Source organism: Lentzea alba, from assembly GCF_011067745.1.
GTDB lineage: Bacteria > Actinomycetota > Actinomycetes > Mycobacteriales > Pseudonocardiaceae > Lentzea > Lentzea alba.
Genome location: NZ_JAAMPJ010000004.1, coordinates 515,282 through 571,201, shown reverse-complemented (window position 1 = coordinate 571,201; position 55,920 = coordinate 515,282). Strand labels below are relative to the sequence as shown.

The following is a 55,920-nucleotide window of genomic DNA, read 5'->3' as shown; positions in this document are numbered from 1 at the left end:
CCCTACCCTGCGCAAACTCCTGTCACTGAGCCAAGCAGGCGTAATCGCAGGCATAGGCGGTCTACTGGGCACAGCCGCAGGCGTAGGCTCAGCCCTGGCCCTGCTGGCCGCCCTGAACGTCGGCTACGCCAGCTTCTGGCCCCAACCAGCCCCAAACCCGCTGACCATCCCCTGGCCCAACATCGCGATCTCCCTACTGGTGGTCCCAGCCGTGGCCATGCTGGGCGCAGCCCTTTTCACCCGTTCCCGCCTACCGATCGAGCGCCGCGAATAGGGTCCCCACATGACCACCTTCGCGATAGCGCACGGAGGGGGCGACGTCGGCTGGTCGTGGCACCTGGTAGCAAAAGCCTTGCAAGCCAAGGGCCACACCGTCGTCGCCCCCGACCTTCCCACCGAAGACGAGTCCAAAGACCTGAGCGACTGGGCCTCAACAGTGACCGAAGCCCTCCCGTCCACATCGGACGTGGTGGTAGTGGGCCACTCGTTCGGAGGCTTCGTAGCCCCACTGGTAGCCGCCCAGGTCAACGCCAAGGCACTGGTCCTGGTAACCGCGATGCTCCCCCACCCAGGCGAAACGCCGAACGACTGGTGGGCCAACACGGGCTACACGGACAGCGGCCTGGAAGACCAGTTCTGGCACGACGTCCCACCAGAACTGGCCGAGGAGTCGCAAAAGCGGGAACGCGACATGTCGGAAAACGCCATGGCCATGCCGTGGCCGCTGGACGCGATGCCCGACGTACCAACGCACTTCATCCTGTGCACAGAGGACAGGTTCTTCACGCCAACGTTCATGCGAGGAGTGATTGCAACCCGCCTACCAGGAGTCACACCGGTAGAGCTGGCATCGGGCCACTGCGCACAACTGAGCAAGCCACAAGAACTGGCAACCCTGCTGGAAAAGTGCGCCCAAGGCGAGGCCGAAGGCGAGCAGTAGCGACGGCGCAGCCGAGCCGCTCTTCGCATGCGCTCCGGGTGGGGTCCCGTCACGAGTCGTGCCTGATGCCCGGTCGCGACTCGGAACGTGACCCGCCCAACGCGAATGGCCCCCGACGCAACCGCCGAGGGCCATTCGCAACAACCAGAAACCCTACTTCGACTCATCCTCCGAGCCAGGCAGCTCAACGTCCTCAACAGCCTTCCCACCCTTGGTAGGCGAAGGCATCAAGGAATCCAGCGCCGCCCCGGCAATCCGCCGAAACGCCCGCCGAGGCCGAGCCCGCTCCAAAACCGCGACCTCCAACTTGTTGGCAGGCAACAGCTCAGACCCAGTAGATCCGGTGGACGGCGACCCGGCGGACAACGCCTTGACCGCAACCGGAACAGCCTCAGCCAACGTCAACCCGTCAGCGAAAGCGTCCTTCAAAGCGGTGTTGGCAGCATCCACAGTGCCACCCATCACGATGTACTGGGGCTCATCCACAATGGACCCGTCGTACGTCAACCGGTACAACGTGTCCGAAGCAGACGAGTCCCCGACCTCAGCCACGCAGATCTCCACCTCGAACGGCTTGATCTGCTCGGTGAAGTAGGTACCCAACGTGGTGGCATAAACATTGGCGAGAGACCGCGAAGTGACGTCACGCGGGTCGTTCTGATACCCGCGCACATCAGCGAACCGGATCCCGGCCTGCCGCAGGTTCTCGAACTCGCTGTACCGCCCGACGGCCGCGAAGCCGATGCGGTCGTAGATCTCCGAGACCTTGTGCAGCGTGCTGGAGGGGTTCTCCGCGACGAACAGAATGCCGTCCGCGTACTTCAGCACGATGACGCTGCGACCCCTGGCGATGCCCTTGCGGGCGTACTCCGAGCGGTCGCGCATCACCTGCTCTGCCGATGCGTACAGCGGCATCGTCATGGGTGGTGCTCCTGACGTCGAACCTGATGGGGACTCAGCCTGCGGGGCGGGACCGGCGGCCTTCGACGACCGCGTCGGCGACCGTGGCGACCTGGGCGTCCGGTACCTCGACGGCACCGTCGGCGCCGTTGATGGTGACCACGACCGGGTAGAGGCGGCGGACCGGGTCCGGGCCGCCCGTGGCCGAGTCGTCGTCGGCCGCGTCGTAGAGCGCCTCGACGACCGAGCGGATCGCGGCGTCGGCGTCCGCGTCCGGGTCGTAGAGCTTCTTCAACGCCGACTTCGCGAACAGCGAGCCCGAGCCGACGGCCTGGTAGCCCTGCGACTCCTCGTAACGGCCACCGGTGACGTCGTAGGACACGATGCGGCCTGCGCGGTCCGAGTCCGTGGCCGAGGTGTCGTACCCGGCGAACAGGGGCACCACGGCGAGGCCTGCCATGGCCGCGTCGAGGTTGCCCCTGATCATGGCCGAGAGGCGGTTCGCCTTGCCGTCGAGCGACAGCGAGACGCCCTCGATCTTCTCGTAGTGCCGCAGTTCGACCGTGTACAGCCGCACGATCTCGATCGCGATGCCTGCCGTGCCCGCGATGCCGACGGCCGAGTGGTCGTCGGTCACGAAGACCTTCTTCATGTCGCGCTGGGCGATGACGTTGCCCATCGTCGCGCGCCGGTCGCCGGCGATCACGACCCCACCCTTGTAGGTGGCCGCGACGATCGTCGTCCCGTGCGGGGCCTGGACGGTCCCCTCCGGGAGCTTCCGGGCGGAAGGCAGCATGTCGGGTGCCTGCGCCCGCAAGAAGTCCGTGAACGACGACGAGCCCGGCGTCAGGTACGCCGAGGGCAGCGCCGCGGCCGGGTAACGCCCGGTCGAGCTGTGGTCCATGTGTTGGTTGTTCTCCCGTCCCCGAAGGTGGTCGGCAGGCCCCCGAAGGCCTACTGACCACCCTTTTGCACGTATGCGCGGACGAAGTCCTCCGCGTTCTCCTCGAGCACGTCGTCGATCTCGTCGAGGATCGCGTCCACGTCCTCGCCGAGCTTCTCGCGGCGTTCCTGACCGGCTCCGGCGGCGTCGTCCGCGCCGTCGTCGCCGTCGCCACCGCCCTGGCGCTGCTTCTGTTCCTGGGACATCTCGGCCTCCCGCTAACTCGCCTGACAAGAACACTACCCAGCGGCACCGACAAAAATCCTGAGCCACTCGGGTAGACGATCACCCGCGAGTCAGTGCGTCCACCAGTTGCTCGGCGGTGTCAGAGGCCTCCAGAAGCGCTCCGACGTGCGCTTTCGTCCCGCGCAGCGGTTCCAGCGTGGGAATCCGCACGAGGGATTCTCGACCGAGATCAAAGATCACCGAATCCCACGACGCAGCCGCGACGGAGGTCGGGTAACGCTCCAGGCACCGGCCGCGGAAGTACGCACGCGTGTCCTCAGGCGGCGTGGTGATGGCCGCGATGACCTCTTCCTCGCTCACCAGGCGCTTCATCGAGCCGCGCGCGACCAGGCGGTTGTAGAGGCCCTTGTCCAGGCGCACGTCCGAGTACTGCAGGTCGACCAGGTTCAGCCGCGCCGAACCCCACGCGAGGCCGTCGCGCTGCCGGTAGCCCTCGAGCAGCCGCAGCTTGGCGACCCAGTCGAGCCGGTCCGCGCACTCCGCCGGGTCGCGGGCCAGCGCGTCGAGCACCTCGCCCCACACCCGCAGGACGTCGCGGTCGCCGATGCCCTCCTTCTCCACGAACGCGGTCGCGCGCTCGTGGTAGGCGAACTGGACGTCCAGGCCGGTGAACTTGCGCCCGCCGGTCATCTCGACCTTGGTCTTCAGCGTCGGGTCGTGGCTGATCTGGTGCACCGCGCGCACCGGGTCGACCATGCGCAGGTCGTCGAACCGCTGGCCGGCCTCGATCATGTCCAGCACCAGGGACGTGGTGCCGACCTTGAGGTACGTGGAGTACTCGGCCAGGTTCGCGTCGCCGATGATGACGTGCAGGCGGCGGTACTTGTCCGCGTCCGCGTGCGGCTCGTCGCGCGTGTTGATGATGCCGCGCTTCAGGGTGGTCTCGAGACCGACCTCGACCTCGATGTAGTCGGCGCGCTGCGAGAGCTGGTAGCCCGCCTCCTCGCCGGACGGGCCGATGCCCACCCGGCCGGAACCGGTGATGACCTGGCGCGACACGAAGAACGGCGTGAGGCCCGCGATGACGGCCGTGAACGGCGTCGAGCGCTGCATCAGGTAGTTCTCGTGCGTGCCGTACGACGCGCCCTTGCCGTCGACGTTGTTCTTGTACAGCTGCAGGCGGGGCTGGCCGGGCACGGTGGCGGCCTTCAGCGCGGCCTCCTCCATCACCCGCTCCCCCGCCTTGTCCCAGATCACCGCGTCCCGCGCGTTGGTGACCTCGGGAGCCGAGTACTCGGGGTGCGCGTGGTCGACGTAGAGCCGCGCGCCGTTGGTGAGGATGACGTTCGCCGCGCCCAGGTCCTCGACGTCCGAGTCGGCGGGGTGGCCGCCGGGACTGCCCAGGTCGAACCCGCGCGCGTCGCGCAGCGGTGACTCCACCTCGTAGTCCCACCGGGCACGCCTGGCGCGCGGTATGTCCGCCGCCGCCGCGTACGCGAGCACCACCTGTGTCGAAGTGAGCACCGGGTTCGCGGTCGCGTCGCCCGGCACCGCGATGCCGTACTCGACCTCGGTTCCCATGATCCGCCGCATACGCAACACCTTATGACCTGACCCCGGCAACAGCGTGAGGGGAGCTTCGCGTTGAAGCTCCCCTCACCCTATTCACCCGGACGCCAGTCCCGCCGCCGGGCGAATGCGCGAAGCCCCGCGCGAAGGCCCGAACGCGGCCACCACGGCCAGGACCACCACCGCCGCCGCGCCGATGACCAGCGGCAACACCACCGACAAGCCGGGCAGTGACATGTCGATGCCGGTCGAGAGAATCGCGATTTCGGCGTACCCGAACCCGAGCACTCCGCCACCGATCACGCCGACCAGCGCCAACATGATCGCTTCAGCGATGACTCCGCCCTGCAGTCCGCCTTGAGTGACGCCCAAGGCGCGCCTGAGTGCGAGCTCCTTGCGGCGTTCCTGCACCGAGATCGTCAGCGCGGTGCCGATGCCGGTCACGGCGACCGCCACGGACAACCCGAGCAGCACCATCATCAGCACGGTGCCGAGGTGCATGTACCGGTCCGCCTCGGCCCGCTCGTCGGCGTCCGTCTGCACGATCACGGTCGGGTTGTTCGGCAGCGCTGCCTGCAGGTTCGCCCGGAACTGCGCCGGATCCACCCCCGGCTTCAACGCGACCAGCACCTTCTCGGCGGGGCCGGAGGTCAGGCCGCCGAAGATCGGCGTGTAGCCGGTGAGGGTGCCGGGAACGGTGCCCACGACCTCGTACTGCTTGCCGTCGTTCTCGGCGAACGGCCGGTCCGACCAGTGCTCCGGCACGATCGCGGTCCCGGCGACGAACTGGTCGGCCCCGGACACGTTCTGCGCCTTGAGCCAGGTCTTGAACTGCTCGGGATCGACGCCGGCCCCGTTCTCGGCCTGGTGCAGCACGACGCTGGCGTCGACCTCGGGCCGTGCGGGAACGTCCGGCAGCGGCCGTCCCCCGGCGTCCACCACGGTGGCGTCCGGGCGCTGCTCGTTGGCGTACGCGTAGGTCATCTCCTGCGCGCTGCCCAGCACGACCAGGAAGAACGTCACCATCGAACTGGCCAGCAGCAACGGCAGCGCCACCGACGCCGACCGCTGCGGCATCCTGCGCACCTCGGCGCCGGCGAGCTTCCATTGCGTGCCGCCGATCTTGCCGAACAGCCGCGCGATGAACGGCACGGTGACCGGGCCGAGGATCCAGAACAGGCCCGTCACCGCGGCGATCGCGGAGAACGTGACCGAGATCGGGGCAGCGGACGTGCCCTTGGCCGCGATGGCCAGCATCGCGAGCAGCGCCGCGCCACCGGTGAACAGCAGACCGAACACCAGCCGCAGACGCCGCACGGACCGAGGGGGAACCTCGTTGTCCGCGTCACGAAGAGCAGCCAACGGGGACACACGCGCAGCGTTGATCGCGGGCCGGACAGCGGCCACGACGCTCAACAGCGCGGCAACAACAACTCCGAGGATCACGTACCCGAGCGACGGCAACAGGTCCGGACTCAGCTGCACCGCGCCGAACAGCGCGGAGATGCCGGTGAGGTCGAACGTCCTGGCCAGCAGCCACGCCATCGGCCCGCCCAGCAACGCACCGCCGACACCCGCCAGCGAACCCGTCACGAACGCCTCGAACAGGCTCCTGCGCACCAACGGCCCGCGCTGAGCACCAATGCACCGCAGCAACGCCGTCTGACGCTGACGTTGCGCGTAGACCGCACGGAACGTGGCCGCCGCGACGAACACCGCCGTGGCCAGCGCGAGCACGCTGAACGGCAGCAGGATGAAGGTCAGGTCGTTGCCGATCTTGTTGGCGTCCGGATCCGGGTCGAACACGACGAACGACGCCCCGGCGGCGCTCGCGACGGCGTCCCGCGACCCGCCGATCACCCAGATCGCCAGGGTCTCCGGCTGCGGATCGAGCTTCTTCGCGAGTTCGGGACCGGCGACCAGGATCGGCCGCGAGTCCATCCCGCCCTTCTTCATGACGCCGCTGACCGTGACGTCGACCGGCTTGCCGTCCGCGGCAGCGAGCTTGATCTTGTCGCCGGGCTTCAGGTCGCGTTCGTACGCGGTGATCTTGTCGACGGCGACCTCGTTGTCCGCGGCGGGCGGCTTGCCCTCGGCCAGCGGCCAGCGCGCCAGGTCGGGCTGTTGGACGTGCACCTCGGCCCGGTGCTCCCCGGCCCGTCCGTTGTCGTCCAGGAGGTCCGCGCGGACCTCCTGGACCGGCACCGCGCGGCCGATCGCGGAGAGCTTGGTGAGCAACGCGGCGTCGAGCTTCGGGCGGGTCGCCTCGACGGTGTCGACGCCGTACTCCGAGGGTCGGACGTTCACCACGTGGCCCACCGCGGACGGGGTGACCGGCGCGCCCTCGTCGACCGACCTGGAGAGCGCGTCGCTCAGCACCAGGGCGGCCAGCAGGCAGGCCACGCCGACCACGAGCGCGACGCCGGGCAGCAGCGCGCGGCCCGGCCGGGCGCGGAACTCGGCGACGCCGAGCCGCAGGGAAGTGGACACGAATCCTCCTCGGTGACGTCTGACGTTCACGAAGGTAGGAAGGAAGACGATCAGCGGGCGTCGGACTGGGGTAGCAAGCTCGCGTACGACTACAGGAGGATCCCAGGATGATCCACCTCAGCATGATCAATCTGTACGACGAGGACGCGAACGTGATCGGCACGGTGTCGCGGGAACGCATGCGCGCCGAGAACCTCTGGCACGGTTGCGTCCTCACTCTGGTGCACTCGGTCGACGGCGAACGGATCTACGTGCACCGCCGCACCGACACCAAGGACATCTTCCCGGGCCTCTACGACTACACGGCCGGCGGCGTGATCGACGCGGGCGAGACGCCCGACACCGCGGCCCGGCGCGAGCTCGAGGAGGAGCTGGGGGTCGACTCGCCTTTGACCTTCCTCTTCCAGACCACCTACGTCGACGAGCAGACGCGCTATCACGCGTGGGTCTACGAGACGCGTTCCGACGGCCCGTTCACCCACCAGCCCGAGGAGGTCGCCTGGGGTGGGTGGATGGGCCTGGACGAGCTGCGCGGCAAGATCGACGACCCGGGCTGGCCGCTGGTGCCGGACGGCCGCGCGATCGGCCGGGAGTGGTTGCGCCGCACCGGTTCCTAGAGCCAGCCGCGCTCGTCCGCCACCCGCAGGGCCTCGATCCGGTTGCGGGTGCCGGTCTTGGTGGTCGCGCCGGACAGGTAGTTCCGCACGGTGCCCTCGGCGAGGTACAGCCGGGCCGCGATCTCGGCGACGGTGGCGCTGGAGCGGGCGGCGATGAGCACGTCGCGTTCGCGGGCGGTGAGCGGCGACTCGCCCGCCGCCAGCGTCGCCGCGGCCAGTGCCGGATCCACCACGCGCTCACCGGCCGCCACCCGCCGGATGGCGTCGGCGAGCACGGCGGCGGGCGCGTCCTTCACGACGAACCCGACGGCGCCCGCCTCCATCGCCCGGCGCAGGTAACCGGTGCGGCCGAAGGTGGTCAGGACGACCACACGACAGCCGGGCACCTGCGCGGTGAGCACGGCGGCGGCCGCGAGCCCGTCCAGCCCAGGCATGTCGATGTCGAGCAGCGCGACGTCCGGACGGTGCTCCAGCGCCGCGGCCGTGACCTCGTCGCCGCGGCCGACCGAGGCCACCACCTCGAAGTCCGGTTCGAGGTCGAGCAGGACGCCGAGCGCCTGCCGGATCAGCTCCTGGTCGTCGGCGAGCAGCAACCGGATCGTCATGCCGCCACCTCCACACGCAACAACCACCCGCGAGGCCCCGCCGGCCCCGCGGTCAACACTCCCCCAACGTCCGACACCCTCGCTCGCAGTCCGTCCAAACCGGACCCGGCACCGACGGGACCGCCCACCCCGTCGTCGCTCACCTCCACGGTGGAAGCGGTGAGCTCCACCGTGCACCGCCCGGCCCGAGCGTGCCGCACCACGTTCGTCACCCCTTCGCGGACGACCCAGCCGAACAGTTCCCGGCGCTGCGCCGGCACCACGTCGCAGGCGGTGGGCAGGTCGGCGGCGACCCCTGCCGCCCGCAGCAGCTCGCGACTCCTGGCGAGTTCACCGGCTAGCGTCACGTCCTGGTACCCGGACACCGCGGCCCGCACGTCGGACAGCGCCTGCCGGGCCAGTTGCTCCACCGACTCCATCTCGGCGCGCGCCGCGGCCGGGTCGAGCTTCCTGGCCAGAGCGCTCTTCACGGTGATCGCGGTGAGCGAGTGGCCGAGCAGGTCGTGCAGGTCACGGGCGATCCGGTTGCGCTCGGCCTCCGACGCCAGCCTGGCCACCTCCGCCCTGGCCTCGCGCAACTGCTGGTTGGCCGTGGCGGTGCGGCTGAAGGCGAGCACCAGCAGCGTCGTGAACACCACGGCCACCGCGTAGTACCAGCTCCCGCCCGTGCTCCAGCCGGGCACGGTCATCGGCACCACCACGCACACCGCGGCGCCCAGCACCACGAGAACCGCCGCCGTCCGGGCACCGACCCGCGCCGCCGCGCAAGGCACGATCACCGCGGCGAGGATCAGCACGTTCTCGTGCGCCAGCGGCGCGAGCAGCAGGACCAGCACCGTCATCAGCGCCACCAGCCACCAGTGGACCCGCCACGCCGACCGCATCGCGGCCACCACGATGCCCAGGTAGCAGACGGAGACGGCCACCAGCAGCAGATAACCCGAAACGAGCCCGGCGCCGTGCGCGTACTGGTTGACGCCCGCGGCCGCCAGGAACGGGTAACAGAGCATGCCCAGGGAGAGCAGCAGCCGGCGCCGCTCGTCCACGCCGCGCGGTTCGTCCACGTCGAGAACCGTATTAGGACGCGAAGGCGGCGCGCACGCTGCGAGCGAACGTCAGCAGGACGACGATCATCAGCAGCGCGCCGCACACGCCGTTCGCGATCTTGAACCAGACCGGGAAGGAGCCGGGGACGGACTCGATCACCCCAATCGCGACCACCTGGGCCGGCGCGATGATCCGCACCCGGCGGTAGCTGCCGCGCGACCCGCCGGCCATGGACGCCCCCAGGGCAAACGTGACCAGCGAGGCCACCACGAGGATCGAGCCGCGGATCCACACCGCGTCGGTGACGATGTCGGGGTTGCCGCTGAACACCACGATCGCCAGCAGGGTCAGCACGCTCACGACCGCGTAGCCGCCGAGCAGCATCTTGGCGATGTGCAGCTTCTCGCGGGCGTCGGGGTCGGTCACTGTCGGCTTTGTCATGCCGACAATGCTGATCGCGCGGCGTTTGTGCTGGTAGCGATGTTCCGCACGGCTTCACCGTGACATCTGTCAGAACCCGGACGAACTACGCCCGCTTGAAGCTGTGGCTGCGCTCCACCTTCCCGACGTGCAGCGTGTAGCTCTCGTACCACTGCTCCCGCCCGCGCTGTTGCGCCGCGCGGTGTTCGGTGTGGGTCCGCCACTGCGTGAGCGATTCGGCGTCGCGGAAGTACGCGACGGAGATGCCCAGTCCGCCGGGATTCTGCGCGTGGTCCATCCCCAGGAAGCCGGGGATGTCCCGCACGATCTCCTCCATGCGCGCGTTGGTCTCGGGGTAGCCGGCCTGCTCCTCGGTTCGCACCGTGGAGAACACAGCCACGTAGTAAGGGGGTTCGAAGGCCTCGACAGGTTGATCACTCACGGCGTCACGGTAACTAGTTCCAGCTCAATCCGGCACGGATTTTCCAGTACTGCTCGGCGGGCTCCGCGAGGTCCGGCAGGTCCACGTCGATCCGCAGCGCGTCCACATTGGACCTGAGCTGCTCCGGGCTCGCCGCACCGGACAGCACGACGTCGACCCACGGCTGCCGCGCGATCGCCGCCAGCGCGACCGCGTCCGGTCCCACGCCCAACGCTTCCGCCTGTGCCGCAACCGCTTGCGGGGGCTCGACGACGAGGCGGCCGTTGGCCACGCCTTCCTTGATGATCACGCGCAGGCCGGCGTCGTGCGCCTCCCGCAGCGCCTCACCGGCCGAGGTCTCCAGCACGTTCCACGTGGACTGGACGGACCCGAAGATGCCGAGCTCCAGTGCCTTGCGGATGGCGTCGGCCTGCCGCGGACCGGACGTGGAGAAGCCCAGCGAGACACCGATCGCGACCATCGCGTCCTGCAGCGCGCGGTCGGAGAACAGCGGGCTGTCGGCGGTCAGCGAGTGCACCTGATACAGCGACACCCGCGGCAACAACGCCGAAGTCTCCTGCCACTGCTGGGTGAAACGCGCGAGTGAGTGTTCCTTCACCTCGTGCACCTCGGCGTCGGGCCGCCAGTCCGCGGTGTAGGCGTAGCCCCACTTGCTGGAGATCGTCACGTCGTCGTGACCGGGCAGCCATGACGACAGGAAGTCCTCGGACAACCCGTACGAGCGCGCCGCGTCGACCCAGCGAACACCCAGCTCGTACGCCGTGTCGAGGACCCGATGGCACTGCTCGCGCATCGACTCGACGTCCCGCACCCGAGGCAACGCGTTCTCGCGGCCGAGGTTGATGTAGGCGGGACGACCGAGGGACGCGAGACCGAGCGCGAGTTGTGCCATGCCGACAACGGTAAACGGCGGCCCCGCAGGACCGCCGCTCACGTGACCCGCCGGGGTCGGTCTATCAGGCCAGGACCTAACGATTCGCCCTGATGTGGTTGCGCACCCACTTGCCGGCGTCCTTCAGCGGACCCTCACCGGCGAAGCTGTTGCCGGAGCAGGTACCGCTCTTGAACACCGCGCCCGTGCGGTGGTCGTCGGAGAAGTTCCAGTTGGTCCAGGAGATCTTCTTCGAGTTCATCAGGCTGATGAACTTGTTCGCCATGGTGAAGTCGTTGGGGCCGTCACCCGACGCCTCCTGCGAACCGAACTCGGTGACGAACACCGGCACCTGGTTCGACACCGTGTCCAGCGCCTTTAGGTAGCTGTCGCGGTGGTCCTTGGCGTAGAAGTGGAACGTGTACATCAGGTTCGAGGCGTTGACCTTGTTCTGGCTGACCTCGTTGATGTTCTTGCCGTCGGACAGGCCGAACGTCGACCAGCCGTGCGTGCCCACGAGCACCAGGCTGTCCGGGTCCTCCGCGCGGATCGTCGGGATGACGGCCTCCGCGTAGGACTTCACCCTCGCCCACGACACGCCGTTCGGCTCGTTGGCGATGTCGTAGATGATGTTCGTCTTGTTCTTGTGCCGCTGCGCGATCTCCTTGAAGAAGGTCTTGGCGCGCGCGGTGTTGTGGTTCGGGTCGCCCGGCGAGAGCTGGTGCCAGTCGACCAGCGCGTACATGCCGCGCTTGGTGGCCTCCTCGATGTAGCCGTGCACCATGTCGGTGAACTTGCGAGGGTTGCTCTCGTAGCCACCTTCCTGGATGTACATCGAGATGCGGAGCACGTCGGCCTTCCAGTCGGTCGCGAGCGCGTCCAGGGACGCGGTCTTGACGCACTGGGAGTACCACTGGATGCCGTGCGTGCTCATGCCCCGCAGCTGGACCTGCTGGCCCGCCTGGTTGCACAGCTTCACACCGCAGACCTTCAACTGGCCGTTGACCGCCGCGGATGAGCCCACTGGCAGCGCGGGTGCGGCGGCGACGGAACTGCCCGCCATCACACCGGTCAACGGGAGCACGACCGCCGCGGCGAGTGCCACCACAGACTTCTGCCAAGCCATTCAGCGTCTCCTCTCGGACTGCAGGCGGCGGATTAGATAGGTAAGTTTCCTTACCGATTAAAGGTATAGATGACCCTAAGGCCGCCCCAAGAGTGCGTCAAGCGTCTCGTCGCAGAAGAGTCACAGTTCCGGTACCCAGAGTCACCAATACGTACACGATCAAAGTTCCGGCGGCGGCCGGCGGACCCAGCGGTGCGTCGTCCACGATTCCGGCCACCTCCCAGACCAGGTACGGCACCATCACCGCGGAAGCGTCCATGTTCCAGGGGTCCGGCAGCATCGGCGTGATCGCCGGCAAGCCCCACAACAGGACGCCCACCACCACGATCGTCACGGCCGTCGACCGCACCGCGAGACCGATCCCGAGCCCGACCAACCCGGTCACCAGGATCGACAGCACCGCCGCACCCGCCCACGGGAGCACGTCGCCCAGCCCGTCCCAGGGAGCGATCGGCGGCGGCCGGTCGCCCATGATCAGCACGCTCGTGCCGATGCTGAACGCCAGCGCGGCGGCGCCGAGCACCACGGCCGTGGTGGCGACGAGCGCGGTTTTGGCGGCCAGCAAGCGTTTCCGGTCCGGCACGGCGGCCAGCGCGGTCAGCCTCGGGTCGGAGGTCGCGACCAGGGCGCCGAGCGCGGCGACCAGGAACTGGACGACCGGCGTGATCACCACGCTGCTGTCGGCGGAGGCGAACTTCGCCTGTTCGGCGGCAGGCGATGTGTCGTAGTCCTGGACGATCAGCCACGACAACAGCGCTCCCGCGGCCACCATCAGGCCGATGGTCGCGACGAGACCCCACGGCGCGCGGACGGTCCGGAGCTTCAGCCACTCCGCGGCGAGCGCGTTCTTCACAGTCCCCTCCCCGAGGTGAGGTCGAGGTAGGCGTCCTCCAGGGAACCGTTGCGCGTCAACGCCTCCATCGGCGTCTCCTGGACCAGCTGTCCTCTTGCGACGATCACGACGTGGTCGGCGGTCAGCGCCATCTCGCTCATCAGGTGGCTGGAGACGAAGACCGTGCGGCCCTCCTTCGCGAGCCCACGCATGAGGTCGCGGATCCACCGCACGCCTTCCGGGTCCAGGCCGTTGACCGGCTCGTCGAACATCAGCACGTGCGGGTCGCCCAGCAGTGCGGCCGCGACGCCGAGCCGTTGCTTCATGCCGAGCGACAGCGTCTTGATCCGCTTGTGCCGCACGCCTCCCAGGCCGACCTGCTCCAACAGCTCGACGGCGCGCTTCCCGCTGATCCCGTTGCTCGCCGCGAGCCAGCGCAGGTGGTCGAGCGCCTTGCGGCCGTGGTGCACCGCGGACGGGTCCAGCAGCACGCCGACGTGTCGCAACGGGTGGTCCAGGTCCTGGTACCGCTTGCCGTTGACGAGCGCCTCGCCCTCGGTGGGCCGGTCCAGCCCCAGGATCATGCGCATCGTCGTGGACTTGCCGGCGCCGTTCGGGCCGAGGAAGCCCGTCACCAGTCCGGGGTGGACGGTGAACGACAGCCCGTCGACGGCCGTCGTGTCCCCGTATCTCTTCGTCAGGTTCCGCACCTCGATCATGCCGAGGAGGTTCCTTCCCGGAGCCTCCCAGCGGATCGGCCCGTGCTCCGATCCCGGGAATCGGACCGTGGTCCGAGGCGCACCGCCCCGCCGCTCGTTAACGTCGACCCCGTGATCGCGAAACTGCACCTCTACCTGGTCGACGTGGCCGCCGCGCTGGTGATCTGGATCCTCGTCACCTACGCGATCCTCGAACCCCACGTCCACGTGTCACCGTGGATCGCGGTGCCGGTGGCCGGACTGGTCGCCGTGCCCGTCGCCGTCCGCCGGTGGTGGCCGGAGATCGCGCTGGGCGTGACCACCGCCGCGATGGTGGTGTCAGTGATGAGCCAGGTGCTGCCCGTGCAGGCGCTCGGCGCCCCGGTGGGAGCGGTCTGCTTCGGGCTCTACACGGTGGCGGTCGAACGCGAGCGCACCTGGTCTCTGGTCGCGCTCGTGATCACGATCGTGGCGACCGCCGGGATCTCCGGTGGCGAGGCCGAGAGCGTGCTGGTCGCCTTCGCCGCGTTGGGCGCGGTGTGGGTCATCGGCTACACCACCCAGCTGAGGCGCTCGATGATCACGCGCGAAGCGTCGCAGCAGGCCGAACAGGCGTTGGCCGACGAACGCCTGCGCATCGCCCGCGAACTGCACGACGTCGTGGCGCACAACCTCTCCCTGATCGCGGTGCAGGCGGGCAACGCCGCACACGTGCGCTCACCCGAGCACGCCTACGAGGCCCTGCAGGTCATCTCGGAGACCAGCCGGGCGGCGCTGACCGAGATGCGCAGCCTGCTCGGGGTGCTGCGCTCCGACGCCGATCTCGCGCCCTCCCCCGGCCTCGACGGGCTGGCCGACCTCGCCGACCGAGCCTCGCTGGCGGGCGTGCGGGTCTCGTTGGACGTGCGAGGCTCCGGTGTACCGGAAGGTGTCGGGCTGTCGGCATACCGGATCGTGCAGGAGGCTTTGACGAACGTCGTGAAGCACGCGGCGCCGGCGTCGTGCACGGTGGTGGTAGAGGTGACGTCGTCGTCGGTGCGCATCGAGGTGACCGATGACGGGCCTGGGGTGAAGGAGCTCGGAGTGGGGCACGGGTTGATCGGCATGCGCGAACGCGTGGCCGTGTACGGGGGCACGTTCAGCGCGGGACCGGGCGAGAACGGCGGTTTCCGGGTCACGGCGGAGCTGCCGTACTCATGATCAAAGTGCTGATCGTCGACGACCAGGCGTTGCTGCGCGCCAGCTTCCGCCTGTTGGTCGACAACGAACCCGATCTGACCGCGGTGGGCGAGGCGGGCACGGGCGCGGAGGCCGTCGCACTGGCCGCGGAGCTCGAGCCGGACGTCGTGCTGATGGACATCCGCATGCCCGAGATGGACGGCATCGAGGCCACCAAGCTGCTGGACGGCCCGCGTGTGCTGGTGCTGACGACGTTCGACCTGGACGAGTACGTCTTCGGCGCGTTGCGGGCCGGTGCCTCGGGGTTCCTCGTGAAGGACACCCCGCCCGCCGAGCTGCTGGCGGCGATCCGAGTGGTGGCCACGGGCGAGTCGTTGCTCTCGCCGTCCGTCACCCGCCGGCTGATCCGGGAGTTCGTCCGGCAGCCCGCGGCGCCGTCCGTCTCGGGACTGGAACGGCTGACCGAGCGGGAGAAGGAGGTGCTGCTGCTGATCGCGCGCGGACTGTCCAATGCGGAGATCATGGCGGCACTGCACGTCAGCACCGGCACGGTGAAGACGCACATCGGGAACCTGCTCGCGAAACTGCACGCACGCGACCGGGCACAGCTGGTTATTGCGGCCTACGAGGCGGGTCTCGTCGGTTAGCCTCACCGCGTGTTCTCTGGGGATGTCACCGCTGTCCGGGAGGCTGTCGCCGCCGCGCAGTCCGGTTTGGTCGATCGTGAGCTGATCGCCGAGGTCGTCGTGCTGTGCGCCGTCGCGGGCGAGCACGCGCTCGTGGTCGGGGCGCCGGGCACGGCAAAGTCGGCGGCGGTGCGGGCGGTCGCGCGGCAGCTGGGCGGCGCGTACTTCGAGTACGTGCTGGGGCGTTTCACCGAGCCCAACGAGCTCTTCGGCCCGGTGGACCTGCGGCGGCTCAAGGACGGCGTGGTCGAGATCGAGACCGCGGGCATGCTGCCGGAGGCCGAGGTCGCGTTCCTGGACGAGGTGTTCCTGGGGTCGACGGCGATCCTGAACACCTTGCTGGGACTGCTGAACGAACGGGTGTTCCGGCGCGGCGCCACCCGGCTCGCCAGCCCGCTGCGGGTGTGCGTGGGCGCCACCAACACACTGCCGGACGACCCGGTGCTCGCGGCGTTCGCGGACCGGTTCCTGGTGCGGGTGTTCGTGGACCCGGTCGCGGACGCGCTGCTCGAGGAACTGCTGGAGACCGCGTGGTCACCGGTGGAGAGCCCGGTCGCCGGAGCGCTCGCGGCGGTGGACCGGCTGACCGAACAGGCACGGGCCGTCGACCTGCGGCCCGTGGTGCCCGCCGCGGCCACGGCGGTGCGCCGGCTGCGGCACGCGGGCGTGGTGCTCAGCGACCGTCGCGTGGTGCGGGCGCAGCGGCTGGTCGCGGCGGCGGCCGTGCTGGACGGCCGGACCACGGCGTCGGTGGAGGACCTGTGGGTGCTGCCGCTGATCGCCCCCAGCCGCGAGACCCAGGCGCTGGCCCGCGACGTGCTCGGCGACCTGATCGACAAGGCGCGCAACGCGAGCCTCGTGCACGCGGCGGAGGAGTTCTCCCGCGGCCCGCAGGCGCGGGCGGAACGGCTGACGCTCACCGCCGAGAAGGTGCTCGACGGCGCCCCGGACCGGCTGCGCGTCGAGGCGACGCTGCGGGAGATCGACGCGGGCTTCACCGCCGAGGACCTGCCCGCCGGGCTGCGCGACACCCGCGCCCGTCTCATCGCCGCGCTGCAGCCGTGAGACCCCTGACCTGGACCCGCCGCGAGCCACCTGGCTCGTCCACGTCCCCTGCCACCTCGCCTCACCGCGAGCCGTCACCCCTTCCGGCGGCCGCGGCACCCCTGAGCTGGACCCGCCGCGAACCACCGCTGCACCCCGCGGCCGTGGCGGGTGGCCCGGAACTGCGGGCTGTCACCGTACGGCGCCTGCGCGAAGGTGCCGAGCTGCGAGTGGCGTTCGGGCCTGCGTGGACGCTGGTGGTGGGCGACGACCTGCCGTGGGTGGACGGCGCCACCTACCTCGGCTGGGACGACGGGCTGCTGCTGCCGACCACGCTCGCGCCGTCGGCACCGGCGGGGCTGTTGCGGCACGCGCTGCCCGACGACGTGCTAGCCGTGCTGCCGGGTGCCGTGCTGACCGGACCGGCACCGAAGCGCACGGCTGACCCGGAGTTGCTGGCATCGGCGCCGACCCGTGCGGCGCACCCGGAGCGGCGCGGCTGGGCACCGGGGGTATCAGCATGACGCTGCCCGACGCCCTCCGCCCGTGGGCCGCCACGCTGTCCACAATGGACCTCGACCTCGCCACCGCGCTGGGCCCGCTGCTCAAGGACCTGGACGAGTTCATCAACGCCGCCACGACCACGCACCCGCACCGGGGCGAACCGGACGGGTTCGGCGGCATCGGCCTGCGCGGCGAACCCGAGCGCATCCTGGTCTCCGAGTGGGCGCTGGCCGAACACTTCCCGCACGAGTTCCTCCGCAGAGCCGCCACCGGCGAACTCCTCTACACCACCCCGGAGTTCGTGGAGCCCCACCGCAAAGGACAGGCCGCGGTCCTCGTCGACGCCGGACCCGACCAGCTCGGCGCGGCCCGGCTGGTGCAGCTCGCCGCGCTCATCGTGTTGCAGCGCAGGGAACCCGACCTGCTGCTCGGCGTGCTCGGCGACGAGCCGGGCAGCTGGCACCCCGCCGACCTCAAGAGGCTCCTCGACGCCCGCCGCGCCGCCCGGCCGGACCAGGGCGACGTGCGGAAGTGGGCGGACACGGTCGACGACCTGTGGTTGCTGAGCAGTCCCCGGCTGACCTCGTCACGCTGCCTCACCACCACCGAGTCGGCGTGGGACGACCGGGGAGCCACCGCGGTGCGCGTCGAGTTGAACGGGCTCACCACCGAACTGACGTTGCCCGGCAGGAGGCACGGCGTCCGGTTGTTGCGCGGCAACCTGCGCACACCGCCGCCGGACCCCAAGCGCACCACCACACTGCGGTTCCCGTCCTTCCCCGGTGCCGAGAAGGTGTTGCTGGCGCGCGGCGGCACCGATCGGGACCTGGTGGTGCTGCGGGTCGTCAGCGGCAGCCAGAAGATCCACCGCCTGCCGGGACGGCTGCTCGCCGCCGCCCAGGTGGACAAGCGAATCGTCACGCTCGTGGAGCAGGACGGCGTCGTGCGCCCGCACGTCATCGGCAACCAGATCAGGGCCTTCAACCGGCTGCGCGTGCCCGCCGAGGAGCTCCAGATCGACCCGGAACAGGTCGCGGCCACCGGACTCGCGCCGCTGCACCTGTTCGGGAACTCCGTGCTGTGCCGGTGGAACGAGGACTGGAACTGGTGGGCTCTCGAAGCCGGTGTGCCTCCACGCTTCACGGCGTTCGCGGTGGTCGCGCCCGGCAACCACCCCGCGGACGAGCCGCGCACGTCCAGGACACCCGTGTTGCTCGGACCGCCGCCGTTGTTCGCCACACCGGAGAAGGACAACCGGTGGCGGTTCGACGGCCACGCGGACATCGTGCTCCCGGAAGGCGCCCGGCCGCTCGGGCTGCACCTGTTCGAGGACAACAAACCGGGGATCGTCTTCCAGGAAGGCCTCATCCTGCGCGTGCGGACCGCGGCGCGCACCCGGACGCTCACGGCCTGGTCCGGGGCGCCCGCCGTGGTGCACCCGATGCAGCCCTGGGTCGCGGCACCACGCCCTGACGGGCGCATCGAGGTCGGCCACCTCGTCACCGGTCAGCGGATCGCGACCATGAGAGGTGACGCGTGACCACGTTCCGCGGCACCGTCACCGCCAAGGCGTTCGTCATCGACGTCGGCGTCATCGGCGAGACCGAGGCCCGCGCCCGCGTCCTCGACCTGTGGCAGCCCGGCGCCCGCATCTACCTGACGCCAACGGGATCGTGGCTCGTCGCGCTCGCCGAGCCGGTGGAGGTCCGCGCCGAACGAGCACCCGGCCTGCCCCTCACCGAGGTGCCCGACGGCCTCCAGCCGCTCGACTGTGCACAGTGGACGGACACGAGCGGCCTCACCCGGCACGAGCTCACCCCCGCCGACGACGAGCCGGCGCCGGTTCTCGTCGAGTCGACCGTCCCCGAGACACCCCGGCTGAGGTTCCGCGGTGGCATCGGCGCGCCCTCCAAGCACGTCGGGAAGCTCACCGGCGGTGACGTCCGGCTGGCCCTCGGCACGGCCACCGTCGTCATGCTCTCCCTCGGCGTCTTCGCCGTGGTGCCGCTCGTGCTCTTCGCACTGGCCCCGGACCGCGGCAAACCGATGCTGTTGATCGCGTTCGTCGTCGGCGTCACCGCCCTGGTGAAGACGTTGGCCAGCACCGAGGGCACGGCCACCGCAGCCACCGCGGCCGCCGAACCGCCGAACTTCTGGGTGCGGCTGGTGATGCGCACGCCGTTGCGCGGACTGGTGCGCTCGAAGCACGACAGGTACCTGCGCAGGCTCACGGAACTGTTCGAGCGCAGGGACTGGCACAACGCGCTGCGTGACGCGATCGGCATCGGCCAGGACGGTGAGGGCCGGCTGAGCCTGCGGGTGCCGCAGCGGCGCACCGGGGCGCTGCGGCCGAACACCGCCCTCGGACCGGGTGCCGGGCCGTACTACGGGCCTGAGGTCCAGCAGCACCTCCAGAGCCTCTACCGAACCGCCGCGGAGGAGCTGGAACGGCTCGGGCGCCACGACGAGGCCGCGTTCGTGCACGCCGACCTGCTCGGCGACCCCGCCGCGGCCGTGGCGATGTACGAACGGCTCGGCAGGTGGACCGACGCCGCCGAGCTCGCCGACGGCCTCCGCCTCGACCCGGACCTCGTGGTGCGGCTCTGGATGCGCGCCGGGAACAAGGAGCGCGCGATCGACGTGGCACGGCTGCGCGGTGCGTTCTCCGCCGCCATCGCCCGGCTCTCCGCCGAGGAGGGACGTGAGCTGCGCGCGGAGTGGGTGCGCGAGCGGCAGGCGGCCGGCGACCACCTCGGCGCGGTCGCGGCGGCCTGGCCCGACGACACCACCCGGCCGCTGGCGATGGTCAGCATCCAGGCCGGCATGGCCCTCGGCGGCCCGGCGAGCAGCACGCTGTTCGCCCACCTCGTCGTCGGCTGGCCGTCCCCCCGCACGCACACCGCGGCGCTCGCCCTGCTCGACAGCGACGACCCTCAGCTCGCCGGGTCCCGCCAGCACTTCGTCGACGCCTGGCTCGCGCTGAAGGGCGGTGACCGGGAGCTCGGCAGCGCGGCCACCAGGGCGTTCGTGCGCGACGGCACCGCGGCGCCACCGGCGTTGACGAAGGTGGCCGACCCGTTGCTCGCCGCCGATCTGCCCAAGGTCCCGAAACCCCACCGGGACGTGCCGGACCTCGCCTTCCCCGCGTTGCCGGCCCAGCTGGTGGTCCGCGACGCGGTGGCGTTGCGCGGCGGCGCGGTCCTGGTGGCGCTGGGCGACCAGGGCACGCGGCTGGTCACCGCGGACGGCCGCACCCGTGCGCGGTGGGACGTGCCCGCGCACCAGATCGTGATCGCCGACCACGGCGGGTCGGCGCTGCTGGTGGGCCGGCGCGGCGCCGTCTGCGAGGTCCACCACCTCGACCTGGCCTCCCGCAAGGTCCGCCACTGGACCACGCTCGCCCACCGCACGTTCGTCGGCTCGTTCGACGGCGGCATCGCGGTCGTGGTGGGACCGGACGGCCTGGAGTTCCTGGACGTGCGCAGGGACCGGCCGACGGTGGTGTGGCGGGAGCTGGACCGCGACGCGCGGGTGTTCAGCATCGCCCGCAACGAGCACAGCCTCGCGGTGATGTTCGAGAAGCCCGGCGACGACCAGCTCGATCTGTGGCGATGGGACCTGCCGGACCTCACGCTGCGCCGACGCGGCCGTTGGATGAGCCGTGACGTCCCGGGGCGACGGACGCTGATGCCCTCCGGTGCCCAGTCCATCGGCATCGTGGACGGCGACGCCTCGTACGTGGAGGGGCAGGAGTGCCTGGAGGTCTACACCCCGAAGGGCCTCGTGGCGCGGACGACCGCGGTGCTGCACGACATCCGCTGGCACGCGGGGCTGGTCACGCTGATCGACCACGACAGCCGCGTGGTGGCGGTGGACGCCGAGACCCGCGAGCAGGTCGCGGCGTTCGCCCTCCGAGTCACCTGAAAACGATGAAGGGACCCTTCATCCACGTCAGGTGGATGAAGGGTCCCTTCATCGTCAAAAGCAGGACTACAGGTACGTGCCGGTGTTCGTGGCCGTGTCGATCGCGCGGCCCGTCTCCTGGTTCTTCCCGGTGACGAGCGTGCGGATGTAGACGATCCGCTCGCCCTTCTTGCCCGAGATGCGTGCCCAGTCGTCCGGGTTCGTCGTGTTCGGCAGGTCCTCGTTCTCGGCGAACTCGTCGACGATGGCGGCCTGCAGGTGCCGGACCGAGAGGCCGGGCTGCTTGGTGTCGAGCAGCGACTTGATCGCCGCCTTCTTGGCCCTGTCGACGATGTTCTGGATCATCGCGCCGGAGTTGAAGTCCCGGAAGTACAGGACCTCCTTGTCACCGTTGGCGTAGGTGACCTCCAGGAAGCGGTTCTCCTCGGACTCCTCGTACATGCGCTCCACGGTGTGCTGCACCATGCCCTCGATGCAGGCCTTCGGGTCCCCGCCGAACTCGGCGAGGTCGTCGGCGTGCAGCGGGAGGTTGGGCGTCAGGTACTTGTTGAAGATGTCCTTCGCGCCCTCGGCGTCCGGTCGCTCGATCTTGATCTTCACGTCGAGTCGGCCGGGGCGGAGGATCGCCGGGTCGATCATGTCCTCGCGGTTGGAGGCGCCGATGACGATGACGTTCTCCAGGCCCTCGACGCCGTCGATCTCCGAGAGCAGCTGGGGCACGATCGTCGTCTCGACGTCGGACGACACACCGGAACCGCGGGTGCGGAAGATCGAGTCCATCTCGTCGAAGAACACGATCACCGGGGTGCCCTCGGACGCCTTCTCACGCGCTCGCTGGAAGATCAGGCGGATGTGCCGCTCGGTCTCACCGACGAACTTGTTGAGGAGCTCGGGGCCCTTGATGTTGAGGAAGTAGGACTTGGCCTGCTTGTCGGTCTCGCCGCGGATCTCCCGCACCTTCTTGGCCAGCGAGTTCGCCACCGCCTTGGCGATGAGCGTCTTGCCGCAGCCGGGAGGGCCGTAGAGCAGCACGCCCTTGGGCGGGCGCAGCTCGTACTCGCGGAAGAGGTCCGCGTGCAGGAAGGGCAGTTCCACGGCGTCGCGGATCTGCTCGATCTGCCGGGACAGGCCGCCGATGTCGCTGTAGTCGATGTCCGGGACCTCCTCGAGCACGAGGTCCTCGACCTCGGCCTTGGGGACCCGTTCGTAGGCGAAACCCGCCTTCGAGTCGACCAGCAGCGAGTCGCCGGGCTTGAGCGGCGAGTCGAGCAGCGGCTGGGCGAGCCAGACCACCCTCTCCTCGTCCGCGTGGCCGACGACCAGCGCGCGGGCGATGGTGTCCTCACCGTCCTCGGTGAGCACCTCCCGCAGTGCGCAGACCTCACCCGACCGCTCGAAACCACCGGCTTCGACGACCGTCAGCGCCTCGTTGAGGCGGACGGACTGGCCGTAGGCGATCTTCTCCGGCTCGACCGCCGGAGACACGGCGACCCGCATCCGGCGGCCGGACGTGAAGACGTCGACCGTCCCGTCGTCGAACCGCGCCATGAAGACGCCGTACCCGCTGGGTGGCTGGGCCAGCCGGTCGACCTCCTCACGCAGCGCGAGCAGCTGGCTTCGTGCTTCGCGGAGGGTGTCTATGAGCTTCGTGTTTCGCTCGGTCAGCTGGCTGACGCGCTCTGTCGCCTCAGCCAAGCGCTGCTCGAGCAACCGCGTGTGCCGCGGCGACTCGGTCAGCTTGCGACGCAGCGACGCGATCTCGTCCTCGAGGAACCTGATCTGCGCTGTCAGCTCAGCAGAATTGTTGCCCTGGTTCAGCTCGCCACCCTCATCGGGTTGGCTGCCGGGATGACCGTGCTGCATGTCGGCACCCTCCTCCCGTGTTCGTACCGATTACGGTACCGGCGATCACCGACAAAATCGTGTACTCACAACATCATCTTCGCTCGTGTGACGCAACGGTCCGGCCTCCAACAGAGGTCAACTGCTCCATCCCGGTGTCCGGTTCGACCGCCCGACCGCTACGGTGCGTCCCAGAAACCTCTACTGGCGTTTCGCCCTGCGACACGCCAGCCGACCTGCGAGAAGTCCGAGGAGAGGGTCATGGGAGCACCTGGCACGGCGCCCCGTCCCCACGCTCCGCGACCACCCTCGGACGACCTTGAACACGCCCGGTGCGGCTCACGGCCCGGCGACGGGCACGAACCCGCCGTCGTCCCACCAGGTGGACCACTGGCTGGTCCGATCGGTGGTCACGCACCGCTACCCACCCCGTTCGCTCTCGTCGGAGGACCCGCTCAGCCACGACTCCAGCAGGACCGGAGAACGTGCGGCCAACCGGGTGGTTTCGCCTGCGCGACCGGCGCACCACCCCGACAGCGCAGTGCATCGCGCTCGATTCCCGGTGGAGTTGCCACAATCGTTATCAGACACGGCCTTCTCGCGGCCAGACGGGCACCGCACGCGTGTGCATGACCACTCATGCGGGTCGATAGGTTTCATTCGGCCGCGCGTTAGTCCGCGAAGTACCACAATGTCCACCGAAAAGATCACCTCATCCGCATCGGGGGAGTTTCGATGACCTACCCGCCGCAGCAGCCCGGTCCCTACGGGCAGCAGCCGCAGCCCGGTGGGCCGTACGGGCAGCAGCCGCCGCAGCAGCCGGGTTACGGCCAGCAGCCGCAGCCGGGTCACGGCCAGCAGCCGCAGCCCGGATACGGCCAGCAGCCGCCACCCGGTTACGGCCAGCAGCCGGGTCCGTACGGCCAGCCGCAGCAGGACCCGTTCGGCCAGCAGGGCCCGCAGAGCGGTGGCTTCCCGCAGCAGGGCTACGGCCAGCCCGGTCAGCCCGGTCCTTACGGCCAGCAGCCGCAGTACGGCCAGCCCGGTGGGTTCGGCGGTCCGCCGCCGCCCAAGAAGGGCAACACCGGCCTGATCATCGGCGTCGTCATCGGCGTGCTGGTGCTCGTCGGTGGTGGCATCACGGCCGCGGTCGTGTTCTCCGGCAACGACTCGAACAGCTCGAACAGCTCGTCGCCCGACTCGAACAGCGGCAACAGCAACGCCGGCGGTGGTGACGAGGCGGCCGACGTGAAGAAGGTCGCCGAGGAGTACTACGCCGCGAGCGCCGCCAAGAACGAGAGCAAGGCCAAGTCGATGGCCTGCTCGGCGGCCCTCAAGGAGGCCGAGGAGGCGGAGAAGAAGCTCACGCCGGAGCAGCGCAAGCTGGCCGAGGAGCTCAAGAAGATGCCCCCGCCCAAGATCAACGTCAAGGACGTGAAGGTCACCGGCGACACCGCGGACGTCTCCGTCTCGACCAGCGTGACGCTGGGCACCGAGACCAAGAACTTCGACACGACCGTGAAGTTCAAGAAGGAATCGGGCGACTGGAAGTTCTGCACGCTGGCCAAGGACCTGAAGCTGCCGGACTTTCAACCGACCAGGTGAGCTGACCCGCGCGGAGGGCCCTGCCGATTCGGCGGGGCCCTTTGTGATCCACCACAATTGCCCAGCGAGAAGATCAGTTTCAGCAGCATCGGGGGAATTTCGATGACCTATCCACCGCAGCAGCCCGGCCCGTACGGCCAGCAGCCGGGGTACGGCCAGCCACAGCCGGGATACGGCCAGCAGCCGCCGCCCGGCGGCCCTTACGGCCAGCCCCAGCCGGGCCCGTACGGCCAGCCGGGACCGCAGAGCGGTGGCTTCCCGCAGCAGGGCTACGGCCAGCCCGGCCAGCCCGGTCCTTACGGCCAGCAGCCGCAGTACGGCCAGCCCGGCGGGTTCGGCGGTCCCCCGCCGCCGAAGAAGAGCAACACCGGCCTGATCATCGGCGTCGTCCTCGGCGTGCTGGTGCTCGTGGGCGGCGGTGTGACGGCTGTCCTGGTGTTCTCCGGCAACGACTCGAACAGCACCAACACGGCGTCGTCGAACACCACCGAGCCACCCGGCGACGCCTCACAGCCGCAGAGCACCAAGACGACCGCACCGGGCAGCACCAAGAGCGGCAGCGGTGACCGCGGCGCCGAGGAGGTCGCGAAGAAGTTCAGCGACGTGGTCCTCAAGGGCATGAAGGCGGGCAGCAGCGACCCGAACGACGTCAAGGAGTTCGTCTGCGCCGCGGAGTTCCCGAAGCTCAGGGCCAAGACCAGTGCCCCGCAGGCGGGCGCGACGGCCACCGTGGCCGACGTGAAGACCTCGGGCAGCAGCGGCACGTTCACGCAGCGGCTCACCGGGCTCGTCGACCCGAACAACCCCGGCAAGGCCCAGTCGGGCGAGATCGTCTACAAGCTGTCGAAGGAAGGCGGCGACTGGAAGGTCTGCGGCATCGACAGCATCGGCACACCGACCAAGTGAGCGGTGAGGGCCCCGCCGGACGGGGCCCTCACCGGTTCAGCCCTTGCTGGGGCGGCGCTGCGGCTTGGGCGCGGTGACGCCGTCCGCGAGCTTGCGCGTGGTCAGCAGGAACGCGGTGTGCGCGATCATCCGGTGCTCCGGGCGCACGGCGAGACCGACGACGTGCCACGGGCGGACGAGCGTCTCCCACGCGTGGGGCTCGGTCCAGCACGTCATCTCGCGCAGCGCCTCGGTGACGACGGAGAGCTGTGTGGTGGTGGCGACGTACACGACGAGGACGCCACCGGGGATGAGGTTCTTCGCGACCGTGGGCAGCACCTCCCACGGCGAGAGCATGTCGAGGATGACCCGGTCGACCTCGCCCTCGTGGTTCTTCACGTCGTCGACGGTGATCGACCAGTTGCCGGGGCGTTCGCCGAAGAACTGCTCGACGTTGCGGATCGCGTGGACCGCGTGGTCGTCGCGCACCTCGTACGACTGGACGCTGCCCTTGTCCCCCACCGCGCGCAGCAGCGAGCACGACAACGCACCAGAGCCCGCGCCCGCCTCCAGAACGCGCGCGCCCGGGAAGATGTCGCCGTACATGACGATCTGCGCGGCGTCCTTCGGGTAGATCACCTGCGCGCCACGCGGCATCGACAGCACGTAGTCCGGCAGCAGCGGGCGCAGCGCGAGGAAGTTCGTGCCGCCCACCGACTGCACGACGGACCCCTCGGGCTGGCCCAGGAGCTTGTCGTGCGGGATGGCGCCGCGGTGGGTGTGGTACTCCTTGCCGGGCTCCAGAACGACGGTGTAATGCCGTCCCTTGGGGTCGGTGAGCTGAACCCGGTCGCCCGGACGGAACGGGCCACTTGCGCTAATCACCGCGCAATGGTGTCAAACGCCCTTCTCAATGGCCGCACGCAGGTCCTCCCTGCGCAGCACACCGGCCGGCCGGCCCTCCAGGTCGACGACCAGGAACTGCCACGCGGCGGTGCCCTGGACGCGTTCCACGATCTCCTCGCCAGGCTCGTCGGCGAGCAGCACGGTCTCCGGCAGGATCGGCTCGGCGGCCTGCTCCGCGGGGGCGAACGGGCTCGCCGCGGCGAGTTCGCGGGCCAGTTCGGTGTCGAGCAGCCCGGCCGCCACGCCGTCCGCCCTGACCAGCACCACGCCCCGGCCCGCCGACGTGCTCAGCGCGTCCGCCACGGGACTTTCCGCCGGCAGCTGGAGCACCGGGCGGATGAGGTCGTTGAGGGTGACGCCCGCGGGCCACGTGCGGCGCCGTTCGCTGGCGAGCTCACTCCTCGCCCCGGCGACGACGACCCACGCCGTCAGCACGCACACGCCGAACCGCAGCCAACGGTCTTCCGCGCCTTGCGCGACGCCGTAGAGCGACCACGCCACCAGTGCGATGGCAACGGCGAAACCGCCGACCACGGCCACACGCGTACCCGTCGCGCGTTGCCCGGTCGCGGCCCACACGCCCGCTCTGACGATGCGCCCGCCGTCCAGCGGAAGTCCCGGCAGCAGGTTGAAGACGGCGACGGCGACGTTCGCGGCGGCGATCTGGAAGACCAGCACCCACACGACGTCGCCCGGTTCCATCACGAGCGCCCCGATGCCGAAGACGACGGCCAGCAGCACGGACACCGCCGGACCCGCGCCCGCGACCACGCCCTCGTGAGAAGGCTTGCCGGGCGTGCGCATGATCTCGGACAGCCCGCCCAGCAGGAACAGCCGCAGTCTGCGGACCGGCAGGCCGAGCCGGAGCGCCGCGACGCAGTGACCGAGCTCGTGGGCCAGCACGCTGAGCCCGAGGAAGACCGCGAAGAGCGCCGCCAGGAGCAGCCCGATGGCGGGCGGCGTGCCGGGGGCGAGGTCGTCGACGAGCGGCGCGTAGAAGGCCACCACGATCGCCGAACCGATCCACCACGACGGCGCGAGCAGCACGGGGATGCCCGCCACCCGGAACAGCAGCAGGCCGCCCTCTCGCTCACTGATCCGCGCGGCCACGGGTGAACTGTAGAGCGGTGGGTGTGATCTCGCGGTTCGGTGCCCCCCGCGAGGTTGATGAGGGGAGCTTTCCCAAACCTGAGGTTGATGAAAGCTCCCCTCATCAACCTCGCGGGGGCCGTACTCGGCGGGCGGACACGGAATTGTCAGACCCCTGTCCTAGGGTCGAACCCATGAGCACCACGTTGCGCAGGCCCGCGCTGTCGCCGTCCAGGGCGGGGGACTTCAAGCAGTGCCCGCTGCTCTACCGCTTCCGCGCGGTCGACCGGCTGCCGGAAAGGCCGACCAAGGCGCAGGTGCGCGGCACGGTGGTGCACGCGGTGCTGGAAGACCTCTTCGCCCTGCCCGCCGCCGACCGGGTGCCCGACCGAGCCCGCACGATGATCGAGCCCGCGTGGGAACGCGTGAAGGCCGAACGCCCGGAGTTCGCCACCCTGTTCGAGGAGCCGGGCGGCGCCGAGGAGGCGGAATGGCTGGCCTCCGCCACCAAGCTGCTGGACGGCTACTTCGGCCTCGAGGACCCGAGGCGCCTGGAGCCCGAGTCCCGCGAGCTCCTGGTCGAGTCCGAACTCCCCTCCGGCGTCCTGCTGCGCGGCTACATCGATCGCGTGGACGTGGCCCCGACGGGTGAAATCCGGGTGGTGGACTACAAAACCGGCGCCGCGCCCCGCGAGATCGGCGAGGCCAAGGCACTGTTCCAAATGAAGTTCTACGCCCTGGTGCTGTGGAAGCTGCGCGGCGTGGTCCCCCGCCAGCTGCGCCTGATGTACCTGGCCGACCGCCAGGCCCTCGCCTACACGCCGGACGAGGCAGAGCTCTCCCGCTTCGAACGCACCCTGGACGCCATCTGGCAGGCCATCATGCGCGCGGCCCCGACCGGCGACTTCCGCCCGAACCCCAGCCGCCTGTGCGACTACTGCGACCACAAGGCCTTCTGCCCGGCCTTCGACGGCACGCCACCGCCCTACCCCGGCTGGCCGGAGCCCGACGACACCGAACCCCTCCAGGACCGCGACTGATGAGCGCCTTCTACCTGCCGCTGGGCGACGACACGTTCCGCTCGACCACGCACACGGTCGGCCCGTGGGGCCCGGACAGCCAGCACCTGGGTCCGCCCTCCGCCCTGCTGGTGCGCTCACTGCTGGCCACGGGCCGCTCCTCGCTGTCCCGCGTGACCTTCGAGGTCCTCGGCCCGGTCCCGGTGGCCGACCTCACGGTGTCCACTTCGGTCGAACGCCCCGGCCGCTCCGTGGAACTGCTGTCGGCCACCCTCTCCGCAGCCGGCCGCGTCGTGCTGACCGCGCGTGCGTGGCACATCGTCGGCTCGGACACCACAGCCGTGGCCGGCGGCGATCCTTCCCCGATGGCACCCCCTTCCACCGCCACACCGATGGAGGTCCCGGACTACTGGTCCGGCGGCTATCTGGCCGCCGTCGAGTGGCTTTCGGTGTCAGGCGGCATCTTCACGCCCGGCGACGCCCAGGTGTGGGCCCGTCCGCGCGTAGCCGTGGTCGACGGCTTCGAACCCACGCCGCTGGAACGCCTGTTCTCGGTGGTCGACTCGGCCAGCGGCGTTTCGTCCCGTGTGGACATCCGCAAGTGGTACGCGATCAACACCGACCTGACCGTCCACCTGCACCGCCAGCCGGTCGGCGAGTGGGTCGGGATGGACGCGCGCACGACCATCGGGCCGGACGGGGTGGGGCTCGCGACCAGCGTGGTGCACGACGTCGAGGGCCCGGTGGGCACCACCGCGCAAGCGCTGTTCGTGCGCGAACGCTGATTCAGGTCAGAAAGCGAGCGACAACCGTGCGCGGTGACGAGGCGATCGTGGTGAGAATGTTCGTCACGTGGCTCAAGTCCGAAGGGTGGACGATCGACGCTTTGCGCGATCACTGGGACGTCATCGCTTCCAAGAACGGTGAGACGTTGTACTGCGAGGCGAAGGGCGAGACGAGCGAACCTGGTCTCGACATTCACACCGCATACGGACAGATCATCTGCCGACAAGGCGAGGTGGACGAGCAGACTGCCCGCTACTGCTTGGTGATCCGAGACGAGCCGAGGTCGTTGCGCGCGGCTCTTCGCGCCCCGGCCAGAGTGCGGACGCTCCTGCGGACATCGATCTACGCAGTCGCGCACGATGGCGCGGTCCGGATCGTCTGAGCCCACGACTACTTCTGTCTGGCGCCGGCTGACCAAAGAAGGCGTAGCGTCACCAGGACTGTGAAGAGGTTCGCGAACCGGCAAGAGGCGGGCCGCGCCCTCGCCGCGCGACTCGCCACCCAGCCGTGGCACGACCCGCTCGTCCTGGGCCTCCCCCGAGGCGGCGTCCCCGTGGCAAAGGAAGTAGCCGAAAAGCTCGACGCCGAACTCGACGTGGTCGTAGCGCGCAAGATCGGCGCCCCAGGCCACCCCGAGTACGGCGTGGGCGCCGTCACCGCGGACAGCGAGCCCATCTACGACCGAAGAGTGCTCAGAGCCCTCAACCTCACCGAGGAACAACTGGGCCGCACCTGCGACGAAGAACGCGCGGAGGCCCAGCGGCGCACCACCCTCTACCGCGGCGACAAACCGCTCACCATCAAGGACCGCGACGTGATCCTCGTTGACGACGGGCTGGCCACCGGCGTGACCGCCCAGGCCGCGCTGCACTGGATCACCCAGCGCGAGCCGAAGAGCGTCACGCTCGCCGTCCCGGTAGCGGCGAAGGAGTCGCTCACCACCTTCACGGTCCCCGTCACCGCGATCCTCGTCCCGCGCCACTTCGGCGCGGTCAGCCGGTGGTACGAGCGGTTCGATCAGACCACGGACGACGAGGTGCTCAGCGCGCTCTCGTAGTGCTCCACGACGGGGAACGGCGAGTAGAACTTGTGCAGCAGCGCGGACCACCGCGCGTACGCCGGGCCCTGCCGGAAGCCCACGGTGTGGTCCTCCAGCGTCTCCCAGCGCACCAGCAGCAGGTAGCGCGACGGCGTCTCCAGACACCTCAACAGTTCCAGGCCGCGGAAGCCCGGCGAGGCGCTGATCAACGACCGCGCCTCGCCGAACGCCCACTCGAACTCCACCTCGGAACCCGGCAGCACGTCCAGCACCGCCTGTTCGAGGATCACAGCCGGCAGAACCTGATGTCCGAGGCCAGCACGGCCTTGGCACCGATCGCGGCCAGCTCGTCCATCACCTTGTTCGCATCCTTGCGCGACACCATCGCCCGCACGGCCGCCCAGTCCGGGTTGGCCAGGGGCGCGACCGTCGGCGACTCGAGGCCCGGGGTCAGCGCGATGGCGTCGTCGAGGATCGAGCGCGGGCAGTCGTAGTCGAGCATCAGGTACTGCTGCGCGAACACGACACCCTGCAGACGGGCCGTGAGCTGCTTCTTGGCGGCCGTCAGCTCCGAGTGGTTGCGGTGGATCAGGACCGCCTCGGACTCGCAGATCGGCTCACCGAACGGCACCAGGTCGTGCTGCCGGAGAGTCCGCCCGGAGCCGACCACGTCGGCGATCAGGTCGGCGACACCGAGCTGGATCGAGATCTCCACGGCACCGTCGAGACGGATCACCTGAGCGCTGATGCCGCGAGCTTTGAGGTCGCGGCCGACCAGCTTCGGGTACGCCGTGGCGAGGCGCTTGCCTTCGAGGTCGGACACCTTCCAGTCGGTGCCCTTGGGCCCCGCGTAGCGGAAGGTCGACCCGCCGAAGCCCAGCGCGAGGAGCTCCTCGACCGACGAGCCGTTGTCGTCGGCGCCGGAATCCGCCGCCAGGTCGCGGCCGGTGATGCCGAGGTCGAGGTCGCCGGACGCCACGTAGATCGCGATGTCCTTGGGACGCAGGAAGAAGAACTCGACGTCGTTGTTGGGGTCGAGCACGGTGAGGTCGCGCGGCTCGTGCCGCTGCCGGTAGCCGGCCTCGGTCAGCATGGCGGAGGCGCGTTCGGCGAGCGCGCCCTTGTTCGGGACTGCAACGCGCAGCATGTGAAAGTCTCCGTCAGAGGTACTTGTAAACGTCTTCGAGGGTCAGGCCGCGGCCCAGCATGAGCACCTGGAGGCGGTACAGCAACTGCGAGATCTCTTCGGAGAGCTTCTCGTCGGACTCGTACTCGGCGGCGATCCAGACCTCGCCCGCCTCCTCCAGCACCTTCTTGCCCTGCGCATGGACGCCGGCCTCGAGCGCTGCGACGGTGCCGGAACCAGCCGGCTTGGTGGCGGCTCGTTCGGTCAGTTCGGCGAACAGGGAGTCGAAGGTCTTCACGGGTTGACATCCTCCCATCCCCACGCCCCCCGTCCACACCGCGGTCACATCTGTCCCAGGCCGTGGACGTGATCTGTCCTGCATGGACACCCGGTACGGTGAATTCTCGTGTCGGAGTTCGCGGAAGTGCTCGAAGCGTTGCGCCGGGTGCGCGGCATCAACCCGTTCTTCGCGCTGGACGTGGGCCGCCCGGACGAGTCGTGGCTGCCGGGAACGGCACTGCTGGAAGGCCCAGCGCTCAAGACCACGATCGACGCCATCGCGACCCGGTACAACGCGGACGAACCACGCGTCGCGGCGAGCCTGTTCTTCCTCAGCTACACCGCGCGGCTGCTCAGCCCGCTCACGGCGGCGAACCTCCCGATCGACGTGCGGCCGGAGAACCTGTGGTGGCACTACGACCCCACCAACGGCCTGAGCGTCCGCATCGACCAGCCACGGCTGGGCCCAACAGCCGCCGAGGCGCTCGCCCCCGTGGTGGAGGCGATCCACGCGGAAGTGCCGGTGGCGCGCGGATTGTTGTGGGGCAACGCGATGTCGAACATCGCTGGCGCGCTCAAAATGGTTGTCCGCGCACGCATGCTCACGGCCGAGGAAGCGGAACTTCGCGGTGTGCGGCTGATGAGCGCACCGCCGTTCGAACTGGCCGGGGAATTCATCTCGTTTCCGGGCGAGGTCACGTTCCGGCGTCGGTCGTGCTGCCTTTACTACCGCGTTGCCGCAGGTGGGAAGTGTGGCGACTGTCCGCTCGTGAAGTGAGGAACGCAACAACTCTTATGGCCGGTTGTGCTTAACGGGCCGATCAACTTACGGTGCACGCGCCGCAGTGACGGGAAGCCGGTGAAAATCCGGCGCGGTCCTCGCCACTGTGACCGGGAAGCGATCCCCGCCGAGCACGTCACTGGTCCCGCGAGGGGCTGGGAAGACGCGGGGGCAGCGTTGATCCGGGAGTCAGGAGACCGGCTGCGGCGCCGCAAGGAGAGTTGACCTTCCACGAGGTATGGAGGAGCCCGTCATGACGAGCCCCGCAGCACATCTGTCCGCCGTCCGCGTGCCCAAATGGGCCCTCGCCGTCTCACTGCTCGGCCTCATCGTCACCTACCTGGTCCTGCAGGAGAACGGTCTCGCGCTCGGTGCGAGCTCGGAGCTGCTGCACGAGTTCTTCCACGACGGCCGGCACGCGCTCGGCGTCCCGTGCCACTGATCTGATCCCAGATCAAGCACATGACTGAGCATCCAGTTACGTACAAGTCCCTTGCGCTGCGCGGAATCGCGGCCGGCGGCATCGCCGGTGTCGCCTCCGCGCTCGTGCAGCTGCTGGTGACCGAGATCCCCATTCGCGCCGCGCTCGCGGTCGAGGAGGCCAGGGAACCCGCCGGTGAGTCCGCCGGCCACTCGCACGGCGGCGAGGAAGAGCTGGTCAGCCGCGGTGCCCAGATCGTGGGCGGCATGCTCGGCGTGGTCATCGTCGGCATCGCGGTCGGGCTCGTGTTCGCCACCGCCTACGCGTTGTCGAAGCGCTGGTTCACCGGCCGCACGCCGTTCAGCCGCAGTTTCGCGTTCGGTGCCGCCGTGTTCGGCGCGGTGGCGCTGCTGCCGTGGCTGAAGTACCCGTCGAACCCGCCCGCCGTGGGCGACCCGGAGACGGTGAACTACCGGACCGCGCTCTACCTCGGTGTGGTGGTGGCCGGTCTGGCGATCGTGTGGGGTGCCAGCTGGCTCGCCGAACGGCTGCGCGCGCAGTCGCAGCCGGTGCGGGTCACGGCCGTGCTGCTCGCGGTGGTCGCGGCCGTCGCGGTGGTGCTCGCCGCGTTCCCCGCGCCCTCGGACACGATCCCGGCGGACATGCCGGTGACCGTGCTGTGGCAGTTCCGCCTCAGCTCGCTCGCCCAGCTCGCCACGCTCTACGTCGGTCTCGGCGTGGTGTTCGGCCTGCTGATCGACCCGGCCACGCGCAAGGCCAAGGCCGTCGGCAAGGCCGCTGTCGCCTGATGGTGTGGGGTGGCCGCGGGTGCGGCCACCTCGCCCAGGCGGCGTTGGTACGTTCGGCGCATGCCCGACAGCGCTGAGTTGCTGGAAGAGATGCGTCAGAAGCTCGAGTTCTTCGAGCGGGCCAACCGTGCGGCGCAAGCCCGTGCCGCCGGGTACGACGCGATGGGCACCGAGCTCAGAACGGTCGAGGCCAGCGCCCAGTCCCCCGACCGGTCCGTCACGGTCGTCGCGGGTTTGTCCGGTTCCATCAAGGAAATCCGGTTCACCGAGGACGCGAAGCGGCTCAGCACCACGCAGCTCTCCCAGGCCGTGATGTCGACGCTGCAGCAGGCCGTCGCGGCCGCCGCGCGCCAGCAGGCCGAGATCGTGCAGGGTCACGTCGGCACGGACATCCCGATCGCCGAGCGGGTGATGAAGACCCAGCAGGAGATCTTCGGGGCGCAGTCCGCCGAACCTCCCGCCCGTCCGCGCGTGGACGACGACGCGGACTCCGGCAGCATCTTCCGCCGGGACGACCGCTGGTGACCGGCTACGTCGTGCACCCGGACGAGCTGGCCCGGTGCGCCAAGTCCGTCGGTGGCCTCTCCGGCACCTCCACCAGGCTCAACGACGCGGCCACCACCGCGTCCGTGCCCGCGCTCAGCTGGGGCGCGCTCGGGCACCTGCTCGGCCTGTACGAGCAGTACGACGCTCTGCTCGGCGACCTGCACGGCCACTTCGGCAAGATGACCGAGGGCTTCGGCAAGATCGACGCCGCTCTCACCGCCACCGCGCAGACCTACGCCGACAACGAGAAGACGACCGCCGACGCGTTCGGCAAGACCCTCCGGACAGGACTCGACAACGCCTCGGCGCCGCCGATGGTCTCCGGTGGCAACGCGACCTCGGGCCTGGGCGCGCTCGGCAGCGGCTACGGCGGCCAGTTCTCCGGCGGCAACGTCGGCAAGCAGGCGGCGAAGTCCGTCCCGTTCGGCGGCAGCAGCTACTCGCTCATGAAGGACGCCACGAAGCTCGGCGACTCGATCAAGTCCGGTGACGGCGCGGCGATCGCGAAGGACACCGTCAGCGTCATCTCCGACATGAACAACTTCATGCAGGAGGGCATGAAGCTCGCCGGTGCCATCGCCGACCCGCTGAACTTCCTGATCAGCAAAGGACTCGGCTGGCTGCTCGACGTCGTGGCGCCGCTCAAGCAGGCCGTGGACCTGGTCACCGGCGACCCGGCGGCCACCGGCAAGGCCGCGGGCACGTTCAACGACATCGCGAAGCAGACCGAGGAACTGGCCCGCACGTTCGACGAGCAGCTGAAGACCGGTCTGCAGAGCTGGAAGTCCGAGGCCGGCGACAAGGCCGCGGCGAAGCTCGGCGGTTTCCACCACGGCATCGAGGGCACCGCGTCCACCGCGGGCCACGTCGCGTCGGTGCTGCAGGCCAGTTCGATGTTCATGCAGGTGGCCGAGGACATCGTCAAGGGCATCCTGAGCGACCTGATCGAGTGGCTGGTCGTCACCTGGATCGCGGCTCAGCTCGCGGCCGTCCCGACCTGTGGCGCCTCGGAGGTCGCGGCCGCCGGGGCGACCGGTGTCGAGTCGGGCATCGCGACCGCCAAGGCCACCGGCGAGGTCGGCAAGGTCCGCTCGATCATCCAGAAGATCATGAACGTGCTGAAGCGGATCCGCGAGGTCATCGGTCGCTCCAAGATCGGCAAGGCGTTCGTCGAAGGCACCTCGAAGAAGCCCGACACGCTCGGCAAGGCGTTCTCCGAAGCCGTCGAGAAGAACGCGGAGAAGGCGCTCGGCTTGGACAAGAGCGGTCCGGACGGCATGAAGTACACCGACCCGGTCAAGATCGCGAACAAGGTCGCCGGGTACGCCGACGGCGTCTACAAGACCATCTCGTACGACCAGCGCGGCGCGGACCAGGAAGCGGCCAAAACCGATCAGGAGCTCGACATCTGATGTGGTGGCGGCCCAAGCGCTTCAGGCCCACCGAGGTGGTCACGTCCGTGGGCGGGCGCACGTTCACGACGCGCACCGAGGTCCGGGTGGTCGGCCTCGAATCCGTTGGTGGTGACCAGAAAGCACGCGAGGAAGCCTTCGTGACGGTGAGCACGTTGTTGGGCCCGTGCCCGCCGTTGCGGGTCTCTGACCGTGCGACGGAGGACTGGCGCCGCATCACGCACGACGAGAACGCGGGCGCGGTGGCGTTGGGCGTGCCGTGGTTCGACGACAGGTTCCTGGTGTTCTGCGACGACCTCGCGTTCGTGCGCTACCTGACCCCGGCGCTGACCGCCGAGCCGTGCGAGTCGACCGGCGGCCTCGAACTGGGCGGCGGGGTGATCGCCGTCCGTCGTGAGGGGGTGGGCCACGACGTCGCGGCCGCGAACTACCTGAACGCGCTGATTCCTTTGCTGCCACGGGAGTTGCGCCGATGAACGACGCGCCGATCGTCGTAGGGCTGTCCGACGAGGCAGCCGTGGTGGTGGAGCAGGACCGGGTGCTGTTCACGCGGCTCGTCGGCGGGGCGCGCATCGCCACCGACGTGATCGGCGTGCCGCTGGCGGCCGTGCTGAAGGTCGAGCCCGGCGTGCTGCTCAAGCCGCTGAAGTACCGCACGCCCGAGCACACGTCGAGCCACCCGCTGAAGTTCGAGCTGCCCGCCGGTCCCGCGGTGTGGTTGCGCGCCGCGTTCGACGTCATCATCCCGACCGCCGATCCGCGTGGGCTGGCCGCCGAGATCGAACGGCGCCGGCACCGCGTCGCGCGGTACGGCGGGGTGGCGGCGTCGTTGGTGTGGGAGAAGAACCCGCGACTGCGTGCGGCCGGGCCGGACGGGTACGTGCCCGGTGTCCTGCCGGGCGCCCCGCTGGCACCGGACATCGGGAAGTGGCACGCCTCCGGACCTGTTCCGGTGGGCCCGTTGTCACCGGGCTGGCCTGCCGGTGAGCCGGTCGTGCCGGCCGCGGTGCCATGTCCCGAGTCGTTGCCGGTGGTGTCGGAGACGTTGGCGAACGGTGTGCGGTTCTCGGTGTCGGTGCGGCGGACGTTCCTGGGCTTCGAACCGGTCGCGCCCGGAGTCGTCACCGACGCGGCGCCCACGTCGTCGTTGAGCGAGCCGCTGGCCGGGTGGCACGTGGTGCGGGCCGGAACCGTGCGCGGCACGCACCAGCCGGTTCGGTGGTGTGCCGTGGACGAGCGGACCGAGGTGCGCCTGGAGCTCGTGGAGGGGCCGGCTTTGTGGCTGTGGGGGCCGGTGCAGGAGTGGCTCGTGTGCACGCCTCGGGCCGTGGAACTGGCGGAGGCGGTGCGACTGCGGCAGGGCGTGGGGATGCGGTACCCGTTGTCGAGCGACCTCGGGGCGGAACGGCGCACGTGGCGGAACCTGTCGTCGACGCGGCCGGTGGACACGCCGGCGGGACGAGCGTTGCCGGCTGTCCCGGAGTGGGCGCCGACGATGCCGACGCTCATCCCGGCGGAGTGCTGGGAGCCTTGCGCAACCGCGCCGGGGCCTTGATCCGCCACGCCTCCTCGACCAGTTCGGCCAGCTGGCCGGGATCGACCTTCGCCAGATCGACCAGGATCGCTCCGTACCCGTCGTAGTGCGGTGTCGTGTAAAAAGCCGGGTCTCCGGACGCGAGCAGCGCCGCCTTCTCGTCCAGGGCACACATCAGCACGAGCCCGCCCTCGGCTTCGGTCCGCAGCCGCGCGAACCCCTTGCCGACCACCTTCAACGAGGGCGTCCGGTGCCAGGTCGCCTCCTCGACCTCCGGCAGCCGCGAAGCCAGTGCCACCACGTCGTCCCATGTCGCCATGAGTGTCATGGTCGCAACGACCGAGCCGTTCCGCCTTGGACGAATGGAAACTAAAGGGCTTTCAGGACGTCCAGATCCACGCCGACGAGCGAGTCGCGGAAGATCCGCCGCTCCCCCGCCTCGACCTCGACATCGCAGGGCACGACCAAGACCGTGCACCCGGCCGCCACCGCCGCCGCTACGCCCGTCGGCGAGTCCTCGATCGCCACGCACCGGGCCGCGTCGACCCCGAGCAACCGCGCGGCCTTCAGGTAGGGCTCGGGCAACGGCTTGTTCAGCCCGTTCACCTCGTCCCCGCACACCGTGACGTCGAACAGGTCGCGGCCGATCGTGTCCAGCGCGACCTCGGTCAGCGAACGCTCGGTCGACGTCACGAGGGCCATCGGAACGCCCGACGAGCGCACCGCCCGCAAGGCCTCCTGAGCCCCGGGACGCCACGGCAGCCCGGCGCGGAACACTTCCTCGGTGCGGCGTGAGATCCACGCGGCGCCGTCGACCAGGTCCTCGGCGCTGGGCTCGATGCCCACGTCGGCGAACAGCAGGCGCATGGTGGTGGGCACGTTGGTGCCGACCATGCGTTCACGGGTTTCCAGCGACAGCACCCCGCCGAGCTTCTCGGCGTACTCGTAGAGCGGGATGTCCCAGAGCTTCTCGGAGTCGAGCAGCGTGCCGTCCATGTCCCAAAGAACACCAAGAGGATTCGAGACAGCGGGGTCAGACATTGAAGTACTTCGCCTCCGGATGGTGCGCCACGAAGGCGTCGGTGGACTGTTCCGGGTGTAGCTGAAGTTCCTCGGACAGCGAGACCCCGATGCGCGCGGGGTCGAGCAGGTCGACGATGCGCTTGCGGTCTTCCATCTCCGGGCAGGCGCCGTAGCCGAACGAGTACCGCGCGCCGCGGTAGCCGAGTTTGAAGTACTCCTCGACGTCGGCCGGGTCCTCTGCGGCAACGGACTCACCGCTCGGCCACACGAGCTCCTCGCGGACTCGCTTGTGCCAGTACTCGGCCAGCGCTTCGGTGAGCTGGACCCCCAGTCCGTGGACTTCCAGGTACTCACGATACGCGTTCTTGCCGAACAGCTCGTTGGCGTAGTCGGCGATCGGCTGACCCATCGTCACGAGGTGGAACGCGATGACGTCGACCTCACCGGACTCCCGCGCACGCCAGAAGTCGGCCAGGCAGAGGCGGCGATCCCTTTTCTGGCGCGGAAAGGTGAACCGGAACCGCTCCGGCGAGTCCACCGAGGGCTCCTCGAGGATCACCAGGTCGTCGCCGTCGGAGACGCACGGAAAGTAGCCGTAGACGACGGCGGCGTGGGCAAGAACACCTTCCGTGGCAAGGCGTTCCATCCAGTAGCGCAGGCGCGGACGACCCTCGGTCTCGACCAGGTCCTCATAGGACGGTCCGCCGCCGCGCGTGCCCTTGAGGCCCCACTGGCCCATGAACGTCGCCCGCTCGTCCAGGAGCGCGCTGTAGTCGGCGACCGGAATGCCCTTCACCACCCGGCTGCCCCAGAACGGCGGTGCCGGGATCGGGTTGTCGGCGGCGACGTCCGAGCGACCGGTGACGACTTCTTCTTCCACCGCGGCCTTGCGGGCGGCGGCGATGCGCAGCGAACGTTCGCGGCGCGCCTTGCGTTCGGCGGCCTTCGCCTGGGCCTCGGGATCCACCATCGGGGCCTCGCCGCGCTTGGCCGCCATGATCGCGTCCATCAGGCGCAGGCCTTCGAAGGCGTCCCGGGCGTACTTCACGTCGCCGAAGTACATCTCGGTCAGGTCGTTCTCGACGTACGCGCGGGTCAACGCGGCGCCGCCCAACAGCACGGGCCACCGCGCGGCGACACCCCGGGAGTTCATCTCCTCGAGGTTCTCCTTCATGATCACGGTCGACTTGACCAGCAGGCCGGACATGCCGATCGCGTCCGCGCGGTGTTCCTCGGCGGCTTCGAGGATCGCGTTGATCGGCTGCTTGATGCCGATGTTCACGACCTCGTAGCCGTTGTTGGACAGGATGATGTCGACGAGGTTCTTGCCGATGTCGTGGACGTCGCCCTTGACGGTGGCGAGCACGATGCGGCCCTTGCCGCCGTCGTCGGAGCGTTCCATGTGCGGTTCGAGGTGCGCGACGGCGGACTTCATCACCTCGGCGGACTGCAACACGAACGGCAGCTGCATCTGGCCGGAGCCGAAGAGCTCACCGACGGTCTTCATGCCCGCGAGCAGCGTGTCGTTGATGATCTGCAACGCCGGGCGCTCGTCCAGAGCGGCGTCCAGGTCCACTTCGAGCCCGTTGCGCTCGCCGTCGACGATCCGGCGCTCCAGTCGTTCGAACAACGGCAAAGCCGCGAGCTCTTCCGCGCGAGACGCGGAGTTCGACTTGGTGGTGACGCCCTCGAACAGCTCCATGAGCTTCTGCAGCGGGTCGTAGCCCTCGCGGCGGCGGTCGTAGACGAGGTCCAACGCCACCGCGCGCTGCTCGTCGGGGATGCGCGCCATCGGCACGATCTTGGAGGCGTGCACGATCGCGGTGTCGAGACCCGCCTGGACGCACTCGTGCAGGAACACCGAGTTCAGCACCTGGCGCGCGGCCGGGTTGAGTCCGAAGGAGACGTTCGACAGGCCCAGAGTCGTTTGCACGTCCGGATAACGGCGCTTGAGCTCACGGATCGCCTCGATCGTCTCGACGGCGTCGCGGCGCACCTCCTCCTGGCCGGTGGAGATCGGGAACGTCAGGCAGTCGACGATGATGTCGTTGACCCGCATGCCCCAGTTCGTCGTCAGGTCCTCGATCAGCCGGACGGCGACGCGGACCTTCCACTCGGCGGTGCGGGCCTGGCCCTCCTCGTCGATGCACAGCGCCACGACCGCCGCGCCGTGCTCGGAGACCAGCCGCATGATCTTCTGGAACCGGGAGTCAGGGCCGTCGCCGTCCTCGTAGTTCACCGAGTTGACCGCTGACCGGCCGCCCAGGCACTCCAGACCGGCTTGCAGCACGGCGGGTTCGGTCGAGTCGAGCATGATCGGCAACGTCGACGCGGTGGCCAGCCGGGAGGCCAGCGCGCGCATGTCCGCCTCGCCGTCGCGGCCCACGTAGTCGATGCAGAGGTCGATCAGGTGGGCACCCTCGCGCGTCTGGTCCCGCGCGATCTCGATGCAGTTCTCCCACTTCTCCGCGAGCATCGCCTCGCGGAACGCCTTGGAGCCGTTGGCGTTCGTGCGCTCGCCGATCATCAGCACCGAGGCGTCCTGTTTGAACGGGACGGCCTGGTACAACGAGGACACGCCGGGCTCCGGACGCGGCCGGCGCGCAGAAGGGCCGAGATCGCGCACGGCGTCGGCGACCTGGCGCAGGTGTTCGGCGGTCGTGCCGCAGCAGCCGCCGACGAGCCGTGTGCCGAACTCGCGGACGAACCCGGCCAGCGCCTGGGCCAGTTCCTCCGGCCCCAGCGGGTAGACCGCGCCGTTCGGGCCCAGTTCGGGCAGGCCGGCGTTCGGCATCACCGACAGCGGGATGCGGGCGTGCTTGGACAACGTCCGCAGGTGCTCGCTCATCTCGGCCGGGCCGGTGGCGCAGTTGAGGCCGATCAGGTCGATGCCCAGCGGCTCCAGCGCGGTCAGGGCAGCGCCGATCTCCGAGCCCAGCAACATCGTGCCGGTCGTCTCGACGGTCACCTGGGCGATGATCGGGACGACCCGCCCCTCGGCCGCCATCGCGCGCTTGGCGCCGATGATCGACGCCTTGGTCTGCAGCAGGTCCTGCGAGGTCTCGACGATGATCGCGTCCACGCCGCCGACCAGCAGGCCCTTGCACTGCTCCTGATAGGCGTCGCGCAACGTCGCGAACGGCGCGTGGCCCAGCGTCGGCAGCTTGGTGCCGGGGCCGACGGAGCCGAGCACGAACCGGGGCCGGCCGGACGTGCTGAACTCGTCCGCCACCTCACGGGCCAGCGCGGCGCCGCGTTCGGACAGGTGGAAGATCTGGTCCGGGATGTCGTACTCGGCCAGGTTCGCGAGGTTCGCGCCGAACGTGTTCGTCTCGACGGCGTCCACCCCGACTTCGAGATAACCGCGGTGCACGGACTTCACGACGTCGGGGCGTGTCACGTTCAGGATCTCGTTGCAGCCCTCTAGACCGTTGAAGTCATCTAGAGAGAGGTCAGCGGCCTGGAGCATGGTGCCCATGGCGCCGTCAGCGACGACGACCCGGTTCACCAGCGCTTCCAGGAACGGCGACTCTCCGCGATCACGCATGGGCCAAGCCTACGATGAGTTAGCAGGGAGAGGCCGTAGTCTGGCGCCGTGAACGATCCGTCCCAGACCCCATCACACGCGCGCAAGCCACTCACCGACCCGATCATGATCTGCGGGTTCGAGGGTTGGAACGACGCGGGGGATGCCGCCAGCACCGCGATCGAGCACCTGCAACTCACCTGGGACGCCACGCCGCTCGCCGAGATCGACCCGGACGACTACTACGACTTCCAGGTGACCAGGCCCACAGTCCGAATGGTGGACGGGGTCACCCGAAGGGTCGACTGGCCGACCACGCGGCTCTCGGTGTGCCGCCCGCCCGGTTCCGCCGTGGACGTGGTCCTCGTGCACGGCATCGAGCCGAACATGAGGTGGCGCAAGTTCGTGGGCGAGCTCCTCGGCCACATCGAGGCGCTCGGGGTGACGACCGTGGTGACGCTCGGCGCCCTGCTCATGGACACCCCCCACACCCGGCCGGTGCCGGTCACCGGTACCGCCTACGACCCGGACGCCGCCGAGAAGTTCGGCCTGGAGCACTCGAAGTACGAAGGCCCGACCGGCATCGTCGGCGTCTTCCAGGACGCCTGCGTGCAGGCGGGCATCCCCGCGATCTCGTTCTGGGCCGCCGTGCCGCACTACGTCTCGCAGCCCCCGTCCCCCAAGGCCACGCTCGCGCTGCTGCACCGGGTGGAGGAGGTCCTCGACATAGAGGTCCCGCTCGGCGCGCTGCCGGAGCAGGCCGAGGAGTGGGAGCGCACGGTCTCCGAGATGGCCGACGAGGACGAGGACGTGCGCAACTACGTGCGCGCGCTGGAGGAGCGCGGCGACGCGGCCATCCAGATCACCGAGGCCTCGGGTGACGACATCGCGGCGGAGTTCGAACGCTACCTGCGCCGCCGCGGCCGCGGTCCGGGCTGGCCGTCGACCGGTCCCCGCTGAAGCACTTAGCTACGACAACAATCACAGCGCACTTCCGCCGTCCACCGCACTAGGGTTGGACGGCGGAGGTGTCTGTGGGCCGTTTGGCACGCGCCGGGTTGTACGCCGGCGCATTGATCGGGCCGTTCGGCGGCGCCATCACCACGTCGATCCTGCCCGAGATCGGCAGCAGTTTCGGCCGGTCAGCGGGCGAAGCGGCCTCGACGCTGACGTTCTACCTGGTGCCGTTCGCGGTGCTCATGCTCGCGTCCGGCACCCTCGCCCAGCGCTGGGGTCCACAACGGACCGTCCGGATCGCGTACATCGCCTACGCCGTCACCTCGGCGCTGGCGGCGAGCGCGTGGACGTTCGAGGTGTTGCTGGCGTCGCGGGCGTTGCAGGGCGCGGCGAACTCGTTCACCACGCCGGTGCTGCTGGCCGTGATCGCCGCGTCGACGCCGAAGGAGAAGCTCGGGCGCGCGCTGGGGTTGTTCGGGGCGATGCAGGCGGCCGGGCAGACGTCCGCCCCGCTCGTCGGCGGGCTGTCGGCCGAGATCGACTGGCGGCTGGCGTTCGTGGTGATCTCGGTGGTGGCCGTCGGGCTCGCGGTCCTGGGGGTGCCGGAGACCGATGCCGAACCGGAGCGCAACGCCAGTCTGCGCAGCGCTTTCGTGCCGAGCACCATCAGGCCGGCCGTGATCGCGTTCATCGGCTGGGCGTGCCTGGGCGGGTTGTCGTTCCTCGTGGCGTTCCGGCTCGACGACGTGTTCGGGCTCGGCGCGGGTGAACGCGGGCTGCTGCTCACCGGGTTCGGCATCGTCGGGTTCCTGACCGCGCGGCAGGTCGGCAAGGCCATCGACCGGTTCGGCGCCACGGCCGTCGTGGTCGTGGGCGCAACGCTGGGCGGAGGCCTCATCGCCGCGGTGGGCACGAGCCCGTTCGCCGCGATGGTGGTCGTCGCGTGGGCGTTGACCGGGGCGGCGGCGCAGGGCGTGTTGGTGAGCATCAACGCGTTGGTGTTGCAGAGCGACAACGCCAACAGGGGCGGCAGCGTCAGTGTTGTGCAGTCACTGCGTTTCATGGGTGCCGCCGTGGCCCCGTTGGCGTTCGTCCCGCTCTACCAAGCCCATCCGCTGGCGGGGTTCCTCGTGCCCGCCGCGCTGCTGGTCACCGTCCCGGCGATCGTTACGTGGTCAGGTCGCGGCGCCGGAACCCGGCGAACCCCGCAGCCAGAAGCACCACCGCCACCACGGTGAGCCACGCCAGCGGCCCGAAGGTGATGTCCGGGTACTTCGGGACGTGCGTGAACGGCGAGACGTCGAGCATCCACTGATCGAGCTGCAGGGCCGGGCCGAGCAGCGTGATCACCAGCGACACCGACACCACCGCCCAACTCACGCCCGTGAGCTGCGGGAACAGTCCGAACAGCAGCAGCGCCACGCCCGCGATCACCCACGCGGCCGGGAGCTGGGCCAGTGCCGCGCCGAGCATCTGCGGCCCGACCGTGCCCAGGTCGTCGGTCTGCAGCCCGTAGACCAGGCCCAGCCCCAGGCCGGACGCGGCCAGCACGACCGCGCCGCCTGCCAGCGCGAACACCGCGTGCGACGCCACCCAGCCCCACCGCGAGACCGGGGTCGCGAGCAGCGGTTCGGCGCGGAACGAGGTCTCCTCCGACCTCAGCCGCAGCACCGCCTGGACCAGGTAGATCGACGTGATCAGGCCCAGCAGCTGGGTGACGGTGGCGAAGAACGCGTCCACCATCGCCTCGGCGCCACCGATCTTGCTGACGATCTGCCCGAGAGTCGGGTTGTCCTGCACCATCTGCCCGACCGCCTGCGCGACGCTGCCGTAGATCACGCCCACCGCGAACAGCGCGATGGACCAGCCGATCAGCGAGCCCTTCTGCAGTCGCCACGCGAGCCCGAACAGGCTGCCGATCGTGCCGTGCGGCGGGCCTAGCCGGGCAGCCAGCAGACCGAGGCCCACGTCGCGGCGCGTCACGATGTACGCGGAGACGCCCACCGACAGGACGAACGCCGCCAACGGCAGCAGCAGCACCCAGAACCTGTTGTCGGCGAACGACCGCACGTGCTCGGTCCAGCCGATCGGCGAGAACCAGGTCAGCCACTGCGGGCCCGACTCCCCCGCCGCGTCGCCGGCCGCGCGCAGCAGGTAGGTCACCCCGAGGAACCCGCCCGCGATCGCGTTGGACACGCGTGAGTTCTCCGAGAGCTGCGCGGTGAACGCGCTGACGCCGGTGAACACCAGCCCGACCGAAGCCGTGGACAGGCCGAACGCGAACGCACCGGACGCGTCCAAGTCCTTGCCCATCAGCACCAACGCCTGCAGCACGCCGATCAGCAGACTGGTGCCGCCCGCCACGATCACAGCGGCGGCCAACGGCGCGTGTCGACCAACGACCGTCGCACTGATGAGTTCGGTACGGCCGGCTTCTTCTTCAGCGCGCGTGTGCCGGGTGACCACCAACATGGCCATGATCGCGATGAACAGGCCGGAGAAGACACCCCAACGCCACACGACCAGGCCACCGAGCGACGACCAGTCGTGCAGCGGGCCGAGCATCGCGAGGAACGCGGAGTTCGCGTTCGCGGTGACCCCGAGCAGCGCCCGCGACTCGGTCGTCCCGTACAGCTCTTCGAGCGCGGTCGTCGTCGAGTAGGTGACGCCGACCAGGAACAGGACCCAGACGGGCAGCAGGATCCGGTCACGGCGCAGCGCCAGCCGGACCAGATGGCGGGTGCCGATCATTTCGCGTCCTCGTAGTGGCGCAGGAACAGCTCTTCCAGGGTCGGCGGCTGCGAGGTCAGCGTGCGCACGCCCGAGGACACCAGCTGCTTGAGCACCGGGTCGAGCTTGTCCGAGTCGACCTCGAACCTGACGCGGTTGCCCTCGGCCACCAGGTCGTGCACGCCGGCCATCGACGTGAGCCCGTTGGGCGGGCCCGCGAGCTCGGCGGAGATCGACGTGCGGGTCAGGTGGCGCAGTTCCGACAGCGTGCCGGTCTCGACGATGTGGCCGTTGCGGATGATCGAGACCCGATCGCACAGGGCTTCGACCTCGGCGAGGATGTGGCTCGACAGCAGCACGGTGCGACCGCGCTCGCGTTCGTCGTTGATGCAGTCCTGGAAGACGGCCTCCATCAACGGGTCGAGGCCGGACGTGGGCTCGTCGAGGATCAGCAGCTCGACGTCCGAAGACAGCGCGGCGACCAGCGCCACCTTCTGCCGGTTGCCCTTGGAGTAGGTGCGGCCCTTCTTGCGCGGGTCCAGTTCGAAGCGCTCCAGGAGCTCCTCGCGACGCGGCTTGTTCAAGCCGCCGCGGAGCCGTCCGAGCAGGTCGATGACCTCGCCACCGGTCAGGTTGGGCCAGAGGTTGACGTCGCCGGGGACGTAGGCGAGGCGGCGGTGAAGGGCTGCGGTGTCCTTCCACGGGTCGCCGCCGAGCAGCCGCGCGGTGCCGGAGTCGGCACGCAGCAGGCCGAGGAGGATCCGGATCGTCGTCGACTTGCCTGCCCCGTTCGGGCCGAGGAAGCCGTGCACCTCACCGGTCTGGACGTCCAGGAACAGGTCGTCCAGTGCACGCGTCGGGCCGAAGGTCTTGACCAGGCCCGACACGGATATCGCAGATGTCATGCCCGGTAAGCTACACTTCTTTCACAACTTCGTGAAGGACGTAAATTTTGCTCGATCGGCTGACGAAAGGGATGATGCGGCCGTGACGAGAGCTACACAGCGTGACACGCAGGCGGTGAGCCAGTTCGTCGAACGGTTCGGCGGGATTCTGGCGGACACCGGCGTGCCCCGCATGCCGGCTCGCATCCTCGCGGCGCTGCTGACAACGGACTCGGGACGGCTCACCGCAGCCGAGATCGCCGAACTGCTGCAGATCAGTCCGGCGGCGGTGTCGGGCGCGGTGCGCTACCTGACCACGGTCCAGATCGTCAGCCGCGAGCGGGAGCCCGGATCACGCCGCGACGTCTACCGGATGCGCGACAACGTCTGGTACGAGGCGACGTTCCGCAAGGACCAGATGCTGGTGATGATCGACGAGGTGCTCAGCGAGGGCGTCGAGGCGCTCGGCTCGGACACCGAGGCGGGGACGCGGCTGGACGAGACGCGCGAGTTCTTCCGGTTCTGCCACGCCGAGCTGGGCACCATGCTCGACCGCTGGCGAACCCACCGTGAAAAGTGGCTCAACAAGCGCGAATCCTGAACTGCCATGGGGGGCACATTCATGGACGTGAGGTCCATGAATGTGCCCCCCATGGTTTGTGTCAGCCCGTGATCAGGGTCAGCCCGTGATCAGGGTCAGGTTGTACGCCGAGAGGATCTCGTTGACCGGCTGGTAGTAGGTCGTGCCGCCGCTGGAGCAGTTGCCGGAGCCACCCGAGGTGACGCCCTGCGCCTGCGTGCCGCTGACCCACGAGCCGCCCGAGTCACCGGGCTCCGCGCACACGTTCGTGCGCGTCAGACCGCTGACCGAGCCCTCCTGGTAGTTCACCGTCTGGCTCTTGGCCTGGACCTCGCCGCAGTGCCAGCCCGTGGTCGAGCCGGAACGGCAGATCGAGGCTCCGACCGCGGACTCGGTGTGACCGGAGACGACGACGTCGGCGCCTCCGTAGTGGTTCACCTTGGCCGTGGGCGTCCAGGCCGAGTTGGCCTTGACCCACCCGTAGTCGTTGCCGGGGAAGGACGAGCCCTCGAACGCGCCGAGAGCCGAACGGTCGACGCCCGCCACCGTGTCGCCCTCGGACCCGCAGTGCCCGGCGGTCACGAACCCGCCCTGCACCGCGAAGCCGACCGAGCACCGTCCGGCGTTGTTGATGTAGTAGGCGTCACCACCGCGGATGTCCTTGAACAACCGCGGCGCCTCGTCGGTCTCGACGACCTTCGCGACCGCGCCCGCCTTCTCCACCAACGGCTTCGCCGCCTCGGCCTGACCGCGCTTGACGGTGATCGTCACCGCGTTCGCCTTGGTGTCCACGAACCAGCCGGTGACCTCGGCGGGCGCCGGGGAGGCGTCCAGTTTGGCCTTGGCCGAGTCGAGGTCACTGGCCTTGTGGGCGACCGTGCGGGGCTCGGCGCCGAGCCTGCGCAGCCGGTCGGTCTTGGCCGAGTCGGTCACGCCCACGACGAGCTTGCCGGTGGCCGCGTCGAACCACGCGCCACCGAAGTCGTCGCCGGCGAAACCCTCCACGACGCGCTGCAGGACCGCGGCCGCGCTCTCCTGGCGAAGCCGTTCCGTCGCCTGCTGGGCGTTCAGTCCGAGGTCGCGCTGCATCGCGGCGAGCAGGTCGGCGGACGGTTCCGGCGCGGCGACGGCGGCAGGGGATGCCGTGGTCGCGAGGGCACCCGCCAGCACGGCGACAGCCGCGACAGCCATGCGCTTCATAGGCACTTCTCCTCAGTTTTCGATTTTGCAGGGCCGGTGTAACGCCGGACCGGGCAACCGCGATGAGGAGATCGACTGTGCTGCAACACAGTCCGCACGACACCGGATGAATGGCGTCCCCAGGCGGTCGAACTGCCCGATCAGTTCGTTCCTCCGTCTGGGTGACGCTATGTCGTGCTGCCTACCGGACGGTAGGGCCGATCGAGGGGTGGACCTCTCGGCGTTCAGGTTGGTATAGGGAAATCAAATGCGTTCTCTCGGTCTATTTCCGTGACGCAGAGCAACCATTCGCTTTGACACGAAATGTCAAATCTGTCAACAGTTCGCACTCGACGGCGTATCCCTCTGACCTGCGGTTTAGGGCTAGCGTGCAGGACACCCTGTTCCCTGCACGAGGGAGAACCCTGCTATGCGAAGAGTCTTGGGTACGGGACTCGCCGCCGCCGCTGCCGTCTGTCTGGCCGCTGCTGTGGTGCCCGCTGCTTCAGCTCAAGAAAACGTGGGGACGATTCTCGGCGCCGACCGCGCCGACGTCGTGAAGGACAGCTACATCGTCTCGCTGAAGGCCGACACGGCGTCGAGGGCCGCCGCGCCGGGCTTGGCGAGCAAGTACGGCGGCCAGGTCGACCAGGTCTGGCAGCACGCGCTCAACGGCTTCTCGGTGAAGATGACGGCCAAGCAGGCCGCTCGTCTCGCCGCGGACCCGAAGGTCGCGTACGTCCAGCAGGACGCCCAGGTGCACCTGCTCGACGTCCAGCAGAACCCGCCGTCGTGGGGTCTGGACCGCGTTGACCAGCGGGACCTGCCGCTGAGCAACAGCTACCAGTACGACACCACGGCGTCCAACGTGACCGCGTACATCATCGACACCGGCGTGCGGACGACGCACGCCACGTTCGGTGGCCGCGCCACGTGGGGCACCAACACCTCCGGTGACGGCAACAACAGCGACTGCAACGGCCACGGCACGCACGTCGCCGGCACCGTCGCGGGCTCGCAGTACGGCCTCGCGAAGGCCGCCAAGGTCGTCGCCGTCAAGGTGCTGAACTGCCAGGGCTCCGGCACCACCGCCGGTGTCGTCGGCGGTATCGACTGGGTGACGGCGAACGCGGTCAAGCCCGCTGTCGCCAACATGTCGCTCGGCGGCGGCGCGGACGCCACCCTGGACGCGGCCGTGCGCCGTTCCATCACCTCGGGCGTGACCTACGCGATCGCGTCCGGCAACTCGAACACCGACGCCTGCAGCACCTCGCCTGCACGCGTCACCGAGGCGATCACCGTCAACGCGTCGACGAACACCGACGCGCGCGCCTCGTTCTCGAACTACGGCTCCTGCACGGACATCTACGCACCGGGTCAGAACATCGTGTCGTCGTGGAGCACCAACGACACCGCGACAAACAACATCTCCGGTACGTCGATGGCCACCCCGCACGTCGCGGGCGCGGCGGCCCTGTGGCTCGCCACCCACCCCAACGACACCCCGGCCGCGGTCTGGGCGGGCCTGAACGCCGCCTCGACCCCGAACAAGATCACCAACGTCGGTGCGAACACCCCGAACAAGCTGCTGTACTCGCTCTTCGGTGGTGACCCGCAGCCGGGCAACCCGTCGGTGACGAACCCCGGTACGCAGAACTCCACGGTCGGCCAGGCAGCGTCGCTGCAGCTCGCGGCCACCGGCGGCACCCCGCCGTACACGTGGTCCGTCTCCGGTCTCCCGGCCGGTCTGTCGGCGTCCGCCTCCGGCGCGATCTCCGGCACGCCGACCACGGCCGGCACCTCCACGGTGACGGCGACGGTGACCGACTCGGCCGGCAAGACCGGTTCCGCGACCTTCTCCTGGGTCGTGAACGCCGTTGGTGGCGGCTGTGACGCCAAGACCAACTCCACGCCGGTCGCGATCGGCGACCTGTCCACCGTGACCAGCACGATCGTCATCTCGGGCTGCGCGGGCAACGCGTCGGCCACGGCGTCGATCAAGGTCTCGATCACCCACACCTACAAGGGCGACCTCGTGGTCGACCTGGTCGCGCCCGACGGCACGGTCGTCAACCTGCACAACCGTTCCGGCGGCTCGGCCGACAACATCAACGAGACCTACACCAAGAACCTCTCTGGTGAGGCTGCCAACGGCACCTGGACGCTGCGCGTGCGTGACGCGGCGTTCCTGGACACCGGCACGTTGAACAACTGGACGCTCGACGTCTGAGCTGATCCGGTCTGAGCATCACCGCTGAACGAACTGCCCCCGGCGCTTCCGCCCCGGGGGCAGTTCCACGTTCAGGCCTCGAACCACTCGCGCCGGTGCTCGAACCACTCCTCCAGGTCGTCCTCGTCGACGCTCCGGCCCAGCAGGAGTTCCAGGACCTCGTCGCGATCCGGGTGGTCGCTCGCGCGCACGTGCTCGACGGTGACCTGAACGCCCGCCGCGAACAGGTGCTCGACGTCGTAAGCACAGCCGGCGTCGAAGTTGGCGCGCTTGATCGCGAAGTGCCGCCAGACGTCCTCGACCTGCCTGTGCTCGGCCAGCAGGAACCCCGCCAGCGCGGCCTGCTCCCCCAGGCCGTGCGACGGCCCGTTCGCACAGCACAACGCCTCCTGCTCGACCAGGAACCGCAGCAGCGGCAGGTCTTCCCGCGTGCGGTCGTCGCGCAGCACCTCGCCGCGCGCCGCCTCGTTCGCGTCCTCGCCGTTCGTTGCGCGTTCGTACTGCAACCCTTGCCAGGCCGTCATCAGTCCATTGTGGCCGTGTCGCATACTCTGCCGGTGAATCCTGGGGAGAGATGGCAGGTCGTCCTGCACGACGACGACCACAACCTGATTCCGGTGGTGCACTACCTGCTGCGCAAGATCTGCGATCACAACTGGGAGACCGCGCGCGACCTGACCATGGCGGTCCACGAGAAAGGTGGCGCCGTCGTCGGCCTCCACGACCGCGAAACCGCGGAGGCGGTCACGGTCGAACTGCTGCGGCACGGGCTGTCGGCGAGCTTCAGGAGAGCCGGATGAAGCACCAGTCCTTCAGCGCCCAGCCGGTCGACGGCGGCGTGCAGGTGGACATGTCCAAGGGACTCGTCTGGGGCTGGGGGCGGGCTCTCCGCCTGCTGTCGAGCAGCTACGTGCGTGGCAACCCGTTCTACGCGCTGCGCGATCCCCGCTGGGTGCTGACACAACCTTCCCTGCTTCGCCACCTCTATCCGGACGTGGCGGAGTCACCGCGGCAGTCGGAGGAGTTCCGGCGACGGCACCGGGACGCCTTGGCGGACCGCGAGCTCGTCAATCGAGTGCGAGCCCGCTGGACGGGCCCCAGGCCCATCGTGCTGACGCACGCCGAGGTCGACGAGTGGATCGCGGTGCTGGGGCAGCTCCGGCTGTTCCTCGAACTGCTGGCGTTCGGCCGGAAAGCGATCCCGTGGGCGAGCGCTTTCCAGCACCTTCTCGTGATGGCCGTCGCCCCGGACACGTTCCCCGACCCGCGCAGTCAGCCGGCGTCCGCCGAGGAAGCGACGTCCTAGGTGAGCTGGCGAGCGCCGAGGCGTACGACTACTTCGACGCGGTGGATCCGCAGGCGAACACCGGCTGGCAGTGACTGCACTCGAATTGCCTTTACCCCGCCTTGACGAAGATCCGACAAACAAATACTGCATTTGTTTCGCCGCGTTAACACACGACGTTTTCGAGCGGTCCCTCCTCCACCCAGGTGTACGCGGGCGGCCGGTACCGCAATAGACGGTCCAGCAACCGGTCGATGTCGTCGTCGACGAGCAGCATCTCGCGATGAGGAACTTTCAGGAATCCTTCAGACACCATGTGGTCGACCAGCGCGAGCAGATGGTCGTAGAACCCGTCGACGTTGAGCAGACCGATCGGCTTCGTGTGCAGTTCGAGCTGCGCCCACGTCCAGATCTCACACAGCTCCTCCATGGTGCCCGCGCCGCCCGGCAACGCGACGAACGCGTCCGCCAGGTCCGCCATCAGCGCCTTCCGCTCGTGCATCGAGCCCACCACGTGCAGCTCAGTGAGTCCGTCGTGCGCGATCTCCCACTCGACCATGTGCTCGGGAATCACCCCGATCACCGAACCCCGCACGCTCAGCGCACCGTCGGCCACGGCACCCATCGTGCCGATGCGGCCGCCGCCGTAGACGATCCCGGCCCCGCGCACGGCGAGGGTCCGGCCGACCTCGGCAGCGACCTCCACGTGCCGCACCCGTCCCGCCGAGGAACCACAGAAGACAGCAACTCTCATGCCGTCACCTTATAGCGCGTCACCATTCTCGTGTTTGGGACGAACAAATCGAAACATTTACCTCCGATTTAACTTCGGCTTTTACCTGAGAAAGTCCGAAGAATGATCTACCGGCTCTCCCGAGACCCGTGTTCGCGCGGTAGTAGTGAGAACATCGATCTCATCGAGGAGTGACCCCATGAATTCCGTGCATCTCATCGCCGGCCCCACCTGCGCGGGCAAATCCGATGTCGCGATGAACGTCGCCGCCGAACACGACGCACCGGTCGTGGTCGCCGATCGGATCCAGTGCTACCTCGACCTGCCCGTCACCAGCGCCCGGCAGGAGGGCGAGCGCCGCCACCACCTCGCCGACCGGACCGTGCCGGACGGTGACTACCCCACCCACGAGGCCGCGCACGCGCTTCTGCTGAAGGTCGAGGCGCTGAGCAGCGAGCACGAGCACGTGGTGGTGGAAGGCGGGTCCATCTCACTGCTGAGCAGGTTCGCCGCCTGCCGGGGCCGTTTTCCGTTCGACCTCGTCACGACGGTGCTGCCGCTCGCCGACGAACGGACGCATCTCGACCGGCTGCGCACGCGGGCCGAGCGAATGATCGCCGAGGGCATGCTCGACGAGATCGCGAAAGCGTGGCAGCACCGCGAGCAGCGCCCGTTCGTCGCTTCGGTCAACGGACCGGAAGCCGTGCTGCGGTGGTGCATCGAGACCGGCACCGATCCCGAGGACCTGCCGGGGATCGACACCACCGCGACCGCCGAGCTGGTCGAGCGGATCGCGGTGGTGCATCACGAGCACAGCCTGGAACAGCACGAGGTGTTCACCCGGCTGTTCGGCTGGAACCACCCCTGACCGTTAGAGCTCCACGCCCAGAAGCGCGTCCACGGCCGTACAGATCTGCGACGGCCCGTGCTTGTCGTGGCCGTCGCACCAAGGCCTCGTTTCCAGAGTTCGCCGCTGAGAAGACTGAAGACCACGACGAACCTGGCGACTGAGTGATCCACATTATAGATCGAGTGGAATTGATTCGCTCAGCACAATCTATTCTCGCGAACACGGAATCCAGGGGCACGCGGTGGGGTGACCGACATTGTCGGTCACCCCACCGAACACGTCGGCAGCTCCCACAAGCGGCAGCAAGGGGTCTACCCCACCGGACTCGTCTGGACCTTAGCGAGACTCGGCGCCCTCCCCGAGAGGGCAAGCACCATATTGCCTGGTGGCGGTGACCGAATTTAAGCAGGTAACCTGGCCAATCGCTCGACAGATCAAGGTCACCGCCCAACTACTGCTGACCTGGGCAGTTGCCGAGCATCCGACGCACATCAGCATCCCGTGGGCATACAGCCGAAGATTGCGCCACTTTTGTGGGATCTGACCTGAACATCGAACCATCTCTGTCACGTTCTTCGGCGCGGAGCCCGAATGTCTTGACCCGTGCTCCCGACGGCGGCTATCAACCGCACAGCAGAACACGTCGTTCATGGGACACGGCAGCTCCCGACGCTCGTTCTGCCAATTCGTCAGGACCACGACAGAGAGCTGAGACGGTGAATCACATCATCCTCGCGGCGCCAGCGCCTTTGCAATCCGTGCTGTCACGCGTCCAAACGCTGACCACGTCCCAGCCGGGCGAGTCGATCATGCCCTTCGAGGCGCGTGAGGCAGAACTTCGAGTCCTGTTGACCTTTGTGCTGCTTGGTGCGGTTGTGGTGGCAGCGACCGTTCTCGTACCGACAGGAGTACTCCAGCAGCGGAGGGACAGGGTGAGTTGAGCAATCATGGGGAAGAAACGGCTAAAACCGATGGCGGATGTCGATAGCCCCGCCGCGGTCGTGGCGATCTACCTGCGTGCGATCTACGCCGATGCCACCGAACTCTCCCTGGTTCAGCTCGCCGCCCGAACGCGCTACTCCCAGGCGTCGCTGTCAGAGGCGTTGAGTGGGCGAACGGTGCCAACGCTCGAGCTGATCACAGCATTTGTCCGCGAGTGCGGGCGCGAGGATGCGCTGGTGGAGGCCGAACACGTGTGGAGACGGGAGACCGCCCGCAGCAGGGGCTCCACCAGGCCTCCGCATCCCGACCTGGTGGAGACATGGGACGACCTTCATCGTGAACTCGTCCTGCTGGTACACCAGTCCGGGCTCTTCACGCCGAAGGCGCTCTGCGACGCCGCCAACGCGGCAGGCCATCCGATCAAGCCGACGTCCGCACACCGCTGGTTGACCGATCCCCGGCCCCTGCGTTCCGACAGCTTGCACACGATCCTCAACGCCTGCCGGGTATCCATGCGGTCGCGAGAGCCGTGGGTAAGGGCGTTCGACCGCGCCTCAGGATCGAGGCGGTCGCCGCAACAGCAGTCCGTGGGTTTGCCCGTGGCCACATCAGGACCCGAAGCGCTGTTCAGTGACCTCCGCCGGCTGAGCCGAGGACGTGGCGTGCATGCGTCGAACGTCGACACACAAGTCGGCCCCGTACTGCTCCAACTCTGCGACCTCACCGCTCTCGACGGCCCCGAGACGATTCGCCAGAAGATCAGCGACTGGGTGCAGACCACGACGCAGCAGCTGCCGCATCACCTTCGCCTCGCTGTCACGACACCGCTGGGGCTCAACCCGGAAGCGCAGTTCCGCTTCCTGCAGGAACGGATTGACTGGCTGGCGACCGAACAAGATCGCAGCCCCGGCACGTGCCGACGACGGATCGATGAGGCGATGACGAGGCTGGTCGAGGCAGCGTTCACACCCTTGGAGAGGCAGAACACCATGCTGGTTTCTCGTGACCACACCTGGCACCTGCGGGAGGTCGAGACAATTCTCAACCTCGACGGTGACACGCCACGCTGCACCGAAAGCCGGACGATCATCGCGCGCCGCGATGGCCTGGACCGGATCACGTGGGGCTTAACGCTGCCGCGCCGCGACGACGGCACGCCCGCGAACCTGGACGTGACCGTGCTGCACGGAGCTCAGCTGCTGTCAAAAGAACAACGATCTCCGCGTCGCACCCTGATTCACCTGGGATTGCCGAGGAGACTGCGGGCAGGCGAGCTGCATGACTTTGTGCTGCAGGTCAGCCTCCCACACGGCCAACCGATGAGTCCTCAGTTCGTGTTGTGGCCGGAGCGTCCGTGCGAGCGGTTCCAACTGGTCGCGAGATTCGGCGAGCAGACCATGCCGTCCGACGTTTGGCGTGTGGACCACGTGTTCCACCGCAACGCCGACGAGATCGATAGCGGCCATGACCGCCTGGCGGTAAACAGTTTCGGTGAAGTCCTGGTCTCGTTCACAGATCTGCAGACGGGTTACGGATACGGCATCCGCTGGGAATGCTGATCTTGGGTGGGCGCCGGCTGGGCGCCCACCCAAGGTATTTAGAGCTCCACGCCCAGAAGCGCGTCCACGGCCGTGCGGATCTGCGAAGGCCCGTGCTTGTCCTGACCGCCGTGCGCCAACGCCTCGTCGGCCCACGCGTCGATCGCGGCGAGCGCCTTCGGGGTGTCCAGGTCGTTGCCCAGGTGGTCGCGCAGGCGCGTGACGGTGTCCACAGCGGACGGACCGGTCGACAGGTCCGCGGCGCGGCGCCACTTGTCGAGCCGCACCAGGGCCTCGTCCAGCAGGGACTGGGTCCAGGGGCGGTCGGCGCGGTAGTGGCCCGCCAGCAGGGCGAGCCGGA

Annotated in this window: 57 protein-coding genes, 1 pseudogene and 1 riboswitch (2 of these 59 only partly in view); of the genes and pseudogenes, 30 read left to right on the top strand and 28 right to left on the bottom strand. The window is 69.1% G+C overall.

Annotated features, from left to right (window positions below; genetic code table 11):
* Both G7043_RS18405 and G7043_RS18400 read left to right on the top strand, forming a co-directional pair.
* Positions 1-274: the end of an ABC transporter permease gene (locus G7043_RS18405; RefSeq protein ID WP_166046872.1), read on the top strand. The gene continues 2,363 nt to the left of window position 1, outside the view; only the last 274 of its 2,637 coding nucleotides appear in the window; its start codon lies beyond the left edge, outside the window; the stop codon is at positions 272-274.
* 9 nt (positions 275-283) lie between these two features.
* Entirely contained in the window at positions 284-940 is a 657-nt protein-coding gene (locus G7043_RS18400; protein ID WP_166046871.1) for an alpha/beta fold hydrolase, read from the top strand.
* 153 nt (positions 941-1,093) lie between these two features.
* On the opposite strand, the gene prcA is transcribed toward G7043_RS18400, so the two are convergent.
* The 5 genes from prcA to G7043_RS18375 all read right to left on the bottom strand — a co-directional run bounded on the left by prcA (position 1,094) and on the right by G7043_RS18375 (position 7,028).
* Entirely contained in the window at positions 1,094-1,861 is a 768-nt protein-coding gene (prcA, locus tag G7043_RS18395; RefSeq protein ID WP_166046870.1) for a proteasome subunit alpha, read from the bottom strand.
* Positions 1,862-1,895: 34 nt separating this feature from the next.
* Positions 1,896-2,744 (bottom strand): proteasome subunit beta, encoded by an 849-nt coding sequence (prcB, locus tag G7043_RS18390; RefSeq protein WP_166046869.1) that lies wholly within the window; start codon positions 2,742-2,744, stop codon positions 1,896-1,898.
* Positions 2,745-2,794: 50 nt separating this feature from the next.
* Complete coding sequence (locus G7043_RS18385; protein ID WP_030471529.1) at positions 2,795-2,989, bottom strand: ubiquitin-like protein Pup; 195 nt, start codon at positions 2,987-2,989, stop codon at positions 2,795-2,797.
* Positions 2,990-3,068: 79 nt separating this feature from the next.
* Positions 3,069-4,562, bottom strand: a complete 1,494-nt coding sequence (gene dop / locus G7043_RS18380) for a depupylase/deamidase Dop (RefSeq protein WP_166046868.1) — start codon at positions 4,560-4,562, stop codon at positions 3,069-3,071.
* A 72-nt stretch (positions 4,563-4,634) separates the two neighbouring features.
* Positions 4,635-7,028, bottom strand: a complete 2,394-nt coding sequence (locus G7043_RS18375) for an FtsX-like permease family protein (protein ID WP_166046867.1) — start codon at positions 7,026-7,028, stop codon at positions 4,635-4,637.
* Between the two features lie 107 nt (positions 7,029-7,135).
* Between G7043_RS18375 and G7043_RS18370 the strand changes: the two genes are divergently transcribed.
* Positions 7,136-7,645: an NUDIX hydrolase gene (locus G7043_RS18370; protein WP_242642372.1), complete on the top strand. Its 510-nt coding sequence runs from the start codon at positions 7,136-7,138 to the stop codon at positions 7,643-7,645.
* Here G7043_RS18370 and G7043_RS18365 read toward each other — a convergent pair.
* From G7043_RS18365 to G7043_RS18330, 8 genes and pseudogenes are all read right to left on the bottom strand, one after another.
* On the bottom strand, positions 7,642-8,250 hold the full coding sequence (locus G7043_RS18365; RefSeq protein ID WP_166046866.1) for a response regulator transcription factor: 609 nt from the start codon (positions 8,248-8,250) through the stop codon (positions 7,642-7,644). The two genes, G7043_RS18370 and G7043_RS18365, sit on opposite strands and share 4 nt — an antisense overlap.
* Positions 8,247-9,314 (bottom strand): sensor histidine kinase, encoded by a 1,068-nt coding sequence (locus G7043_RS18360; RefSeq protein ID WP_313887948.1) that lies wholly within the window; start codon positions 9,312-9,314, stop codon positions 8,247-8,249. The genes G7043_RS18365 and G7043_RS18360 overlap by 4 nt, the downstream gene beginning before the upstream one ends.
* A gap of 13 nt (positions 9,315-9,327) precedes the next feature.
* Positions 9,328-9,738, bottom strand: coding sequence for a hypothetical protein (locus G7043_RS18355; RefSeq protein ID WP_166046865.1), 411 nt, complete (start codon positions 9,736-9,738; stop codon positions 9,328-9,330).
* An 85-nt stretch (positions 9,739-9,823) separates the two neighbouring features.
* On the bottom strand, positions 9,824-10,159 hold the full coding sequence (locus tag G7043_RS18350; RefSeq protein ID WP_166046864.1) for an antibiotic biosynthesis monooxygenase family protein: 336 nt from the start codon (positions 10,157-10,159) through the stop codon (positions 9,824-9,826).
* 13 nt (positions 10,160-10,172) lie between these two features.
* Complete coding sequence (locus tag G7043_RS18345; RefSeq protein WP_166046863.1) at positions 10,173-11,051, bottom strand: aldo/keto reductase; 879 nt, start codon at positions 11,049-11,051, stop codon at positions 10,173-10,175.
* A gap of 76 nt (positions 11,052-11,127) precedes the next feature.
* Positions 11,128-12,156, bottom strand: a complete 1,029-nt coding sequence (locus tag G7043_RS18340) for a glycoside hydrolase family 5 protein (RefSeq protein WP_166046862.1) — start codon at positions 12,154-12,156, stop codon at positions 11,128-11,130.
* A 97-nt stretch (positions 12,157-12,253) separates the two neighbouring features.
* Positions 12,254-13,009, bottom strand: coding sequence for an ABC transporter permease (locus tag G7043_RS18335; protein WP_166046861.1), 756 nt, complete (start codon positions 13,007-13,009; stop codon positions 12,254-12,256).
* 56 nt (positions 13,010-13,065) lie between these two features.
* Positions 13,066-13,707 (bottom strand): annotated as a pseudogene (locus tag G7043_RS18330) (ABC transporter ATP-binding protein); the annotation flags it as partial.
* Positions 13,708-13,818: 111 nt separating this feature from the next.
* Here G7043_RS18330 and G7043_RS18325 point away from each other — a divergent pair.
* The 6 genes from G7043_RS18325 to G7043_RS18300 are packed head-to-tail and all read left to right on the top strand — an operon-like array spanning position 13,819 to position 21,023.
* Positions 13,819-14,886: a sensor histidine kinase gene (locus tag G7043_RS18325; RefSeq protein ID WP_166046859.1), complete on the top strand. Its 1,068-nt coding sequence runs from the start codon at positions 13,819-13,821 to the stop codon at positions 14,884-14,886.
* Positions 14,883-15,512, top strand: coding sequence for a response regulator (locus G7043_RS18320; protein WP_166046858.1), 630 nt, complete (start codon positions 14,883-14,885; stop codon positions 15,510-15,512). The genes G7043_RS18325 and G7043_RS18320 overlap by 4 nt, the downstream gene beginning before the upstream one ends.
* Positions 15,513-15,521: 9 nt before the next feature.
* A complete protein-coding gene (locus G7043_RS49895) occupies positions 15,522-16,616 on the top strand; it encodes an AAA family ATPase (RefSeq protein ID WP_166046857.1) in 1,095 nt (364 codons plus the stop codon).
* Positions 16,613-17,119, top strand: coding sequence for a bpX5 domain-containing protein (locus G7043_RS18310; protein WP_166046856.1), 507 nt, complete (start codon positions 16,613-16,615; stop codon positions 17,117-17,119). Before G7043_RS49895 ends, G7043_RS18310 begins: the two co-directional genes overlap by 4 nt.
* Positions 17,116-18,639, top strand: coding sequence for a hypothetical protein (locus G7043_RS18305; protein WP_166046855.1), 1,524 nt, complete (start codon positions 17,116-17,118; stop codon positions 18,637-18,639). The genes G7043_RS18310 and G7043_RS18305 overlap by 4 nt, the downstream gene beginning before the upstream one ends.
* Entirely contained in the window at positions 18,636-21,023 is a 2,388-nt protein-coding gene (locus G7043_RS18300; RefSeq protein ID WP_166046854.1) for a bpX6 domain-containing protein, read from the top strand. Before G7043_RS18305 ends, G7043_RS18300 begins: the two co-directional genes overlap by 4 nt.
* Positions 21,024-21,089: 66 nt before the next feature.
* Here G7043_RS18300 and arc read toward each other — a convergent pair whose 3' ends face one another.
* A complete protein-coding gene (gene arc, locus G7043_RS18295; RefSeq protein WP_086669176.1) occupies positions 21,090-22,886 on the bottom strand; it encodes a proteasome ATPase in 1,797 nt (598 codons plus the stop codon).
* A 714-nt stretch (positions 22,887-23,600) separates the two neighbouring features.
* On the opposite strand from arc, the gene G7043_RS18290 reads away from it, so the two are divergent.
* Positions 23,601-24,470 (top strand): Rv0361 family membrane protein, encoded by an 870-nt coding sequence (locus G7043_RS18290; RefSeq protein WP_166046853.1) that lies wholly within the window; start codon positions 23,601-23,603, stop codon positions 24,468-24,470.
* Positions 24,471-24,572: 102 nt separating this feature from the next.
* Positions 24,573-25,376: a hypothetical protein gene (locus G7043_RS47645; RefSeq protein WP_207311291.1), complete on the top strand. Its 804-nt coding sequence runs from the start codon at positions 24,573-24,575 to the stop codon at positions 25,374-25,376.
* A gap of 36 nt (positions 25,377-25,412) precedes the next feature.
* Here the strand turns inward: G7043_RS47645 and G7043_RS18280 are convergent, their stop codons facing one another.
* Positions 25,413-26,237, bottom strand: coding sequence for a tRNA (adenine-N1)-methyltransferase (locus tag G7043_RS18280; RefSeq protein WP_313887960.1), 825 nt, complete (start codon positions 26,235-26,237; stop codon positions 25,413-25,415).
* 15 nt (positions 26,238-26,252) lie between these two features.
* A complete protein-coding gene (locus tag G7043_RS18275) occupies positions 26,253-27,371 on the bottom strand; it encodes a site-2 protease family protein (RefSeq protein WP_313887947.1) in 1,119 nt (372 codons plus the stop codon).
* A gap of 173 nt (positions 27,372-27,544) precedes the next feature.
* On the opposite strand from G7043_RS18275, the gene G7043_RS18270 reads away from it, so the two are divergent.
* From G7043_RS18270 to G7043_RS18255, 4 genes are read left to right on the top strand one after another with little or no spacing between them, the layout of a single operon-like run.
* Positions 27,545-28,390: a RecB family exonuclease gene (locus G7043_RS18270; protein WP_166046851.1), complete on the top strand. Its 846-nt coding sequence runs from the start codon at positions 27,545-27,547 to the stop codon at positions 28,388-28,390.
* A complete protein-coding gene (locus G7043_RS18265; protein WP_166047091.1) occupies positions 28,387-29,154 on the top strand; it encodes a thioesterase family protein in 768 nt (255 codons plus the stop codon). Before G7043_RS18270 ends, G7043_RS18265 begins: the two co-directional genes overlap by 4 nt.
* A 26-nt stretch (positions 29,155-29,180) precedes the next feature.
* Positions 29,181-29,537, top strand: coding sequence for a hypothetical protein (locus tag G7043_RS18260; RefSeq protein ID WP_166046850.1), 357 nt, complete (start codon positions 29,181-29,183; stop codon positions 29,535-29,537).
* 60 nt (positions 29,538-29,597) lie between these two features.
* Positions 29,598-30,212 carry a phosphoribosyltransferase gene (locus G7043_RS18255; RefSeq protein WP_166046849.1) on the top strand — a complete coding sequence of 205 codons (615 nt, stop codon included), beginning with the start codon at positions 29,598-29,600 and terminating at the stop codon, positions 30,210-30,212.
* Here G7043_RS18255 and G7043_RS18250 read toward each other — a convergent pair.
* From G7043_RS18250 to G7043_RS18240, 3 genes are read right to left on the bottom strand one after another with little or no spacing between them, the layout of a single operon-like run.
* Positions 30,173-30,484, bottom strand: coding sequence for an antibiotic biosynthesis monooxygenase family protein (locus G7043_RS18250; protein WP_166046848.1), 312 nt, complete (start codon positions 30,482-30,484; stop codon positions 30,173-30,175). The genes G7043_RS18255 and G7043_RS18250 overlap by 40 nt on opposite strands.
* Positions 30,481-31,341: an ATP phosphoribosyltransferase gene (gene hisG / locus G7043_RS18245; protein ID WP_166046847.1), complete on the bottom strand. Its 861-nt coding sequence runs from the start codon at positions 31,339-31,341 to the stop codon at positions 30,481-30,483. The genes G7043_RS18250 and hisG overlap by 4 nt, the downstream gene beginning before the upstream one ends.
* 13 nt (positions 31,342-31,354) lie before the next feature.
* Positions 31,355-31,618, bottom strand: a complete 264-nt coding sequence (locus G7043_RS18240) for a phosphoribosyl-ATP diphosphatase (protein WP_086667212.1) — start codon at positions 31,616-31,618, stop codon at positions 31,355-31,357.
* Positions 31,619-31,726: 108 nt separating this feature from the next.
* Between G7043_RS18240 and G7043_RS18235 the strand changes: the two genes are divergently transcribed.
* The 7 genes from G7043_RS18235 to G7043_RS18205 all read left to right on the top strand — a co-directional run bounded on the left by G7043_RS18235 (position 31,727) and on the right by G7043_RS18205 (position 37,123).
* A complete protein-coding gene (locus G7043_RS18235; RefSeq protein ID WP_166046846.1) occupies positions 31,727-32,377 on the top strand; it encodes a (2Fe-2S)-binding protein in 651 nt (216 codons plus the stop codon).
* Between the two features lie 48 nt (positions 32,378-32,425).
* A riboswitch (cobalamin riboswitch) is annotated at positions 32,426-32,600 on the top strand.
* Positions 32,601-32,633: 33 nt separating this feature from the next.
* Positions 32,634-32,822: a CbtB domain-containing protein gene (locus G7043_RS18230; protein ID WP_086667226.1), complete on the top strand. Its 189-nt coding sequence runs from the start codon at positions 32,634-32,636 to the stop codon at positions 32,820-32,822.
* Positions 32,823-32,842: 20 nt separating this feature from the next.
* Positions 32,843-33,610, top strand: coding sequence for a CbtA family protein (locus tag G7043_RS18225; protein ID WP_166046845.1), 768 nt, complete (start codon positions 32,843-32,845; stop codon positions 33,608-33,610).
* Positions 33,611-33,670: 60 nt separating this feature from the next.
* On the top strand, positions 33,671-34,135 hold the full coding sequence (locus tag G7043_RS18220; protein WP_166046844.1) for a YbaB/EbfC family nucleoid-associated protein: 465 nt from the start codon (positions 33,671-33,673) through the stop codon (positions 34,133-34,135).
* Entirely contained in the window at positions 34,132-35,568 is a 1,437-nt protein-coding gene (locus G7043_RS18215) for a hypothetical protein (RefSeq protein ID WP_166046843.1), read from the top strand. Before G7043_RS18220 ends, G7043_RS18215 begins: the two co-directional genes overlap by 4 nt.
* Positions 35,568-36,044 carry a hypothetical protein gene (locus G7043_RS18210; protein WP_166046842.1) on the top strand — a complete coding sequence of 159 codons (477 nt, stop codon included), beginning with the start codon at positions 35,568-35,570 and terminating at the stop codon, positions 36,042-36,044. Before G7043_RS18215 ends, G7043_RS18210 begins: the two co-directional genes overlap by 1 nt.
* Positions 36,041-37,123: a hypothetical protein gene (locus tag G7043_RS18205; protein WP_166046841.1), complete on the top strand. Its 1,083-nt coding sequence runs from the start codon at positions 36,041-36,043 to the stop codon at positions 37,121-37,123. Before G7043_RS18210 ends, G7043_RS18205 begins: the two co-directional genes overlap by 4 nt.
* Here G7043_RS18205 and G7043_RS18200 read toward each other — a convergent pair.
* Genes G7043_RS18200 through metH form a run of 3 tightly spaced genes read right to left on the bottom strand, consistent with a single transcriptional unit; the run spans position 37,074 to position 41,672 of the window.
* Complete coding sequence (locus G7043_RS18200) at positions 37,074-37,421, bottom strand: MmcQ/YjbR family DNA-binding protein (RefSeq protein WP_166046840.1); 348 nt, start codon at positions 37,419-37,421, stop codon at positions 37,074-37,076. The two genes, G7043_RS18205 and G7043_RS18200, sit on opposite strands and share 50 nt — an antisense overlap.
* A 50-nt stretch (positions 37,422-37,471) precedes the next feature.
* Positions 37,472-38,098 carry an HAD family hydrolase gene (locus G7043_RS18195; protein WP_207311290.1) on the bottom strand — a complete coding sequence of 209 codons (627 nt, stop codon included), beginning with the start codon at positions 38,096-38,098 and terminating at the stop codon, positions 37,472-37,474.
* 37 nt (positions 38,099-38,135) lie between these two features.
* The gene (gene metH, locus G7043_RS18190) at positions 38,136-41,672 is read right to left on the bottom strand and encodes a methionine synthase (RefSeq protein ID WP_166046838.1); all 3,537 of its coding nucleotides are present in this window, start codon (positions 41,670-41,672) and stop codon (positions 38,136-38,138) included.
* A gap of 105 nt (positions 41,673-41,777) precedes the next feature.
* On the opposite strand from metH, the gene G7043_RS18185 reads away from it, so the two are divergent.
* Both G7043_RS18185 and G7043_RS18180 read left to right on the top strand, forming a co-directional pair.
* Positions 41,778-42,611, top strand: coding sequence for a PAC2 family protein (locus G7043_RS18185; protein ID WP_207311387.1), 834 nt, complete (start codon positions 41,778-41,780; stop codon positions 42,609-42,611).
* A 74-nt stretch (positions 42,612-42,685) separates the two neighbouring features.
* A complete protein-coding gene (locus tag G7043_RS18180) occupies positions 42,686-43,846 on the top strand; it encodes an MFS transporter (RefSeq protein ID WP_313887946.1) in 1,161 nt (386 codons plus the stop codon).
* On the opposite strand, the gene G7043_RS18175 is transcribed toward G7043_RS18180, so the two are convergent.
* Positions 43,776-45,359 (bottom strand): ABC transporter permease, encoded by a 1,584-nt coding sequence (locus G7043_RS18175; RefSeq protein ID WP_166046835.1) that lies wholly within the window; start codon positions 45,357-45,359, stop codon positions 43,776-43,778. The genes G7043_RS18180 and G7043_RS18175 overlap by 71 nt on opposite strands.
* Positions 45,356-46,243, bottom strand: coding sequence for an ABC transporter ATP-binding protein (locus G7043_RS18170; protein WP_166046834.1), 888 nt, complete (start codon positions 46,241-46,243; stop codon positions 45,356-45,358). The genes G7043_RS18175 and G7043_RS18170 overlap by 4 nt, the downstream gene beginning before the upstream one ends.
* A gap of 82 nt (positions 46,244-46,325) precedes the next feature.
* Here G7043_RS18170 and G7043_RS18165 point away from each other — a divergent pair, with 82 nt between their 5' ends.
* Positions 46,326-46,823 carry a GbsR/MarR family transcriptional regulator gene (locus G7043_RS18165; RefSeq protein ID WP_313887945.1) on the top strand — a complete coding sequence of 166 codons (498 nt, stop codon included), beginning with the start codon at positions 46,326-46,328 and terminating at the stop codon, positions 46,821-46,823.
* 78 nt (positions 46,824-46,901) lie between these two features.
* On the opposite strand, the gene G7043_RS18160 is transcribed toward G7043_RS18165, so the two are convergent.
* Complete coding sequence (locus G7043_RS18160) at positions 46,902-48,002, bottom strand: S1 family peptidase (RefSeq protein WP_166046833.1); 1,101 nt, start codon at positions 48,000-48,002, stop codon at positions 46,902-46,904.
* A 409-nt stretch (positions 48,003-48,411) separates the two neighbouring features.
* Between G7043_RS18160 and G7043_RS18155 the strand changes: the two genes are divergently transcribed.
* Positions 48,412-50,211, top strand: coding sequence for a S8 family peptidase (locus tag G7043_RS18155; RefSeq protein ID WP_166046832.1), 1,800 nt, complete (start codon positions 48,412-48,414; stop codon positions 50,209-50,211).
* Positions 50,212-50,282: 71 nt separating this feature from the next.
* On the opposite strand, the gene G7043_RS18150 is transcribed toward G7043_RS18155, so the two are convergent.
* Positions 50,283-50,735, bottom strand: a complete 453-nt coding sequence (locus tag G7043_RS18150) for a hypothetical protein (RefSeq protein ID WP_166046831.1) — start codon at positions 50,733-50,735, stop codon at positions 50,283-50,285.
* A 33-nt stretch (positions 50,736-50,768) separates the two neighbouring features.
* Here G7043_RS18150 and G7043_RS18145 point away from each other — a divergent pair, with 33 nt between their 5' ends.
* Together G7043_RS18145 and G7043_RS18140 are read left to right on the top strand one after the other, a co-directional pair.
* Positions 50,769-51,011 (top strand): ATP-dependent Clp protease adaptor ClpS, encoded by a 243-nt coding sequence (locus tag G7043_RS18145; protein WP_166046830.1) that lies wholly within the window; start codon positions 50,769-50,771, stop codon positions 51,009-51,011.
* On the top strand, positions 51,008-51,517 hold the full coding sequence (locus tag G7043_RS18140) for a DUF2017 family protein (protein ID WP_166046829.1): 510 nt from the start codon (positions 51,008-51,010) through the stop codon (positions 51,515-51,517). Before G7043_RS18145 ends, G7043_RS18140 begins: the two co-directional genes overlap by 4 nt.
* A 145-nt stretch (positions 51,518-51,662) precedes the next feature.
* Here G7043_RS18140 and G7043_RS18135 read toward each other — a convergent pair whose 3' ends face one another.
* Positions 51,663-52,250, bottom strand: coding sequence for an LOG family protein (locus G7043_RS18135; RefSeq protein WP_166046828.1), 588 nt, complete (start codon positions 52,248-52,250; stop codon positions 51,663-51,665).
* A gap of 178 nt (positions 52,251-52,428) precedes the next feature.
* On the opposite strand from G7043_RS18135, the gene G7043_RS18130 reads away from it, so the two are divergent.
* Together G7043_RS18130 and G7043_RS18125 are read left to right on the top strand one after the other, a co-directional pair.
* Entirely contained in the window at positions 52,429-53,097 is a 669-nt protein-coding gene (locus G7043_RS18130; RefSeq protein WP_166046827.1) for an isopentenyl transferase family protein, read from the top strand.
* A 929-nt stretch (positions 53,098-54,026) separates the two neighbouring features.
* Entirely contained in the window at positions 54,027-55,580 is a 1,554-nt protein-coding gene (locus G7043_RS18125) for a helix-turn-helix domain-containing protein (RefSeq protein ID WP_166046826.1), read from the top strand.
* Positions 55,581-55,618: 38 nt separating this feature from the next.
* Here G7043_RS18125 and mshC read toward each other — a convergent pair whose 3' ends face one another.
* Positions 55,619-55,920, bottom strand: partial view of a cysteine--1-D-myo-inosityl 2-amino-2-deoxy-alpha-D-glucopyranoside ligase gene (gene mshC, locus G7043_RS18120; protein WP_166046825.1) — the end only. 937 nt of this gene lie beyond the right edge of the window; 302 of the gene's 1,239 nt are visible here — the last part of the coding sequence; its start codon lies off the right edge, out of view; its stop codon occupies positions 55,619-55,621.

Excerpts from the sequence above, each read along its gene's own strand:
- G7043_RS18400 (WP_166046871.1), top strand. The coding sequence starts at position 284 with ATGACCACCTTCGCGATAGCGCACGGAGGGGGCGACGTCGGCTGGTCG.
- prcA (WP_166046870.1), bottom strand. The coding sequence starts at position 1,861 with ATGACGATGCCGCTGTACGCATCGGCAGAGCAGGTGATGCGCGACCGC.
- prcB (WP_166046869.1), bottom strand. The coding sequence starts at position 2,744 with ATGGACCACAGCTCGACCGGGCGTTACCCGGCCGCGGCGCTGCCCTCG.
- G7043_RS18385 (WP_030471529.1), bottom strand. The coding sequence starts at position 2,989 with ATGTCCCAGGAACAGAAGCAGCGCCAGGGCGGTGGCGACGGCGACGAC.
- dop (WP_166046868.1), bottom strand. The coding sequence starts at position 4,562 with ATGCGGCGGATCATGGGAACCGAGGTCGAGTACGGCATCGCGGTGCCG.
- G7043_RS18370 (WP_242642372.1), top strand. The coding sequence starts at position 7,136 with ATGATCCACCTCAGCATGATCAATCTGTACGACGAGGACGCGAACGTG.
- G7043_RS18365 (WP_166046866.1), bottom strand. The coding sequence starts at position 8,250 with ATGACGATCCGGTTGCTGCTCGCCGACGACCAGGAGCTGATCCGGCAG.
- G7043_RS18355 (WP_166046865.1), bottom strand. The coding sequence starts at position 9,738 with ATGACAAAGCCGACAGTGACCGACCCCGACGCCCGCGAGAAGCTGCAC.
- G7043_RS18345 (WP_166046863.1), bottom strand. The coding sequence starts at position 11,051 with ATGGCACAACTCGCGCTCGGTCTCGCGTCCCTCGGTCGTCCCGCCTAC.
- G7043_RS18340 (WP_166046862.1), bottom strand. The coding sequence starts at position 12,156 with ATGGCTTGGCAGAAGTCTGTGGTGGCACTCGCCGCGGCGGTCGTGCTC.
- G7043_RS18320 (WP_166046858.1), top strand. The coding sequence starts at position 14,883 with ATGATCAAAGTGCTGATCGTCGACGACCAGGCGTTGCTGCGCGCCAGC.
- G7043_RS18305 (WP_166046855.1), top strand. The coding sequence starts at position 17,116 with ATGACGCTGCCCGACGCCCTCCGCCCGTGGGCCGCCACGCTGTCCACA.
- arc (WP_086669176.1), bottom strand. The coding sequence starts at position 22,886 with ATGCAGCACGGTCATCCCGGCAGCCAACCCGATGAGGGTGGCGAGCTG.
- G7043_RS18290 (WP_166046853.1), top strand. The coding sequence starts at position 23,601 with ATGACCTACCCGCCGCAGCAGCCCGGTCCCTACGGGCAGCAGCCGCAG.
- G7043_RS47645 (WP_207311291.1), top strand. The coding sequence starts at position 24,573 with ATGACCTATCCACCGCAGCAGCCCGGCCCGTACGGCCAGCAGCCGGGG.
- G7043_RS18270 (WP_166046851.1), top strand. The coding sequence starts at position 27,545 with ATGAGCACCACGTTGCGCAGGCCCGCGCTGTCGCCGTCCAGGGCGGGG.
- hisG (WP_166046847.1), bottom strand. The coding sequence starts at position 31,341 with ATGCTGCGCGTTGCAGTCCCGAACAAGGGCGCGCTCGCCGAACGCGCC.
- G7043_RS18230 (WP_086667226.1), top strand. The coding sequence starts at position 32,634 with ATGACGAGCCCCGCAGCACATCTGTCCGCCGTCCGCGTGCCCAAATGG.
- G7043_RS18225 (WP_166046845.1), top strand. The coding sequence starts at position 32,843 with ATGACTGAGCATCCAGTTACGTACAAGTCCCTTGCGCTGCGCGGAATC.
- G7043_RS18220 (WP_166046844.1), top strand. The coding sequence starts at position 33,671 with ATGCCCGACAGCGCTGAGTTGCTGGAAGAGATGCGTCAGAAGCTCGAG.
- G7043_RS18210 (WP_166046842.1), top strand. The coding sequence starts at position 35,568 with ATGTGGTGGCGGCCCAAGCGCTTCAGGCCCACCGAGGTGGTCACGTCC.
- G7043_RS18205 (WP_166046841.1), top strand. The coding sequence starts at position 36,041 with ATGAACGACGCGCCGATCGTCGTAGGGCTGTCCGACGAGGCAGCCGTG.
- G7043_RS18200 (WP_166046840.1), bottom strand. The coding sequence starts at position 37,421 with ATGGCGACATGGGACGACGTGGTGGCACTGGCTTCGCGGCTGCCGGAG.
- G7043_RS18195 (WP_207311290.1), bottom strand. The coding sequence starts at position 38,098 with ATGGACGGCACGCTGCTCGACTCCGAGAAGCTCTGGGACATCCCGCTC.
- metH (WP_166046838.1), bottom strand. The coding sequence starts at position 41,672 with ATGCGTGATCGCGGAGAGTCGCCGTTCCTGGAAGCGCTGGTGAACCGG.
- G7043_RS18185 (WP_207311387.1), top strand. The coding sequence starts at position 41,778 with ATGATCTGCGGGTTCGAGGGTTGGAACGACGCGGGGGATGCCGCCAGC.
- G7043_RS18175 (WP_166046835.1), bottom strand. The coding sequence starts at position 45,359 with ATGATCGGCACCCGCCATCTGGTCCGGCTGGCGCTGCGCCGTGACCGG.
- G7043_RS18170 (WP_166046834.1), bottom strand. The coding sequence starts at position 46,243 with ATGACATCTGCGATATCCGTGTCGGGCCTGGTCAAGACCTTCGGCCCG.
- G7043_RS18160 (WP_166046833.1), bottom strand. The coding sequence starts at position 48,002 with ATGAAGCGCATGGCTGTCGCGGCTGTCGCCGTGCTGGCGGGTGCCCTC.
- G7043_RS18155 (WP_166046832.1), top strand. The coding sequence starts at position 48,412 with ATGCGAAGAGTCTTGGGTACGGGACTCGCCGCCGCCGCTGCCGTCTGT.
- G7043_RS18150 (WP_166046831.1), bottom strand. The coding sequence starts at position 50,735 with ATGACGGCCTGGCAAGGGTTGCAGTACGAACGCGCAACGAACGGCGAG.
- G7043_RS18140 (WP_166046829.1), top strand. The coding sequence starts at position 51,008 with ATGAAGCACCAGTCCTTCAGCGCCCAGCCGGTCGACGGCGGCGTGCAG.
- G7043_RS18135 (WP_166046828.1), bottom strand. The coding sequence starts at position 52,250 with ATGAGAGTTGCTGTCTTCTGTGGTTCCTCGGCGGGACGGGTGCGGCAC.
- G7043_RS18130 (WP_166046827.1), top strand. The coding sequence starts at position 52,429 with ATGAATTCCGTGCATCTCATCGCCGGCCCCACCTGCGCGGGCAAATCC.
- G7043_RS18125 (WP_166046826.1), top strand. The coding sequence starts at position 54,027 with ATGGGGAAGAAACGGCTAAAACCGATGGCGGATGTCGATAGCCCCGCC.